The following is a 57,671-nucleotide window of genomic DNA, read 5'->3' on the forward strand; positions in this document are numbered from 1 at the left end:
TTTCTGCCCGGGACTTTTTCCTGTTCATTCAGGTACTCCTGTTCGGGCAGGCTAAGCAGGCGCTTGGCTGTGCGCCAATTCATCCCAAAGTGATCCGCTATTTTCTGCGTGGAAAATCCTTCACGTCCCATTTGGTGAACTAGATGATACGTCATAAGTTTGTTTAAATAATGGTTCATAATAACCCTGTCGTTTTGATAGATGACAAAGGTTGTTTTTCTTTTGGGGGCTCGCCCCCAAAAGAATGAACTATGTATTCATTCTTACCGATTTCTCTGCAGCATTCTTACCGAAAACCCTGCACTCTTAATTGCCAAAAGTTGTGTATTCATATTTACCGTTCACAAACGATTGCCTACTGCTTAATATTAATACATTGTAGCTGTCCGCTGGTGAAAATATAACATCAGGACTGCACTAAGAATACAGAATGGCTTAATCCAATGTCTAGAAGTTATTGTTAAAAACGAAAATCATTGATGGAGGTGTGTTGAAACGCAAAAAATAACATCATATTGCAATCCAGCTGACGTTGGATATATAATAGGATACCTTTGGAGACTCAAAATTGTCGGGTTTTTAAATCAAATGGTGCATACTCTTTACCGAATAGAACTAAAAGTAGAAAGTTTTAAAAAAAAAGGTAAAATTGTCATGCTTCAGGTAAGATAAGCCAAATCCTGAAGAGTGGAAGCACTAAGTTCCCTTAATGACTTACTCGTTAAACGTAATGCAATGATAAAAAACGATGCTTAATGCAATTAAAATATGGAAATTTTTCAAACAACTATAGCGCTAAGGGCAAGAAAGAGAGGGTTTCATCTGATTACTGATGAAGTATTTAGCGCTCTACCAGAAATTAAAACGCTTAAACTTGGGATTTGCCAGGTGTTTATTCAACACACTTCAGCTTCTCTTACTATAAATGAAAATGCAGACCCAACGGTTAGGACAGATTTTGAAATGTTCTTTAATAAGTCTGTGCCAGAAAATGATCCTGATTATGAACATGATTATGAAGGTGCTGATGATATGCCTGCGCATTTAAAATCTTCTCTATTGGGATGTTCAGTAAGCATGCCTATCAGTAATGGAAAGTTAACATTAGGTATATGGCAAGGGATTTACCTTTGTGAACATCGTGATTATGGTGGAGAAAGAAAATTAGTGATAACAGCCTGGGGTAATACTTGATTAAAGAAGTGATGTTAAACAATTGATTACTATTGCATTATTGGCGGTTAATCTTATTTTAAACACCAAACATTGTAGGTTTCATCTTTCATGACATAACCCTCCACAATTTTTTCAAAATTAGGAAATTTTGTTCTCCATTCCTGAAGGCTTCGCATATAGCTTAGCCAAGGGCCGTCCGCTGGACCGAAGTTTTCACCTTCACAAATCCACCAAAAAGAATAGAAGCAATTGTCGTTAGAAGGCATGGCATGGCAAGCAGGATTTACCTCCAGGACAACATTTTTTAGAGCCTTTATTAAAAACACCGGTAAAGCTCCTTCCTATTACTTAGGTGATACTCATCATAAACAGTAATAAGATAGTAAAAAATGTAACCTATTAATTCTAAGGACTGTCAACTTGTTCTTGGTTAGCTGAGCCACTGATTGCCCAAGTTGCAAAGAAGCCAATAGCAGAAGGGATAACCCAACCTAATTCATACTGAAAGAGAGGGATGTGGTTTAATACTTCCAAGTTACTTTCGCTAAGGAGTGAAAAGTTTTTAAGTAAATAAAACACAGCAATGGCGCCTGAAGCCAATAATGCATTGATATAAGGTTTTCGGTTTCTGACAATGGAGCCAAAGAAAACAAAATAAAGAACCAAGGTTATCGCAATTGGATAAACGAAACTAAGAACCGGATAGGCGAGGTTTATGATATTATCTACTCCAGTAATGGAAAGCACACAAGAAGTTACACAACAAATGGTAACCAATAATTTATAGCTCAATTTTCCCTTGCTGAGTGAGGAAAAGAAGGTTCCAAAAGCGGCAACCAAAGCAATCGAAGTTGTCAAACAGGCAACCGCAATCGATATGGCAATACCAATGTTTCCATATCGGCCTAAAATGGAATGTGAGATATTCATCAATAACTCAGAACGCTTGATTGAAGTGCCCGATATTCCTGAAGTAGCTCCCAGATAGATAAGTCCTCCATAGATAATGAATAGAAAAGTGGATGAAATTGCACCAGCGGTCATCACCACCTGCATTTTTGATCGCGTTTCTTGATAGCCTTTTGCTTTGGATGCAGCAATAATAATTCCGGCGAAGATAACGGAGGCCAAGACATCTAAGGTTTGATAGCCATCAATAAAACCTAATGTGAACGATTGGCTACTGCTTAATGATGAAACATTGTAGCTGTCTACTGGTGAAAATATACCGATCAGAATTAATAAAATTAGTAAGACTAAGAGTATCGGCGTGAGGATATTACCAATAATATCAACGATGCGTGTTGGTCGGATTGTTAAAAGCCAAGTCGCGATGAAAAAGATCACAGAAGTCCAGGCTGGACCAGATCCTGGGAAAGATGGCAGTATACCCACTTCATAAGTCGTAGCCGCTGTGCGCGGAATGGCAATCAACGGACCAATGCAGAGCATAATAACGGTCCCTAAAACGGGGGACATAAGCGGGTGAATTTTAGCTCCTAGATCTTCGAATTTGTCACCAGCGTTGACGATGGAAAGGATTCCCAGGAAGGGTAATAAAATACCGGTCAGTCCGAATGCCAATATGGTGATCCAGACATGGTCCCCTATCTGTATTCCAATATATGGAGGGAGTAATAAATTGCCTGCGCCGAAGAACATGGCAAATAGGGCAAAGCTTATGGTGATAATATCTCTTTTCTTTTTATTCAAATTCTTATTTTTTTTTGAAACTTCGATCTATAAAAGTCCGCAAATTAGCTAATTTTTCTTGTTTTCATCAAGGCGTCCCGTTCTAAAAAACCTTGCAGGTGATTGTTTTAGTCCTGCTTCTTCCATATAATTATAAGAAGGCAAGTCAATTATCCAATTTTTTGATGCTAGACTTTTAAGAATCCCCATTTTATTTTGAGCTAGAACCTTGGGGTGAGCTATTTAATAAGCTAGTTTATAAGGTCACTTTTTAGTTATTTGCGCTTTCATTTTATTATTCAAATATTTCCTTACAGGAATATCATAAAATACCATAACTAGATAAGCAAAGCCCATTAAAAGGATTAGGGAGCCTATAATAATAAAGGTCAATTGGCCGACTGAGGGTTGGTGATTGGTGTAATAGTTTCCAAACATCCATAATACAGCATAGTGCGTCATATACAATGGATAGGATATTTTCCCGGAAAACGTACAAAGATTTTTTAAACCTTTTGTTAGGGTAGCCCCAGCTCCTAAAGCTATTAAAAACGGGAAGTAAAACAATACCACTGCAGGTTCTGTAAGCCAGTTCCATTTCCCAAAAGGCATTAAAAAGGCTAATGACAGCAACGCACACATACCTATAAAACCAATTTTATTTTTTATGATCCAGTTGAAACGATAAATGGCTAGTCCCGCTAAAAATGAATAAAAGATGCGCGCACCGCCATGCCAAAAGCTGCTTTTATCCCAGCCACCGATTAAATTGCCTGCACTATAGCTAACAAAGCAAAGTGTTGCTGCAGCAAGCAGAATTAATAATAGTAAAGCTTTACGACTAATGCGAAAAAGGATAAACGCATAAAATATATTAGCAACATATTCCCAAAATAACGACCAAGCTGGTGCATTGAAGCTAAACAAATTAAAAGCCCGCTCCTGCATTACCGGAAATGGGATCAGAAAAATAGAGGTCACAAATATTAATAACGTTCTACCTAAACTATACAGTTCACTATAGTTGCCAAATGGATCTAATAAAAAGGTAAGTAAGCCTAATATGGAACCAAGTACAATCAGCGGATGCAGCCTGATGAACCTTGATTTAAGAAATCTCATTATACCCATTTTGCTAATGCGGTCATCATAAGCATATCCAATAACAAAACCAGAAAGACAAAAAAAGAAATCGACAGCAAGGAAACCATGCCCAATAAAATTTTTACTAAGATCTGAATAGGCCCACTCCATAAAGTGGAAGATAACCACCGCTACAGCTGCTAGGCCTCTTAAGCCATCGAGAATTTCAAAATGTTGTTTTGTTTTTAAAATATTGGAAGATACCCGGGTTTCGTTCATTTATATTGGTTAGAAGCTAAACAATGTGAAAATCCAAAAATAGTCAATTGAGCGCATTTTTCAGGAATTTTTAATTAAACCTTCTTGATTGGATATTCTGTCGATTAACCATTAAAAATTTTGGCAAAAATCTTAAAAATTTGTTGGCAGATCATAGCGTACCGGTACTGGCATTTTCACCTTTTCTTTTGTCTCTGTATATTTCATTTCCGCTGTCTTACGCAGGTATTCTTTTATATATTGCCTTTTTAAACGCTTCCGCAATAGAACTATTACGCCTTGTTAATTAAAGTCCCCATTCATGTTTTAAACATTTTTTAACTTGGTGGTAGTAATGGTAAACTTGTCAAAAAATATAGGCTGCATAGTTTATTAAGGCTAACTGTAACAATAATAAAATTTAAACCACCTATCTAAGGTTTGCTTTCCGCCTCCATTTATATTATATTCTAGTTTCACCAGGACCTACTAGATTTACACGGATATTGACTGGACCATAGTCATAAGCAAGATTTCTCATCATATGGTTGATAGCAGCTTTGGAAGAGGTATAAGCACTTATTGCAGGGCTTTTGTTAATAGAAGCCATATTGATAATACACCCTTACCCCTTCTTTTTTGGATGTAAGATTTAGTATTATTTTAGTGACATTTTTATATCTATATACACTTATCAAAAGAACATGCGTTAACTTTATAAAAGTAATAAACGAAAAGTTAATTTTTAAACCTAAACATCATAAAATGAAATGTCCTTCCTGTAATGAAACCTTATTAATGAGCGAAAAAAAAGGTGTTGAAATTGATTATTGCCCTAACTGCAGAGGCATTTGGCTTGACAGAGGAGAGTTGGAAAAGATAATGGACCAATCAACAAATCATTATGCGAATAAAGATAATTACGAAAGAGATTATAAAAATTATGGGGAAGGTCAACATGGAGACCAAAATAGGCAATACCCACCTAGAAAAAAGAAATCATTTTTGAACGATTTCTTTGATTTTTAAAGAATTGAAAATCAGCATTGATTTACTTAGCAACGAATAAAAAGATCATTTAGACATTGGTGAGGAACAATAAAAAATAGTAATAAGTATTAAAGGAATTCCTCCAAAAGCTAATAGACTGTAAGATTGATTGTTAAGGAAATAATTGCTTTTATAATTTTGTTTAGTTTAAATTATTTGTAAACTTTATGTAATTTTATGAAATATAAATAGCTGATAATGAGTTATTTATTTCTTTTTTTTTGAAACTTATAAAGTTGCCATTTGGGTTCAGTTTTCTATTAAGTATCTTTGTAAGCTAATAAATACTTAATCATTGTTATATACTATGAAAGCTGAAGCCCTGGAAAAAGCCCAAATCACTTATACTTCTGATGAAGCCTATAGAAAATCTCTTGACTACTTTAAAGGTGATGATCTTGCCGCGCGTGTATGGGTAAATAAGTACGCATTGAAAGATTCTGCTGGTACAATTTATGAAGGTACGCCTGATGATATGCACCGTAGGATTGCAGCAGAATTGTCTCGCATAGAGCAAAGATATCCAAACCCTTTATCAGAAACTGAGGTGTTTGAGTTGATCAGGAATTTCAAATATATTATTCCCCAAGGCAGTCCTATGACAGGCATTGGCAATCCATATCAAATCGCCTCTCTTTCTAATTGTTTCGTTATCGGTAATGATGGTGATTCCGATTCCTATGGAGGGATCATGAAAATTGATCAGGAACAGGTACAGTTGATGAAAAGGCGAGGTGGTGTGGGGCATGACCTATCACATATCCGTCCTAAAGGATCGCCTGTAAAGAATTCAGCATTAACTTCTACTGGTATTGTTCCTTTTATGGAACGCTATTCTAATTCCACGCGTGAAGTGGCGCAAGATGGTAGAAGAGGGGCACTGATGCTTTCAGTAGCAATTAAGCACCCAGACGCAGAAGATTTTATTGATGCTAAAATGGAGCAGGGTAAAGTAACTGGTGCAAATGTTTCCGTGCGTATTGACGATGCATTCATGAATGCCGTAGCTTCGGGTGAATCATATCAGCAACAGTATCCGATAAACAGCAGTAATCCTGTTTACCTTAAAAATATAGATCCAAAACAACTATGGAAAAAGATTGTCCACAATGCATGGCGTTCAGCAGAGCCTGGGATACTATTCTGGGATACCATTATTAGGGAATCGGTGCCGGACTGTTATGCCGATCTGGGTTATCAAACCGTCTCCACTAACCCTTGTGGTGAAATACCTCTCTGTCCTTATGATTCCTGCCGTTTGTTGGCGATCAATCTCTTCTCTTATGTAGAAAAGCCTTTTACTTCTGGAGCCTATTTTAACTGGGAGTTGTTTAAACAACATATTCATGTAGCTCAACGGATGATGGATGACATCATCGATCTGGAGTTGGAGAAGATAGATGCTATTCTGGTTAAGATAGCTGAAGACCCTGAAGGTGAAGAACTTAAACGTATTGAGATGAATCTATGGTTAAATATTAAAACCAAGGCTAAAGAGGGTAGAAGAACAGGTATTGGGATTACTGCTGAAGGCGATATGCTTGCTGCAATGGGTTTGCGTTACGGCAGCGATGAAGGGACTGCCTTTGCGGTTGAGGTCCATAAAACCATTGCTCTTGAAGCTTATCGTTCTTCTGTGATTACGGCAAAAGAAAGAGGCGCCTTTACTATATTTGATGCAAAACGCGAAGAGAATAATCCATTTATACAGCGCCTTAAAGCTGCAGATCCTAACTTGTACAATGATATGGTTAAATATGGCAGGCGCAATATTGCTTTGTTAACCATTGCTCCAACAGGAACGACCAGTCTCATGTCTCAAACCAGCTCTGGCATAGAACCTGTGTTTATGCCGGTGTACAAAAGGAGAAGGAAAGTAAATCCGAATGACAAGGATGCACGTATTGATTTTGTAGATGAGGTCGGTGATTCTTGGGAAGAATATGTGGTTTTTCATCCTCGCTTTAAGCAATGGATGGAGGTGAACGGTCACGACCTTACCAAAAACTATGCACAAAAAGAGCTGGATAAACTTGTCGAGCGCTCCCCCTATTATAAATCTACTTCAAATGACGTTGATTATTTGAAAAAAGTTAAAATGCAAGGTGAAATCCAAAAATGGATTGATCATTCCATCAGTGTAACGATTAATATGCCCTCAGATGTGACAGAAGAGCTAGTCGGTGAAGTTTACATGGAGGCTTGGAAATCGGGCTGTAAAGGGGTGACCGTTTATAGAGATGGTTCCCGTTCCGGAGTGCTTATTTCTAATGAAATACCTGAATCTGAAGAGGCACAAATAGAAAGTCAGCTCATCTTTTCAACCATTAGGCCTGTGGTATTGAAAGCTGATGTAGTCCGTTTTCAGAACAGCAAAGATAAATGGATTGCGTTTATTGGCTTAATAGATGGAAAACCATATGAAATTTTCACTGGTTTTGTGGATGATGAAGATGGTATTTTATTGCCAAGATGGGTAAATGACGGCGTAATTATCAAAAGTCGTGAAGCAGATGGTAGTTCACGATACGACTTTCAGTATAAGAACAAACGTGGTCATAAAACAACTATTGAGGGATTGTCTTATAAATTCAATCCGGAGTACTGGAATTATGCTAAGTTGATCTCCAGTACGTTAAGACATGGTATGCCTATCGAAAAAGTAGTGGAGTTAATCAACAGTTTGCAGCTTGATGAAGCTATAAATACCTGGAAAAATGGAGTGGCTCGTGCGCTAAAACGCTATGTCCCGGATGGAACAGTAGCTGCGAAACAACAGTGCCAGAACTGTAAATCAACCAACTTGCATTACCAGGAAGGATGTTTAACTTGTAAGGATTGTGGTTCGTCAAAATGCGGTTAAATCCGCCATTTTAAATTCCTAAAATATTTAGAAAAGAATCAACAAAAGAGTCTGTCATATTAAAATGAAGACTCTTTTGTAAAACGTATTTACCCTTAAATCTGCCAATGATTTCCATTATGTTTTTTAGCTTTGGATGGCTAATAAAGATAAATGTTAGCCCTTTTAAAATAAAGTTATTAAAAGAAAATTTGATTAAGCCATCATGGTCTTTTTCTATATAAAACCACCTCTAAATTTTGAAAAAATTGATATGATCTTTTTTTGTATTTTTGAATAAAGAAATCATGGTGTGAGGGGAATTATTAAAATGTTTAACTGATTCAGGTTAGTAATAACTACTTTTTAAATGAATGATTGCAAAAGTAGTTGCTATTTTCTTGCTTAATAATTTTAAAATATGGTTGATATCTGTTGTATAGGACATATTACATCTGACAAAGTGGTTACCACGAGTTCAATAATGCACATGGCTGGAGGCACTGCCTATTACTTTTCTTACCCCTTTTGCAATCTTGATGTGAGCTACCTGCTAGTGACCGCTCTTGCAGCGAAAGAAATGAATTTTGTAACGAACCTTCGTTCGCATGGGATTGAGGTATTAGTGCAGCAGAGTAAACATACAGTGAATTTCGAGAATATATACAGCGAAAATCAGGATCACCGAACACAGAATGTATTACAACAGGCAGATTCTTTTACAGAAGAATTTTTATTTCCAATACAAGCTCAAATTTTCCACCTTGGACCGTTACTGCCAGATGATATACCTGTTTCATTGATTAAAATGCTTTCGGCCAAAGCAAGAATAAGCTTGGATGTACAAGGATACTTGAGGGAAGTTATAGACAAAAAGGTATATCCTAGAGACTGGCCTGAGAAAATAGAAGCGTTGCAGTACATTGATATTTTAAAAGCCGACGAAGGCGAACTCATTGCATTGACAGGGTGTGAGGATGTAAGAAAAGCAGCTAGGATTGTTGCGGATTGGGGGGTGAAAGAAGTTGTAATCACCAACGGTAGTCAAGGTTCTTTTATTTTTTATGGGGATGTTTTTTATACCATCCCAGCATTTCCCCCTAAAATAATTGTTGATGCCACCGGATGTGGGGATACTTATATGGCAGGTTACTTATACCAAAGGATTAAAGGAGCCGGAGTGCAACAGGCTGGAATTTTTGCTGCTGATTTAGCCAGCAGGAAAATGGAGTTTGCCGGACCATTTAATGGAGCTATCATAGCCGATGAAACCGGCAGGTTATTACCCGCCGTCGGCTAAGTACTTAATTGATAATATGAATTCCATAACTTATCCATTTTTAAAGTGGAGCGTTCGCTCTAGGTTAATGCGACCAATCCAAATGTTAAATTAACGCTCAGCTAGTTATATAAATTTTCTTGATTGAAATTTGTAATATAATTTAATATATTAGAAGCTCGTTAAGCAATAGACTTAAACTTTAAAAAGTTAAGTTTATATGCTGATAACCAAATAAACGATTTAAACTTCAATAGAAAAATGGAGAGACGCTTCGCGATCAAACAAATTCTAATTATGGCAGGTGGTATAGCCCTGCTTCCCTCGTGTTTAAAAGAATCTGGAAAGTCATCAATTCTATTAAAAAACCTTACGGTAACTCTTGATCAGGAATTGCTGTTGGGTGAAATTGCCGAAACAATTATCCCCAAAACTGATACTCCAGGGGCTAAAGAATTAAACCTTCATCTTTTTGTGCTTAAAATGCTTGACGATTGTTATGAGCCAGAAAAGCAACGTGACTTTTTAAAGGGTTTAGAACAACTTCAGCAGGAAACACAAAACCAGTTTGCTAAATCTTTTTCAAAATTAACCCTCATGGAGCGAGAAGAAGTATTACGCAAAATTGAAAACAATAAGGAAGCCTCACCTGAACTTGCTGTATTTTATCAACTCATGAAAAATAAAACAATTCAGGGGTATGTGAGCTCAAAATATGTAATGACTAATCTAAAAAAATGGGAATTAGTTCCAGGCAGGTACAATGGTTATTTTCCTGTTAAATCTGCTTAATTTAAAAATAATGTCAAACTTAAATATAGACGCCGATAAGGCAAATACTTTTGATGCCATCGTCATCGGTTCAGGTATCAGTGGTGGTTGGGCCGCAAAAGAATTTACTGAAAAGGGCTTAAAAACACTTGTGCTCGAAAGAGGTCGTGATGTACAGCATAACAAAGATTATCCCACCACTAATAAATATCCCTATGAATTTGAACATAGGGGAGAGCCGGTCTTGTCGATTAAAAATGAAAATCCAATTGCGAGCAGGTGTTACATTTTCAAAGAAGATGCAATGCATTTTGTAGTTAAAGATAAAGAGCATCCCTATGTTCAGGAAAAACCTTTTGATTGGATCAGAGGCTACCAGGTAGGGGGTAAATCTTTACTTTGGGCTAGACAAACACAACGCTGGAGTGATTTTGATTTCGAAGGACCTGCTAGGGATGACTTTGCTGTAGACTGGCCAATCCGTTATAAAGATATTGCACCATGGTACAGTTATGTCGAGAAATTTGCAGGTATTTCTGGTAACAAGGATGGTTTAAAGGAATTACCTGATGGTGATTTTCTGCCAGGATTTCCCCTGAATGCTGTGGAGGATTATTTTAAAAACTTCGTTAAAACCAAATATGAAAATAGGCATGTCATCAGTGCAAGGTGTGCTCATTTGTCCAAACCGAATCAGATTCATTTAGACCAAGGTCGCGGACAATGCCAGAACAGAACCCTTTGTCAGCGTGGTTGTCCTTTTGGAGGCTATTTTAGTAGTAATGCTTCCACTTTGCCCTGGGCAGCTAAAACTGGCAATTTAACTTTAAGGCCATTTTCTGTGGTGCAGTCTGTTATTTATGATGACAAAAAAGGTAAGGTGACTGGTGTAAGGATTATGGATGCAAACACCAAAGAAGTGTCTGAGTATTATGCTAAAGTTATTTTTATAAATGCTGGTGCCTTAAATACAAACCTTATTCTTCTGAATTCAATATCCCAGCGTTTTCCCCAAGGTTTAGGTAATGACAATGGGCAGTTAGGTAAATTTGTAGCTTTCCATAATTATAGCGCCAGAATCAGTGCGGAATATGATGGTTTAAAACAATATACGACCGATGGCAGAAACCCTGCTGGGGGTGGGTACCTTCCCCGGTTTAGAAATGTATATAAACAAGAAACAAACTTTAAAAGAGGTTATGCGGCAGGTTTTAGTGCTTACCGGTCTTCGGATAGTGATACCAACACCTTAGGTGAACAATTGAAAAATAACTTACTGAAACCAACTTTAGGTCCATGGAAAGTGGGATCGCACATGATGGGGGAGACCATCCCTAAAGAAAGTAATTTTGTGAGTTTAAGTAAAGATCAAAAAGATGCCTGGGGTGTTCCTTTGTTGAATATTTCTGTTGTCTATGATGACAATGATGTACTGATGAAAAAAGATTACCTAGAGCAGCTAACGGAGATGTTTACCGAAGCAGGTTTTAAAAATATTAAAGCGAATGATGGCACCCAAGCTCCAGGACTAGATATTCACGAAATGGGTGGAGCAAGAATGGGGCATGATCCTAAGACCTCTATTCTTAATCAATGGAACCAGTTACATGCCTGTAATAATGTATTTGTGACAGATGGTGCTTGTATGACCTCTACTTCAACACAAAACCCTTCATTAACTTACATGGCATTGACAGCTAGAGCAGTTGATTATGCGGTAAAGTCGCTAAAAGGTTAGCAATAAAAAAAGAACTAATTAATACCAATCTCGCACAAACAAATACTTATTAAATGTTATTATAGGAGAATAAAAACAGCGGCAACCTTAAAACTATTTGCACCATGGATCAGAAAATTATCAACCTGTACGATTCGTACACACACAGCCAGCTTAGTAGAAAAGAATTTATTAAAAAACTATCTATTTTAGCAGGTGGAACTGCTATAGCAATGACCATGCTTCCCTTACTGGAAAATAATTATGTTGCTGCTGCTTCTTTAGTAAATGAAGATCAGCTGAGTACAGAAACCATCAGTTATAAAGGTGTAAATGGTGAAATGAAAGGCTTTCTGGCAAAACCTAAGAATGGTAAAAATTTAGGTTGTGTATTGGTTATTCATGAAAATAGAGGTCTGAATCCACATACCATCGACGTGACCAAGCAAGTTGCAGCGGCTGGTTTTTTGGCCTTAGGTGTAGATGCTTTGTCAATTACAGGCGGTACGCCAGCAGATGAAGATAAAGCTAGAGATGAAATTGGAAAACTTAATCCTGAAGATAATCTTCAGAATTATTTATTGGGCCTCGATTATTTGAGAAAACGTAAGGATGGAAATGGAAAAGTTGGTTGTGTAGGTTTTTGCTGGGGGGGTAAAATGGCTAATATGTTAAGTGCAAATGACCCTAAACTGAAGGCGGCAGTTGCTTATTATGGTGCTCAGGTAGAAGCTTCTGAAGTGCCAAAAATCAAAGCATCCCTCATGTTGCATTATGCTGGCCTCGATGAAAGGATAAATGCTGGGATACCAGCTTATGAAGCAGCATTAAAACAAAATGGAATTGACTACCAGCTTTATATTTACGAAGGCGTTAACCATGCTTTTAATAACAATACTTCACCAACCCGATATAATGAAGCTGCAGCCAAACTCGCTTGGGCAAGGACAATTGATTTGTTTAAGAAAAAACTAAGTTAAATCACTTTTTTGCATTAATTGTAAATCAAGCAACCCGACACATTCCAAAAACTAAAACTTGTTCCCTCAGGTTCTCCTTGGGGAATTTGAACTTTTATGGTGTGCTTCCCTGCTTTTAAATCACCTAAATTAATATAATTGGGATTAGTAACCGTTCCAGGGCACCAATTCGACCGGCTTAAATCTGATGAGGATAAACCATTCTTGAAATTTCCTGATACTGGATTATATAAACGGTAGGAGCCACAGTCTGTACGCCACGGGGTGAATTTAAATGCCATTTGTCCATCCAGAAAGATTTTATTTTCTTTAGGTACAAATTCATCTCCGTTGCCCCAACCTCCGTGCCCCGTTGTGATGTATCTCAGTTGAATGTTTTTAGTGTCTTCAGGTAAATTAAAAGTTACTTCTAAACCTTTCTCTTCGCTAAAGAAAGTAGCGTAATCTTGTCCCCCCATTTCCATCACATTTGTTGTGTTAAAAATAGGTAATACTTTTTTCGATGCCATTTTTGATTCACCGCCTGGATGAATGGTTAATTCCAAACTTACTTGATGTCCTCCTTTATCATAATTGCCTATATAAGTTCCGATATAAACTTCTTTCCCCGACATTACCGAAAGAAATTCTGAAACATCCTGACGGTAAATTACACTATCTTGCCAGGTTTTATTTTTCAATGTTACGCGTTTATTAAAATGATTTATCCCAAATGGTGTAAAAAACCGCATCAATTCATATACCGGAGAGTATCCATCTGTACGGATCATGCCAGGATATTGTTTGCCATTCCCATTTTCATATAAAGGCAATGTTTGCACTCCATTTTTCATCCCATCTAAGAACGTTTGCTTTTGGTCGACTGCAATCATAAAAACGGAACCTGTTCGGTCATATGCATCGCCATTAGATTTTTGAACTAATTCAACAAATGCCTGACTGCCATTTTTTATTTCAGGAACTTTCACCTTTCTAAGAATAACCGTTCCACTGGCAAATCTTAAAACACTATCAGATTTAGGTTGATCAATGAAGTTGATCAATTCATCTTTAAATATTGGAACCTGAATAAAACGACTTTTCCATACAGCGTCCTGATAAGTCAATCCATCTACGATATTCGAAAAATTAAGCTCACTCACGGTGGATGGTATACTTTTGATCTTTTCAATTTGGGTAGCAGTAATTTTTGAATTGCCATTTCGATTATACTCCAATACCAAACCTAAATTTTGACCTACTTCATTTGGTGCACCTTTTACAGATAAATCATTGGTGTACCATATTTCTATGGAGTTTGAGTTAATTGATGTAATTGCTTTTTTACAAGTATATCCTAATATTTTTCGCGTTCCATCTTTCAGCTCTAGAACATTTTTATTCAATATGTCAGCGTCAATGGTAGCTATCTCTTTACGAGCACTGAAATTGTAAATCCGATAATATAAGTCAGTTTGCTTACGATCAATATAAAAAGTTTCATAAGGATAGGAAGCCTTAGCTTCGCTAATTTTAGCTGATGTGATAACGGTTTGATCTTTATTAGTATAAACTAACAATGGATCTTGATTGGGTGTTACTTTATTATTATAACTGCTGGTATAGCTGATCTTATAAGAATGTTGAGCTGCTAATTGGAAAGATAAAATTGTAAAAAAAATAATAAAAATATATTTCATGAGTCGATTAGAATGTAACTTATATACTGCGTTTTTGTTGGCAACGAAAAAGAGTTTGAATTTACAAAATTTCTCCAATGGGAATGAAAAATTATCGAATAATAGCTATTATATTGCAACAGCAGACTTTTAACAGGTATTGCTATTTTTCATAACAAAACATACACGATTATCAATGAGGGATCAACTGATTACTTTAATAGCTGCTTTAAAAGCCAATTCAATTTCATTTAATGAAGTTATTACCTTTATAGAAACCTACCATCAATATCAACCAACAGCATTTAAAAATGGTGATATCTATAATGATGCGACACAAAATCAAGGAAGTGCAAAAGTATTTGCTTTTGCTAAAATAAATAACTTAAACGCAGAAGATACTCTTTATTTATTCGGAGAGCATTATCAGGCTGTGTTGACAAATCCGAATTCAATAGATCATCAAAATATCAGACAATTTATGGTTTATGGCTGGCGAGGGGTGGTACTGGAAGTTGAGGCTTTAATTTCGAAATAATAGGTTCTTTTGGAACCAAGCTGTGAGTGCTTTTATTAATCATTTTTAACTATAGATTTTGTTAGCTTAAATGGGAATAAGTATTAAATCTTTCTTAGCTTGCAATCCGTATATAATTATTATGTCTGCAAAATTCACATTAAAATTTAATGAAGAAAAGCGCTAATTGCAACCTGCAAACATGTTTTATGTGTCAGCTTGCCTTAAAAGAATGGAAGCCAGCCATTGATAGTCACCGTAAAAATTTTTCATTTAAAAAGGGTGAGCTTATTATAAAAGAGGGCGACCCGGTAAGCGGTGTGTATTTTATTTATTCTGGAAGTGTTAAGGTTCATAAAAAATGGGGAGAGAAGGATATTATTGTCCGCTTTGCTACTAAAGGGAAAATATTTGGGCATAGAGGCTTGGGGGTTAAAACTTCAATATACCCCATTTCCGCTACAGCATTAGAGTCTACTACGGTTTGTTTTATTAATAAAGAGTTCTTTCTAACTACCTTAAAAGTAAACCACGACTTTGCTTTCAATTTAATGATGTTTTATGCCGAAGACCTGCGTGAGTCTGAGGAGAAAATGAGAAATCTTGCATTAATGTCGGTTAAAAGTCGATTAGCGGTTACATTTTTTCACCTTAAGGATTTATATGGCCTGGATGAAAAAGGATGTATTAGTATAGACCTAAGCCGACAAGATCTTGCAGCCTTTACCGGTGCCACTTATGAGACTGTTTTTAGAATGTTAAACGAGCTTGTTAATGAAAAGTTTATCACTTTAATAGGAAAAAAGATCCATTTCAGTAACGAAGAAGGTTTAAAGAAACTGACAACCGAAGCCTAATGAAAGCAGTACACATCCCCCACTTCTGTTCGAATTCCAATAGTCTTTCATAGCCCTGTTCTTCGTTTACAGCTGTGTAGATAGGCTTAAGGTCGGCCATTACTGCTTTTCTATCTTTATCTGGCACACAGCGCATACTAGTTCTGATCTGATGAACAATGCACAGCTGAACCCTTGTTTTTGGAAATACAGCTTCGATAGCTTCTGGAAAACCTTTTAAGCCGTCAATACAGGAAATCAGGATGTCTTCCACGCCCCGCTGTTTTAAATCGGTAAGTACGGATAACCAGAACTTGGCACCCTCATTCTCTGAAGTGTAGAGGCCTAAGATATTGTATATCGCCCTGGTTTCTATTTGCCCGTTTACTTTTACTTTAAAGAACATGCAGTATAAAAAAAAGGGAAAAACTGCATCTAAAGGTCTGCTGCTCCACTCTTGAACTGCGGGGCACTGTCGTTTATGCGGGATATTTCTGTAGCAGAGATGTCCATCGCATACATTTCCTGTATATAATCCCGCATACCCCGGGTGCTCATGCCCCTGGCATACATGGAAAGGATATTGCCTTCTAGTTCTTCGGTAATGATTAGCTGTCGCTTTGGAACAATCTTTGGGTCAAAAAGTACCCAGACGGTCACGATTGCTCTCCAGCTCAAATTCACGCGCACTTAAGCTGCGAACAGTCTTTTTGTTTTGCCGTTCTTTCTGTTTGCAAACCCGGCAAGTTTACTCTCAGATAAATGATGATCCAGTTCCACAGCCATAATAGACTCCAAAAAGTGTTTCATCATCGTGGCTAGAACGCCATCGCTGCCCGTCATTTTTTGCCAGAATATAGTCCAGCAATTGCTTCTTTTTTGAAGCTTTCAAAATCGAATTCTTCTTCCGTTCTCATCGAAAATTGTGTTTAAAGGTTTAACGCTTTGACACAGTTCGTGGTACATACTATTAATAAAAGTAAAGCCCTGATAACTAAAAATTACCAAGGCTTTACTTTTTGTTTTTTTAACATCCTTTGTCGGAGTTGTAAAATAGGAAATTAATTATTTCACACGTTCAACATATTCTCCTGTGCGTGTATCTACCTTTACTTTATCACCTTGGTGCACAAATAATGGCACCTTTATTTCTACTCCAATTTCTGTTGTCGCATATTTCTGTGCGCCAGAAGAAGTATCGCCTTTAACAGCTGGTTCAGCATAAGTAATTTCTAGCTCCACGAAGTTTGGTGCCTGAGCCATAATAGGTTCTTCACTCTCAAAAGAAACTATTACATCCATTCCCTCTTTCAAGAATTTTGCAGACGGACCGAACAATGCCTTAGAAACGTTGAACTGATCAAAAGTAACATTATCCATTACCACAAAATAATCACCTTCTTCATATAGGTATTGAAAATCATTCGTTTCTACACGGCAAATTTCTACTTGCTCATCAGTTCCCAAACGAGCCTCTACAATTTTTCCAGTATTAATATTACGAAATTTACCTAAGTAGAATGCCCCACCTTTACCTGGTGTACGGTGTACGAATTCAGTAACTGTAACCAGTTCGCCGTTGTAACGTAAAATATTTCCCACTTTAGTTTCAGATGCCTTTGCCATAAAAATATAATTGTAAAAATTTGATCCCAAAGATAGACGCTTTTTTGTTTATTCATAATTGAATCTTATAAAATAACGCTTTCAGTAGTTCTTTATTTTTGCCATTAAGTGTTATAGCCAAAAATTGAACAGGTTGTCATTGATGTGGTCTTAGGCAAGAGTAAGGAGTATTTAATACCTTAAGAAATCCAATTTCTAAATTAAATTATCTTTAAAAAAGATCATTTAAAGCAGTATCAAGTTTTTTAATGTCATTTTTAAATTCAGCCTGAAAAACTTTGTTTTTAATTGACAAAGAATCACCGAATGTTTTTAATTCAGATTCAAACTCACTATATTTTTGGTTTAATATATTCTTCTCTTTTTTAAGCTTCATTTCCGCGTTATTTAGGTCATTATTTAACCTTTCCCTATCCTTGGCATTTGCCTTTGCAGCCTTTACTCTAAGGACCTGTACCCTTTTTTCCATTACTGCTATTGAGCTGTCTGCATCCTGCTTAAAATTTTTCCATTCGGCAGTTGTTTTTTCTTTAACTTCCTTATTAGATGCATTTACTGCTTCTTTAATGTTAGTTTTCGCATCTTTTGCATGTTGTTGAGACTCTTCCCCACAACTAACAATAAGTGAGGCTATCATCAAGCCTGATACTATTGTATACCCTATTGTTTTTTTCATTATATAAACATTTTTATTAAGCTATGAACTTACTGTTTAATCAATTAATGTGCCTGTAATTTGAAAATTGCTGTCAGTTGGGATATTTATTATAGCTTTAGCTATTCTACCTCATGATAGCTTCATGAATTTTTAAATACAAATTATATTTTAATGAAAACAAAACAAGGGGTTAATAGTAATTTATTGTTAATCATTATAGCTTACCTCGCTTTTATTAGTCTTGGGCTTCCAGATGGGTTACTAGGAATATCCTGGCCATTTATAAGTGGAAAACTCGGTGTACCATTAGACGCTTTAGGTGTTTTATTAATCAGTTTTGTAGCAGGTTATCTTTCTACCAGTACTACAAGTGGTAAAATACTCAGAATTATACCAATAGGATTGCTATTGGCAATAAGTTGCAGTATCACCGGGCTGAGTTTACTGGCATTTGCTTATTCATCGCATTGGTTCCTTGTAATAATTGCTTCTTTCTTTCTTGGTTCTGGTGGCGGAGCAATTGATACTTCTATAAATGTCTTTGCAGCTTCAAGATTTAGTGCCAGTGTAGTTAATTGGCTTCATGCATTCTATGGTATTGGCGCAACTTCAGGGCCTTTTATCATCACATTGATGCTGTTGAATGGTCAGGAATGGTACCATGGGTATATAGCAGTAGGGATCGTTCAAATTTTACTCGCTTTTATTTTTTTAATAACCTTAAAATATTGGAAGACAACTGCTGTGGATGAAGTACCACATCTTTCTGGATCCTATGGCGAAGCTTTTCGGTTGCCTTTAGTTTGGATCAATATTTTCATTTTCTTTTTATATACCGGGCTTGAAATAGGCGTAGGCCAATGGATCTTTACGGTATTAACAGAATCCAGGAGTTTAAGTGCTACTCAAGCCGGACTATGGACAAGTGCTTATTGGGGAAGTTTAACGGCTGGTCGCATTGTTTTTGGATTTGTTCTTACCAGGATTCCAGTTCATAAGGTTATCGTATTTGCATTAATAGGTGTAGTAACCGGAACGTTTTTACTCGCTATAAATCAAAGTCATTTTCTTAACCTTACTGGAATAATATTGATTGGGGTAGCAAATGCTCCAATTTTCCCCTGTCTGATTTCCATTACACCTCTTCAGGTAGGTGTAAAACATTCAGCTAATGTCATAGGATTTTTAATCTCAGCAGCTATGATTGGGGGAGCTATACTTCCCTGGTTTTCTGGGTACTTGACTGTTTATTTCGGTTGGGAAATCATTCCATTAATGTATCTTATTGAAGCTGTTCTTTTATTGACTCTTTATTCGGTTTCAAGGTTACCATTTATAAAAAACAATAAATAACGTGATTGTATGAAAATACTCCATACCGCCGATTGGCACCTCGGAAAAAAACTGGAGCAACAGGAGCGCACAGAAGAACATCAGCAATTTCTAAATTGGCTTATTGATCAACTTAATATTGAAAAAATTGATGTTTTAATAATTGCCGGAGATATTTTTGATACGGGTACACCTTCAAATACTGCTTTACAACAGTATTACCGGTTTTTAAGTAATGTAAAAAACACTTGTTGCAGGGAAGTTATCGTAATTGGCGGTAACCATGACTCAGTAAGCACACTGGATGCACCAAAAGAACTGCTTAAATATTTTAATGTTCATGTAATTGGTGGTGTGCCAGACGTATTTACCGATCAGATTATTGAAATCGCTGATGCTCACGGCAAGCTCGAATTGGTTGTTTGCGCAGTTCCGTTTTTAAGAGATAAGGACATCCGTCTTTCTATTTCTGGAGAGACGAGCGACGAAAGACAGGAGCGCATCAGAGCGGGAATAGGGAATCACTACCATCGTTTCGTTGAGCATGTTACATCACATAAGCTAAATGGTATTCCAGTTATTGCTACAGGTCACCTTTTCGCAGCTGGCGCCAGTACTTCCGATAGTGAAAAAGAAATTCATGTCGGTAACCTTGGACATGTGGGTGGTGATCAGTTCCCTATAGAATTTGATTACATCGCCCTTGGTCACATTCATCGTCCTCAGGTAGTGAATAAAATGGAACATATCCGTTATTCAGGTTCACCAATTCCATTAAGTTTTTCAGAGAACGATGACTTGAAGCAAGTCGTAATCCTTGAATTTATTCATGGGAAATTGACCCAGATGGTAGCTCACGAAATACCTTGCTACAGAAAGTTAATCCGTATAAAGGGCGATCTTGAAAATGTTAAAAGTAAAATCCTGCTGCTGAAAGATTTACAATTGAAATATCCTTCGTGGGTTGAGGTTCAAGTTGTAACTGATGCTACAATAACCGATTTAGAGGAGCAGTTGAGCTTAATTATTCAGAAAAAACCTTTTATTGAAAGGTTTTTTCTAAGACAGGTGAAATTGAAGCCGGTGCAAAATCTTGATCAGCTGGCTGAAGAAGCACTCGCCTTACAAGACCTTGATCCGAAATCTGTATTTATAAAACGCTGTGAGGCTGAATATCCTGATCAGGATTATACCGATCTACTGGAGAGTTTTAATGAGGTGATGGAACAAATGGCACAAAAGGAGCAATAAGGATGAAAATATTAAGTGTTAAGTTTTTAAATATTAACTCTCTTAAAGGGGAGCATGAAATACGTTTTGATCAGCCACCCTTTTCAGATGCTGGATTGTTTGCAATTACTGGTCCTACAGGTTCTGGTAAAACAACTATTTTGGATGCCATCACTGTTGCTTTATATGGAGAAGTTCATCGCCATGAAAAAGATGTAAAAGAAATAATGTCAAGGCATACCGGCGAATGCTATTCGGAGGTGGAGTTTGAAGTTAAGGAGAAAATATACCGTGCCAAATGGTCTGTTGCCAAAGCTAGAAGAAAGCCTGATGGAAAATTCCAATCTGAAAATATGGAACTGGCTGAGGTGGCCACCAATCATATTATTTGTGGTCATCCTCTTACAAAAACAAAGCAAGCTATTGTAGCGCTTTGTGGCTTGGATTATAATCAGTTCTTGAGGTCTGTCATCTTATCCCAAGGTGATTTTACCAAATTTTTAAAAGCTAACGATAACGAACGCAGCGAATTACTCGAAAAAATAACCGATACGGCAGTCTATACTGAGATCTCTAAATTTGTTTTTGAAAAGGAAAAAGTAGAAAAGGATCTTTGGAATAAATATAAAGCAGAGCTATCAGGAGTGGAATTACTTTCTACAGAAACACTAAATATACATACGCAGCGCTTACTTGAGCTGAATAGGGAGCTAGTAACAATTAAAACTCAGCAAGAGTTGGTTACACGTAAAATTCAATGGATTAAAGATTTAGAAAAACTGAAGCATAAAAAGCTGGAAATAACTACAGATCTTGATAAAAAGAAAGAATTATACGATGCTAATAATGTTGGTTTTGGCCGCTTAAAGCAACACCTTAAAGCAATAGTTTTTAAGCCTGAGTTAGTGGCTATAAATCACTTGCAAAAACAGGCTTCAAACTTAGAAATCACTATTGATGCCTTAAATAAACAGCTTCCTTTACTGTCTGCAAATGCTGCATCTGCAAAAGATCATTATGATGCAGCTAAAGTGATTGAGGAGCAGGCACGTTTAAAACTGGATAATACAGAACCTATTCTTGAAAAGGTAATCCTACTGGATGCAGAAATCAATAACCTAAAATTACGGGAGGCTGCAGCAAAAATTAAATTTGAAAAAACAACAAATGCGGTAGTGCTGCTACAAGAATCAAAAATCTCAAAAGCTGGTGTAATGCTAAGGCTAAAACAGGAAATTGAAAATCTTGAAACTTGGTTAAAAGAAAATGACCTGGATAAAGAATTGGAAAAACAACTACTGGTTTTTAAACAACAGCATAAAGCGTTCGAACACGCTAATACCTTAATTAATTCAACTGAAAATGAACAACTAGACTATAAAGAAAAGTTAACAGCAGAAATTAATCTTATAGCAGAAAGCGTTAAGGTTCTTGTACAGCTTGAGGAAGAACTCGCCAACAATCAAGAAACCTATAAAGCATTACATGATAAGTTAGAAGGTTATGAATCTAAAGACATGGATGCGATAACAACTGAATTGGATCAGCTTCCTGCATTAATCAATAATTACGAGAAACAATTTAAATGCGCAAATGAGCTGATCAAATTCAACTCAGCTGAAAAATTACACCATACGCTAATTATTGAACTGCAAGAATCTTTTGAACAGCTAACTAAGGAAATGGAGACTCTAAAGGTTAATAAAGAAGCCGCTGACCTACATTATGTCGATTTAAAAGATGCTGTAGCACTGGAGCAACGTATTCAGAATTATGAAGAAGCAAGGTTTAGTCTGGAACCTCAAAAACCTTGTCCTTTATGCGGTGCATTAGATCATCCTTTTGCTGAATCAGAATATAAAGGGCATTTAACCATCGCCGAGAAAAGAAGAAAAGATCAGGAATTGCATATAAAGGAATTACACGAGTTACTGGTCGATAAAAACGCTGCAGTTAATAAATTTTCCTACGAATTGAATAGTAAAAATCAGGAACTGATTACGCTTCAAACGAATCAGCAGACTTTGGTAAAACAGTTTGAAGAAACAAATCTATTATTTCAGGTGCCTTTAGACATCGAAAAACCGGAAGATATTTTGTCGTTCATCTCTGTGAAAAATGAGCAACAGCGAAAGCTTAAAGCGCTGATCCTGGAATTGAGAACCCTTAAAAATCAAATTGACACTGCCAAAGGTGTGATATCGGCTAAAAGAGAAGCTATTTTAAAGTTAACTACACAAGCGGAGTTGGCCAATCAAAGAGAGATAAATATTAAATCTCATTTGGAACGAGTTGCTGCTGTAATGGAGGAGGCAAAGCAAAACAAAGCTGCTAGCAACAAGCTAATCGACCTGCTGTTGGCCCCTTATCAAATTGATTTTGATTTTCATGCAAGTGAAGAAATAGGAATAAGGCTAACTGAGCGTTGGGAAAAGTATAGTCAATCCTTAAAGGACCATCATAAATTAGTTAATCATTTTACTCAAATTGAAGCAGAATATGGTGGGGTGGTAGAAGCCATAAATGTTAAATCAAAAGATTTAACTGAAGCCAAGGAAGCGTATGATACAGAATTTAATTTACTTCAGCAGAATAAAGCACTTCGTTTTACCGCTTTTGAAGACAGAGATCCTCTACAAATCCGTCTACAGCTAAAAGCCGCCATTGTAACAGCTATCACCTTAAAAGATTCCCTGTTTATTCAGTTACAGGAAAAGGAATCACTCGAGAAAGCTGCAACATTGAGGTTGAATACGGCTATTCCTGAATTGCAGGAACTGCTCGAACAGTTGGCTCAACTTAAACTTTCCCTCACCGAAAAGCTTATAAAAGAAGAGATATTTACCATTGATGGTTTAATTTTGCATTTCTTACCAGAGGCAGAATTCCAGGAGTTATTGAAATTGGAACAAACGATTAATGCTGATATCATAGGACTAAAAAAACTATTGCAAAGAACTTTGTTAGAGGAGGGAATAGAAATAGCAAAAAACTTGTCGATTGAAGTTGAGCAGGAATTAACTGACTTAATGGAAAATTTAGAAACTGGCATGTCTTTATTAAATCAGGAAATCGGCGGACTAAACATCACATTGGCACAAGATGAAAAGTTTAAAATAAAGTATGCTGATTTAACCAGTCAAATAGACCTGCAGAAAAAAGAATTTGAGAAATGGGAGAAGCTTTCTTATCTTATTGGTTCTGCAGATGGCAAAAAATTCAGGCGATTTGCACAGGGATTAACTTTAGCTCGGTTAACAGATTTAGCTAATTGTCATCTATTGAAGTTAAGTGACCGCTATCAGATCTTAACTAGCAAAGAAAACACTTTAGAACTGTTTATTATTGACGGTTATCAGGCAGACGCGGTAAGATCAATGGCATCTTTGTCTGGTGGGGAAAGCTTTTTAGTAAGCCTTGCCCTAGCCCTAGGACTTTCTGATCTGGCTAGCCGTAAAATTCAAATCAATTCTTTGTTTATTGACGAAGGCTTCGGTACTTTGGATGCTGATACTTTAGATTTGGCAATCTCTGCCTTAGAGAGCTTACAGGCTAAAGGCAAGACTATTGGCATTATTTCTCATGTGGAGGCATTGAAAGAACGTATAGGTACACAAATACAAATTACTAAACAACCAGGTGGTTCAAGCAAAATTAACGTGATGAGTTATATGAAGCCTATTCCTTATATTTCTTAATAAGTTCGATTAAGTACCTTTTTTCTGAGTGTAGGGTATTCAAATAAAGAGTTGATTAGCTCCGCAAAAGCCAGAGTAATAGCTAATGCAAAAAATTAAAGAGTTTTATTTCCGATTCCTCAAAATGAAATAGATGCCAACAAATGATGTGATAATGCTACTAAAAAACAAGCAGTTTATGAGGACAACAAAATTACACCAACTACAGGGAAAAGCTTAGCCTCTTCTTTTAAAGGAAAGATTTCTGGTGGAAATGATGAACTTTTTAACGAACATTTTGGTGCAAGGTATGCCAGAAAAGTCGATTGGAAATTAGTTTCTTTAAGTACTGATAGTACCTGGTGCCTATATAACTTAGCCTTCGATCAGAACGAAACAAAGGATGTGGCAAAATCTAATCCTAAAAAGGTGGCTCAATTGGAAAGTTTATGGCAAGTGTGGGCAAAAACGCATCAGGTTTTCCCGAAGCCTAACCAATAATATATCCTTTAATAAAAATAAATTGATTAAAAAAAAAAGGCTCAAATATCCTTCAAGGGTGTTTGAGCCTTTTTTGTTTTAATTAACGATAAGATTCATTTCACAAGCTTGCCATTTAAAAATATAATAACTTAAAATTACATTCCAGTTTCGATTACAGAGCTCTTCAAAACACCCAACTGGAAGGATATTAAAGGTGATAAAAATAAGAATGCCCCAATATTTCCAAACCGATTTCAGGAACTTTAAACAGCAATGTAAACCCTATTGAGTGGTAGGTCGTTGGTAGGTCCTTGCTAGGTCATTGGTAGGTCCTTGCTAGGTCAAAAGACGAACGAAAGACCTAGCAAGGACCTGCCAAGGATAAACTGAAATCCACAGACCTTTATATGAACTGCAGATAAACACTAAATCATGAGAAATCGCTTATTAAATAGGAATGGCTTTTTCAAAAACAGCATGAGTAACTAAGGCATACAACTGGAAACAGAACAGCTAAATCACTTGTTTAAAACAACTGTAAAGTAACTACTTGCTGCGGTCCTGAGGGCGAATGTGCCTTAGTATGGATCTGTGCTCTATGTTTGCTGATCCAGGAGGGATAGTCTTCAGTTTTAATTGATTCTTTTAATAAATCCGAAGCAAATTGCATTAGAGAAATCCTGTTTTCGATAATTTGCCGGTATTTTTGCATTAAATGTTGTGTTTGCTGCTGAAGTTTGTTTTTCGGTTTGATCCTGATGTTTTTTATAACTGGGTTTAAAAGCAGCACCGTTAATTCTTTAGTAAAATAAACCACTGCTGATTCTATTCTGATTTGTAACAACTGCTGCTCTTTAAAACTATTCTTTTGGTGCAATTGATTTACTTGTGTTTTGAAGCGTTCTGCTAAAGTAAGCAGGGCAGCAACTGATTTGTTGAGTTGTGAAAGTAGCATTTTGAATTCTGGGAGATTTGCCTTGACAACCTCAGGATTAGAAATAATAGGCGCTAACCCATCAAGTAAATTATGGAAAGAAAAATAACCTAAAACCAGCTGAAGAATAAACTTCTCCTGTGCAATGACAAGTATTTCTTCCAGTTCATCTTCTTTTGCAGGGTTCATATAATTGATAACCTCTGCGTTTGACCTTAAGCTCTCGGTGCTGATTTTAGACTTTAGAATGAGTCCGTTAAGGGTTCTTACACGACTTAAAGCCACATATACTTGGCCTGCTACAAATGATTTGCCGGCATCTATAATGGCGCTGTCGAAGGTTAAACCCTGACTTTTGTGAATGGTTACCGCCCAGGCTAGTTTAATTGGGTATTGAGAGAGTTCACCAACCTGCTGTTGTATAATAACCTGTTCAGGATCTGTTCTGTATTCAAATGATTGCCAGGAAGTTTTTTCAAGCAGTAAATCATCCTCCTGTGGAAAGGAGATGTAGATTTCGTTCGCATTGATTGATTTGACCTTTCCAATCTTTCCGTTATAGTACTTTCTATTTTCGCCAGTATCATTTTTAATGAACATGACTTGTGCACCTTCCTTAAGTTTTAAGGTCTGCTCTGCCTGAAGGCCAAGTTCCCTGAATTCACCATTTACTTCACCCTCAAAAACGTATTCAACACCCGCAAGTTCATCTAGTTTTTCTTTATTAATGGCGTTGGCTTCTGCATTGTGAGAAGTGATAATGATGGGATTTAATTCCGCTGTGGCACTAAAAAGCGGATCAAATCTTTTATTTAATAACGTTAATCCCTTTTCATTGATTTGATTATTTCTAATGTCGTTCAAAATAGTAATGAATTCTGGTTCGGTTTGCCGGAATACTTTACTCAGCTCAATTTGTAAAAGTGGGTTTCGGCGAATGACAAGGGCTTCAAAAAAATAAGAGGAGGCATAGGCAGTACTTAAAAAAGCCCAGTCTTCTCTTTTTGTCACAGGGGGTAATTGAAAAAGATCTCCAATCAGTAGTATTTGCACGCCACCAAAAGGAGTATTGTTGTTCCTCGTTGAACGAAGAATGGCGTCAATGGCATCTAGTAAATCGCACCGTACCATCGATACCTCATCAATCACCAGTAATTCTAACTCATAAAAAAGGTTTAACTTTTCTCTGCTATAGCTTAGATCAGCAACCAATGATGAAATGGAGGAAATCCCCGATTGCAGGTTTTCCAAACTGATGTCTCCGGGGAAAAAGGAGCGGGGGGGCAGCTGAAAAAAAGAATTAATAGTTGTGCCTTTAGCATTCATTGCGGCCACACCAGTAGGTGCAAGGATCACCATTTTCTTGGAACTGGTTTCCTTGATTCTTTTAAGCAGCGTGGTTTTTCCTGTGCCTGCCTTTCCGGTAAGAAATATATGCTGATTGGTAGAGTCTATGAAAGATATAACCCTGTCAAAAATAGTATAAGAAGAATTGCCATTTCTCATGCCGCAAATTTAATCAATATATTCATTCCACGTTTTACCATTGTTTTTTAATCGCCTCTGAATTCATTAAAATACATTTATTTTTCCTAATGAAATTAATAAGATCATTCTCTTACAGATGTAAGCTTAATAATCATTTTCCATGAATGATTTAAATTTTCAGAGAATAATAAAACAATAGGGTTTTTTTTTATTTTTACATGATAATGTATACTAAACGAATCTTTCATTTTTTCTTATTCCTATTTTTTATTTCTTTTACTAATGGTTTTGCTCAACAAAAATCAGCTGTACCTAAAGCATTAAAAGGGATTATAGATTTGCGTGAAAATTCATTCAAAGATCAAATACCGCTGAATGGTGAATGGGTTTTTTATTGGAAGCAATTTGTTAATCCAAATGAAATTGATCGTAAAGGTAGTGAATTGGTAAATTTTCCATTTAGGTGGACTGATAAGCAGTTGGACGGAAAAGAATTTCCCTCATTTGGTTATGCTACTTATAAGCTTACGGTATTGCTGCCTCCAAATACAGGCCCTTTATGGATGTTAATGCCTGATACTTATTCCGCTTACCGTTTATTGATTAATGATAAACTTGTTGCTTCCAATGGTAAAATCAGCACATCAGAAAAGGGATTTATACCTTATTGGCAAAATAAAGCATTTGATTTGCCTGAAAGAATTGATACACTTAAAATAACCTTGCAAATAGCAAATTTTGTACACAGTAAAGGGGGAATTTCAAATCCTATTTTAATTGGACAGAAGGAGCAACTTGTGGTAAAGAAGCAAGTGACGGATGCCATAGATTTGCTGTTAACAGGTTGTTTGCTAATGGGTGGATTCTTTTTTCTTGGATTGTACCTTGTAGGTAACCGGGATAAAGCCATTTTGTTTTTTGCACTATTCTCAATTCTTTACAGCTATAGGATTATAGGATCCGATAATTATGTTTTACATTCCATTTTCCCTAATATCAACTTTTATATTACGATACGTTTAGAATATATCAGCTTATACCTGGGGATTGGTTTATTTGGCCTTTATACTCGGTATTTATATCCAGAAGATACTCATAAAGTTATACTGTATGTCATATTTTCTGTTTGTTTTTCTTTTGCAATTTTGTCTTTGTTTTTATCCCCATACTATTTTACGCAATTGTTGAAACCCTTTTTATTGGTTACAATTTTTTACATGGTTTATGTGCCTTTTGTCTATATCCTTGCTTATGTTAGAAAGCGGCCAGGTTCTATTTACACATTATTAAGTTCCCTCTCCTTAATGTCGGCCTTTATCATTTCATTATTGCATTACTGGAATTTAACGCCACCCAATCAAGCACTAAGTTTTGCTTGTTACATCAGTTTTTTCTTTCTGCAGTCCTTGATATTGTCGCATAGAGTGTATTCTTCTTTAAAACAGGCAAGAATTCAGGCCGAGCAAGGTTTATTAGCAAAGAGCGAATTTTTAAGTACAATGAGTCATGAGATCCGAACGCCATTAAATGGTGTTATCGGTATGAGCCACTTGTTATTAAAAAATAATCCTCGTCATGACCAGATAGAACAATTGGATGTAATGTTATTTTCAGCAAATAACTTATTGGCAATAGTAAATGATGTTTTAGATTACAGTAAAATTGAAGCAGGAAAAATTTCTTTTGAGCATATTGAAATGGATATTTCAGTTATTGCCAGAAATATTGTAGCCGGTTTACAAAATGCAGCCTCAGACAAAAATATTGGTCTGAAACTGCATGTGGACGAAACGTTAAAGAACAAGGTTATGGGAGACCCCACAAGAATTTCTCAAGTGATTACTAATTTAGTACACAACGCAATAAAATTCACAAAAGTTGGCCTTGTTCAAGTAAATATTAGTGTACGGGAGCAAAGTGAAACAATAGTAAAACTGAATATCGAGGTTAAGGACACAGGTATTGGCATATCTAAAGAAAAACAGAAGCTGATTTTTGAAAGGTTTACACAGGCAGATTCTTCAACTTCAAGAGCTTTTGGTGGTACCGGCCTTGGTTTGGCCATTTCTAAACGAATTTTAGAACTGCAAGAGTCAACTTTATCATTGCGGAGTGAAGAGGGTATAGGCTCTAATTTTTATTTTACGAAAAATTTTGAAAAAAGCATAAAATCACTTCATAAGCAAAACGTTGTAATGGTAGCACAAGTGGATAGTCAAATGCTCGCCAATGTTCCTATTTTATTGGTAGAAGATAACTTGATCAATGTACTTGTTGCGAAAAAATACTTGGAACAATGGGGTGCTACAATTGATACTGCGCACAATGGATTAGAAGCTTTAAATATGCTGAATATTACCAAACATAAACTAATATTAATGGATTTACACATGCCGGTAATGGATGGTTATGAAGCTTCAAGAAGAATGCGTGCAGCTGGAGTTACTTTACCTATTATTGCACTTACTGCAAATTTACCAGAAGAAATAGAAGAATTGATAAAAAATGCAGGTATTAATGATTGTGTAATAAAGCCATTTCTGCCTGATGAATTGTATAGGAAAGTATTGCATTATTTGTAATAGCTATATTGTTCTGATAGTTTGATTTCTTTCGAAAAAAAATATACTCCAATAAAAATAGATTTACTAAAGTGAAAGCTTTAGGTTTTTATTTCGTAATAAAATTGAGCGGTATTACGCAAACGTTTGCGTAAAAATATGCTTTTTTAAAATTCAATTCTAATTTCATATCTATACCTTGGTTCAAAGTTCTAACCATGCCTAATGCTTATGAAGCATAGTTGAATAGCCAAATATTTTTATAAACTAATCAGCAAGATTTAAATTGGATGAAGGCCCCTTCAAACAATGCTACTTTTAACATGAAAATGTTTTTATGTTAAACCACAAGCCTAAATTATGCCCTTTCTATTCGGATCAGGGTTAAAAAATCAAATTAAACGTATGAAAAAAAGAATTACATTATTAATTGCATTCCTTGCTATGAATTTATTTGTTGTCTTTGGACAAGATTTACAGGTAAAGGGAGTTGTAAAGGATGCCCAGGGAGAACCATTACCGGGTGTGTCGGTAAAGTTAAAGGGTACAAAAGTAGGGACGAGTACCGCTATAAATGGATCTTTTGTGCTTTCAGCTCCAGCTACTGGTATTTTGGTTTTTCAAAGTGTTGGTTTCATCGCCAAAGAACAACCGATTAATAATAGTAAAGAGATTACCGTGACCTTAGCGTCAGACAATACTAACCTTAGTGAAATTGTAGTAATTGGGTATGGTTCTGTAAAGAAAAGTGACATTACCGGTTCCGTCTCTTCCATCAGTTCTAAAGACATCAAGGCCACGCCCGCTGCATCTCTTTCACAAGCAATTCAAGGCAGGGCTGCCGGTGTAAGGGTTTCACAATCTTCTAATGCCCCTGGTGGTGGCATGAATATTCGTATCCGAGGAGGTAATTCTATCCAGGGTGGCAATGAGCCCCTGTATGTTGTTGATGGGTATCCTCTTTATAATGAGAATGGGCCAAGTATTAATCCTAATGATATAGAAACAATGGAGATTCTGAAAGATGCTTCTGCTGCTGCTATCTATGGTTCCAGAGGTGCAAATGGGGTAATCATTATCACAACAAAAAGGGGTAAAGCTGGAGCTAGCAAAATACAGTTAGAAACCTATTATGGTACACAATCACTGTTGAAAAAACTTGACCTGTTAGATGCATCTCAATTAGCTACCATGATTAATGAAGGTCTTGCAAATGTAAATCAGGACAATATTGGAAGGACGGGTTTTCCTAAACCTTTAACTTATACCGATGCACAAATTGCTGCTTTTGGTAAGGGTACCGACTGGCAGGACGAGATCTATTCTTCTGCTCCTATTCAAAATTACCAATTGACTTTTACTGGAGGAACAGATAAATCACAATATGCTGTGGCAGGTAATTATTTTGATCAAAAAGGTATTGTTTCTAATTCCGGGTTTAACAGGGGCTCTGTCCGTTTAAATTTAGATCAACAGATTTCAAGTAAGTTCAAATTAAGCAATAGTCTTACGGTAACTAATAGTGAAGCAAATTCTGTTGCCACTGACGGAGATGGCGGCGGCGGGGCAGGTGTTATTTATAGTGCCTTATTTTTCTCCCCAACTATTCCTGTTTATGATGCACAAGGCCAATATACCTTAAATAACAGACCTGGATCAATCCTGATAAGTAATCCTTTAGCTCTTGCTAACGAACGTACAAATATTGATTTAAAGACCCGTTTATTGGGTAATATTTCTGGTGAATATCAAATTATTGATGGCTTAAGCTTTAAAACCATGTTTGGTGCAAATATGGCTTTTAATAAAACAAATTTCTATTTGCCAAGAACTGTTTATGCTGGTTTGGCTAATAATGGTAGGGCAGAAGTGTCTACTTCAAGGTATTTTGAATGGTTAAATGAGAATACTTTGAACTATAAAAAAGTGATTTCTAAGGTACATAGTTTTAACCTGCTAGTAGGATATACCTTTCAAAATGCAGATTATGAAGATGTGCGCGCCAGTGGACAAAATTTTGCCAGCGACATTCTAACTTTTAATAATTTGGGTGCTGCTCAGCAAACTAATACCAGTGGCTCTGGTTCTTACGATTGGAGTCTGCGTTCTTACTTAGGCCGACTAAATTATGATTTGAGCAACAAATACTTGTTCACTTTTTCAGGCAGGTTTGATGGTTCTTCGAGGTTTGGTGATGATAAAAAATATTCCTTCTTCCCATCTGGATCGGTTGCGTGGCGCATATCTAATGAAGCATTTATGAGCAATGTAAAAACTTTAAGTGATTTGAAAATTAGAGCAAGTTATGGGGTTACTGGAAACCAGGAAATTGGCCAATACCAATCATTAGGTGCACTGCAAACGGACAGTTATAACTTCGGAAATGTGATCAATATTGGTTATGCCCCAAGTCGTATTGCTAATCCAAATCTAAAATGGGAGACAACTGCCCAAGTAAATATTGGACTTGATGTTGGACTATTTAAAAACCGTGTAACTTTAACTATTGATTGGTATCAAAAGAAAACCAAAGACCTTTTGTATAATGTGTCTTTGCCAATTACATCAGGTTATTCTACATCCCTGCAAAATATTGGAAAAGTTAAAAATGAAGGTATAGAATTCTCTATTAATACAGTGAATTTAAATGGCGCTTTTCAATGGAATACTAACTTCAATATTTCTTATAACAGGAACGAAATACTTGATTTGGGAGCTGTAACTGGTGATATACCATCTGGGGGAGCAAGTGGACACTTACAGTTAGGAAACTCTGGAATCCTGCGTGTTGGTCAGCCGATTGGTGTTTTTTATGGTTTAGTAACCGATGGCATCTTCCAAAATGCAGCAGAAGTTGCTTCATCTGCACAAAAGACAGCTAAACCAGGAGAAAGAAGGTATAAAGATTTAAATGGTGATGGGGTAATTAATTCTTCAGACCGCGAAATATTGGGGCATGCACAGCCAGATTATACTTTCGGTTTTACAAATAACTTTTCTTACAAAGGTTTTGATTTAGCTGTATTTATTCAGGGTGTGGAAGGTAATAGTATATTTAATTTAAACAGATTTGAACTGGAGTCACTAACTGGTAACAGCAACAATTCTAAAAGCGTGCTTGATAGATGGACACCTACAAATCCAAGCAATACCATTCCACGTGCCAGCTCTGCAGGTTCTCCATACCAGGTTACCAGCAGACAAATTGAAGATGGCTCCTATATCCGTTTAAAAAACATACAATTGGGCTATAATTTCAGTCCGCAATTGCTTAAAAGAATCAAACTTTCCAATGCCAAGATCTACATCAGTGGACAGAATCTTTTAACGAAAACAGAATATTCAGGATATGATCCTGAAGTAAGTCGCTTTGCACAGGACAACTTAAGCCAGGGTACAGATTATGGCAGTTATCCTTCTTCAAAAATGTTTCTGATAGGTGTTAATATTGGTCTATAAAAAAAGTTAATTATGAAATTATTAAAATATATATTGCTCTTGAATTTGTTATGGATGACCTCATGCACCAAGCTGGATGAAAATCCAGATGCATTTATTTCACCGGTAAATTTTTATAAAACTAAAAACGATGCACTTGCAGCTATCACAGCTGTTTATTCACCGGTTCGTTTAAATGGTTTTATAGCACGTAATTATGTGATTCTAGGAGAAATTACCACCGATAATATGTTTCCGCTAAGCATCAGTGCACCGCGAATTGAGCTTGATAACTATGTTCATACCTCACAGAATGGAATCTTGCGTGAAACATGGGATAATTTTTATATTGGAATAACCCGTGCCAATGCTTCAATTAATAAAATTCCTGCTATTAGTATGGAAGAACAGCTTAAAACAAGGCTGGTGGCAGAAGCTAAATTTTTAAGGGCATTTTACTATTTTCACCTAGTGAGGCTTTTTGGCGATCTTCCCATCGTCACTTCAGAAGTGAGTTCATTGGATCAGCTTACTTTTCCAAAACGTGATCCTAAAGCTGAGGTATACAAACAAATTATTGCAGACCTGAAGGATGCAGAGACTATTTTGCCCGTGGCTTATAGCGCTGGAGATCGAGGAAGAGCGACAAGTGGTGCTGCAAAGGCTTTTCTAGCCAGTGTGTACCTTACCTTAAAAAACTATCAGTTGGCTGTTGATAAAGCAAATGAAGTGATAAACTTAGCCGGAGCAGGTTATGGCCTTTGGGATACTTATGGAGAAGTTTATGATATTAAAAATGAATTTGGAAAAGAAGCGATATTTGATGCTCAGTTTATGAGTGGTTCTGGTGGACAAGGAGGGAACTTAATTGCCTTTTTTGCTCAGGAAAATAACAGTGTGGCAGGAAGAGGATTTGGATCTTTCCAACCCACTCCAGAAGTATATGATAGTTATACTGCAAATGATAAACGTAAAGCTGTATTTTTTACCAAAGGTACCGACAACAAATACTATGTAAATAAATGGATCGACTCGGATGCTGTAACAGAAAATCAAAGTGATAATAACTTTCCTCTGATGCGTTTTGCTGAGGTTGTATTGACTTATGCAGAGGCTTATAACGAAGTGAACAGCCCGGTAAATGATAATCCGGCTTATAAAGCGGTGAACAGCATCCGACAAAGAGCAGGACTGACTCCACTACAAAATTTATCTCAAAATGATCTTCGTGATGCAATTTTACAAGAACGCAGGTTAGAATTAGCTTTCGAAGGAAGAAGGTGGTTTGATTTAGTGCGTACAGGGAAACTAGTTTCCACTTTGAGCGCAAAGGGAACAGTAAATATTAAGGAGTACCATAATCTATTTCCTATTCCTCAATTTCATATAGGCGTTAATCCTAATTTAGCTCCTCAAAATCCAGGCTATACACAATAGTACTTTTTTATAAACCTTTAAATTAATAATAAATTGATTATGAATATGAAGCAAATATGGTTACTCGTTTTAATACTTAATATCTCCATTGCAGGTATTGTCAACGCACAACAAAAAGTAATAAAGGATGCTGATTTGTTGAAAATGGCAAAAAAAGAATTGGTAAGTGCTGCCAAACAATACAACTTCCTGAAAACTCAAATCAACCCTGATCAGTTCCCCAAAGCTTATTTTCCTGAAAATGATTCTCTCTCCACAAGCAATTCATCGTGGTGGTGTAGCGGATTTTATCCAGGCTCCTTATTGTATCTGTACGAACAAACAAAAGACGCTTCGCTAAAAAAAGAAGCTGTCCGAATTTTAAAAGTACTGGAAAAAGAGCAGTTCAACAAGAATACTCATGATTTGGGTTTTATGATGTTCTGCAGTTTTGGTAACCTGAACCGTTTAGAACCTAAAGAAGAATATAAACAGGTTTTATTAAATAGTGCAAAATCATTATGTACTCGTTTTGATCCGAAACTGGGCGTTATTAAATCATGGGACTCTAAAAAGCCGGCAGACTTTCTAGTCATAATTGACAACATGATGAACCTGGAGCTTTTGTTTTGGGCTACAAAAGTTACAGGTGATTCAAGCTATTATCATATTGCCGTTAAGCATGCTGATAATACCATTAAAAATCATTACAGACCTGATTATAGTTCTTATCACGTGGTCAACTATAGTAAGGATATGCCCGGAGAAGTGCAACGTAGACATACTGCGCAGGGCTATGCTGATGAATCTGCTTGGGCAAGGGGACAAGCATGGGGTTTATATGGTTTTACATTGATGTATCGGGCTACAAAAGATGAAAAATACCTGAACCAAGCGAATAAGATTTCTGATTTTATTTTAAATCACCCAAATTTTCCGCAGGATAAAATAGCTTATTGGGATTTCAATGCACCGAATATACCTGACGCAAAAAGGGATGTATCTGCTGCTGCTATTATGGCTTCTGCTTGGCTTGAACTGGCTGATTATACAAACCCTGAAGATGCTAAGAAATACCTGAATAATGCAAAAGAAATTCTCGTGACTTTAAGTACAGATAAATACAAAGCAAAACCGGGCACTTATGGTGGATTTATATTGAAGCATAGTGTTGGTCATTTACCTGCTCATTCTGAAGTCGATGTGGCTATATCTTATGCAGATTATTATTACATTGAAGCATTGTCAAGGTTAGTGAGTAAGATTTAAATCATCTTTTTTTAAATCAATTTAATTATCCTTCCCCAATCTTAATTAAATAACCTGAACTATAAAACCCTAATGATCTTTAAAGATTTATTAGGGTTTTATAGTTTTGGTATTAGCCTAATCTTTTAAGATGGATCACATCAGCAATTAAAATTGCGTTTCATTATGTTAAAATTGTTAGGATAAGAATTTGAGTAGTGCCTTTCGATTACGAGCAGAACTGAAGTGCCAGAATATTTTCTTAACAAAGAACACCAATCAATTATTATATTTGAAAGAAATAAACTTTTATTTTCAATTCCATTAGTTTACTACCATATATAATGTTTGAACATAAGTGAGTAAAAAGCTGATTTGGTTTTTTATTTTGAATAGTACTAAGGTGTATTAAATATTTATATAATAATGAAAAAAAATAATTTAACAGGGATTAGAGAGATAGCTAGATTAGCAAATGTATCTATTGGTACTGTTGATCGAGTCATAAATAACAGGATTGGTGTTTCTCCGGAAACTAAAAAGAATGTTTTGGCTATAATGAAAGACCTTGATTACCAGCCTAATATTTTAGCAAGAAGACTTGCTTCTAAAAAGTTATTAAAATTTGCAATTTTGATTCCTTCCTTCTCTCAGGAAACTGATTTCTGGAAAGCCCCACTAAAGGGGATTGACCTTGCCGAATCTGAAATTAAACAATATGGTATTACTATTGAAAAATATTTTTTTGATCAAAATGATAAAAATTCCTTTATAAAACAAAGTGAAAAAATACTTAAAAGTAATTTTGATGGCATTTTAATTGCCCCAATTTTTGTGGATGAGTCATTAAAGTTTTCTAAATCTTGTAATCTGCTACAAATACCATGTGTTTTTATCAATTCTGATATACCCAATGAGTCCAGGCTAAGTTATATTGGACCTGATTTATTCCATAGTGGTTATTTAGGTGCACAATTGATGAATTATGTAGCAGAAGAAGCTGGTAAAATTTTAATAATTAATATTTCTAAAGAGATTAATAATTACCATCACCTTTTGAGAAAGGAAGATGGCTTTAGGGCCTATTTTGAAAATAATAACAAAAGAAATCAGGTCATAAAAACTGATATTACGCAGACTGATTTTAATGCTGTTTCAGCTGATCTTACTAAAGTCCTTGCAACACATGGCGACATTAAGGGTATTTTTGTAACAAATTCAAGGGTTTTTTCTGTTGCGGAGTTCCTGGAGAAATCTGGCAATGAAAATATAGCATTAGTGGGTTATGACTTTTTAAATGCGAGTATTGAATACCTTAAAAAGGGAACCATAGATTTTTTAGTTTGCCAGCAGCCTCAGGAGCAAGGTTACAAAGGTATAATGACATTATATCAAAATCTTGTATTAAATATACCTGTTGAAAGCACTTATTTTATGCCAATAGATATTATTACGAAAGAAAATTATCTATTCTATCGAAATTAATTCAGTATGCATTCATTTTTGATAGGAGTTGAACTTATAAATATATAAATAGGAGTCAACCTATTATTATGCTGCATTAGCATAACATAAGGGCTTTTTTAATCTTTTATAATTTGATATTCGCCTTAAAAAAGAGGTAATTCCTTTTTTATCACCCGATTCAAATTTAAATTCAAAACAACCATTAGCAAGTTTTTTACTTAATTGCAAAATAAATTGTTTTTTGTACAAATAATAGTATATTCGTGTACGTTCACGACGATAGTGTTATTAACTGCAACTTTAGGTGAAAATAATTTTAGTAGTTCTTTATTAATACTTTTACGTGTACGTAAACGCTTTACTTTTATATGCTTATAAATATATAAATAATACCTATGTCTGGTAAAATAATTAAAACTAAAAACGTAGTGCATTCGGGTTCTTTAAATAAAAGACAGACACTTATATCTATGATGATTTTAAGCGGATTGTTTTTTGTCTTCGGATTTATAACATGGGTTAACGCGATTTTGATTCCATATTTTAAAATAGCTTGTGAACTCACCAATTTTCAATCCTATTTAGTTGCCTTCGCTTTCTATATTTCCTATTTTGTAATGTCTATTCCTTCCTCCTTTTTACTTAAATCAGTTGGCTTCAAAAAGGGGATAATGTTAGGGCTTTGGATCATGGCAATAGGAGTATTTATTTTTATTCCTGCAGCATTAACAAGAACGTACGAGATTTTTTTAATTGGGTTATTTACTATTGGTTCTGGATTGGCCATATTACAGACCGCTGCTAATCCCTATGTAACTATATTGGGTCCCCAGGAAAAGGCAGCAAGTCGCATTAGCATAATGGGAATATGTAATAAATCAGCTGGAATTATAGCTCCTTTAATTTTTGCCTCTGTAATATTTAGGGTTACAGACAGTGATTTACTAAATCAATTGCCTTCCATGGGCTTAGTCGAAAAAAGTGAAGTATTGAATGAACTTATTAGAAGAGTAATTTATCCTTATGCTATCCTTGGTCTGGTGTTAACTGGACTTGGCGTTTTTATTCGTTTCTCTCCATTACCTGAAATTGATACAGAGGTAGAAAGTGATGAACTTTCTACCATTAATGCAGATAAAAAGAATTTATTCGATTTTCCATACCTCATATTAGGCGTCTTAGCCATTTTTTTTCATGTAGGTACCCAGGTTATTGCCATTGATACTATAATAGGTTATGCAAATTCTATGGGGATACAGATTATGGAAGCAAAAGTTTTTCCTTCTTATACCTTATTTACTACTATAATCGGGTATGCATTAGGTATTATGGTTATTCCTAAATACATTTCTCAAGTAAATGTTTTCCGAATCTGCACAGTTTTAGGTGCTGTATTAACATTATTAATCATCTATTCTCATGGTACCTATTTTATTCTTGGCCATAAAGCAGACATATCCATTTGGTTTATTGTATTACTTGGAACGGCTAATTCATTAGTGTGGGCCGGTATATGGCCATTGGCTTTAAATAATTTGGGTCGATTTACCAAAGTCGGTGCTTCTATGCTCATCATGGCCCTTAGTGGAAGTGCTATTTTCCCTCTAATATATGGTCATTTCGCTGATCTATATAATGTAAGAAGTGCTTACTGGATTTTGTTTCCTTGCTATCTATACCTGATATTTTATGCCTTTTATGGCCATAAAATTAAATCATGGTTACCATTGGTTAAAAAAGTTTCCCTAAAAACTGAGCTCGTTTAGCATTACTGCAAATGTTTTCTATATATCTGATTATAAATACATAAAATAAAATCAATCAAAAATAAACCAAACTCAAACTTAACTAAATTAAAATGACATGAACTGAAATTTTACCCAGCATTTATTGGGGTAATAAATGCACAAGTGCATCTTTCTGAAACCCTATTTTTTTAATCAGGTAGCCAAATCCCTGGATCAATAATAATAATTCAATTTTTAAACGCAAAAAAATGAAAAAAATGCAATTAACAAGTAATTCTTCTTTTTTTGGCTTTTACAAGATTCTTAAGCCAAAGCATACTTTTTTTATTGCTTGTGCTTTATTTATCTCTTCTAATGCGATTGCAAATAACGGGTCAATTGAAAAAAATGATTTGAACACAGCAGACGATGAAGTAAATCAGCCATCAAGACTACAAAACCAAACATATTTTAGTAAATCATTAAATTCTTCCAATTTAGGAACCACCAAAAAGGATATAAATGTTAAAGGATCTGTAAAAGATGAAGGAGGTATTTTTATATCAGGGGTTACTGTTACCGTTATCGGAACTAATCTTCGTACAGTTACTGATGCTAATGGAGCATTCCAGATCGTAGCACCTGAAGGAGCTACCTTGCGCTTTACCTATGTAGGTTATCTCACACACAACCTAACTGTAGCTAACAATGCTAAGTTTGATGTTGTAATGAAAACAGATGAAGCTAAATACCAGCTTAATGAAGTGGTTTTAGTGGGCTATGGAACACAAAAGCGTTCAGATATTACAGGTTCAGTTACTTCAGTACCTAAAGAAAGATTATCTCAATTGCCAGTTACCAACGTACTTCAGGCAATTGAAGGAACGACTGCAGGATTAAGTGTTTCACAAAGATCTTCAGTTCCTGGAAGCTCTGCAGCAGTATTAATTAGGGGGGTAAATTCAATTAATGCTAATACTTCTCCACTGACAGTAATTGATGGAGTACCATTCAGTAACATGGGTGGGTCGATGAATGACATTAACCCAAATGATATTGCTTCAATTGAGATTTTGAAAGATGCATCCGCAGTTGCCATTTATGGTACCCGCGGTTCTAGTGGGGTGATTCTCATTACGACTAAAAGAGGTAAAACTGGCGAACCCACAATTCGCTATAGTGGTTATGGAGGTCCTGAATTTCAAAATAAAACATTAACTCCTTTAAGTCCAAAGGATTATATTCAAAAATATTTGGATTTTTCTAAACAAAGAAATGTAACGCCTAATAACCCTCCAGTGCCTAATCAATATGAAGCTGAAAATTATAATGCAGGGAAAACAACAGATTGGCTGAAAGAAATTTCTCAGCAAGGTGTAATTCAAGACCATAATTTAAGTATATCAGGCGGAAGTGAAAAGATAAAGTATTTCGTATCTGGAGCTTACCAAAAGCAAAAAGGTGTTTTGAAAGGTTATCAATTTAATCGTGGTTCTTTTAGATCGAATTTGGATGCTAAAGTTACTAGTTGGTTAACTGCAGGAACATCCATATTTTTTTCTAACAATAATACCGATGGTGGAACAGTAAATTATAGCAATGCGCTGCAAATGAGTCCTTATGGCAGATTGTACGAGCCAAATGGTACCTACACTATTTTCCCAATGTATTCAGAGACGAATTTTAGAAGTCCGTTGCTTGGCTTAAATTTAGATGTAATTAACCGTGATAAAAATCTTAACGGAATATTCTATGCCGAAGTTAAACCGCTATTTTTAAAAGGTTTAAAGTATCGGGTAAATGCTAATTATGCTTTTATGCCTACGCGTTATGACTCTTATAGTGGAGTAAATGCAGGAAATACGCTTGGTGGAACGGCTACAATAAATAAAACAGAAACGAACAGCTGGATTGTGGAGAATCTTCTTTCTTATGAGAAAGATTGGAAAGACCACCATATAGACTTCACTGCCTTATATAGTGCACAGGAAAAAAAGTATAATGCGACGGGTATGGTAGGCAGCACATTTGTTAACGATGATTTATCTTTCAATAATATTGGAGCAGCAGGAGTAGTACAAGCCAGTTCTTTTTTCAGTAGAGAGTCATTGATTTCTCAAATGGGACGTGTAAACTATTCTTATAAAAGTAAATACCTGATTACTGGAACCACCAGGCGAGATGGTTATTCTGCTTTTGGTTCAGGTACTAATAAATATGGTATATTTCCATCAATAGCAGTTGGGTGGAATATTTCTAGTGAGAATTTCTTGAAAAATGTTAAACAAATTGATAACATTAAACTTCGGGCTTCTTATGGTACATCAGGTAACCAAGCTGTAGGTGTTTACCAAACATTAACTACTCAAGGTATTACCAAATACATCTATAATAGTGTTACAGCGGTAGGTTTGGTGTCCAGTTCACTCAATTCAAATGGTGTTTTAGGTAATATTAATTTAAATTGGGAGAGTACAACCGGTACAAATTTGGCCGTAGATTATTCCTTATTTGATAGTAGAGTGAGCGGTACGCTGGAGGTTTACAAATCTAAAACGAAAGATGTATTGTTGAGACGTAAAATCCCTGCAATCACTGGCTATCCAAGTATATTTGATAACCTTGGAAGCGTAGAAAACAAGGGTATTGAACTTACACTGCATACTATTAACATTAGAAAAGACAATTTTACCTGGTCAAGTAATTTTAATTACTCGGCTACCCGTAATAAAATCACTTCACTTTACGGTAATAACCAAGATGATATTGGTAATAAATGGTTTATTGGAAAACCTTTATTTGCTATTTTCGACTATCAATTAGCAGGAGTTTGGCAAGAAGGGGAAGATGCTTCACAAGTTGATCCAGGTGCGCTGCCAGGAAGTTTGAAATTTGTTGACATCAACAATGATAAGAAAATTACGGAAGCAGATAAAGTTTATCAGGGTACAAGTTTGCCAAAGTGGGTAGGGGGAATGATCAATAATTTCAAATACAAAAATTATAGTCTAAGCATATTCCTGCAAACCTCACAAGGATCTATGATTAACAACCCCTTGTTGAACTTGCAGAGTTATGGTGGCCGTGTAAATATTCCTAAGGAGGTGAGTTACTGGACAGCTGAAAATAAAAACAACCTACAGCCATCTTTAACTTATACCAATCCAAGATTATATGCCTACCCAGTAAAACAAAATTATACCAGGGTAAAAGACATCACCTTCAGTTATAATTTACCGGCTGCTTCAGCAGAAAAATTAAAAATTGGGAGTTTAACTGCATTTGTGAGTGGTCGTAATATTTACACTTTTACTAACTGGGTTGGTCTTGATCCTGAATTAAGTGTAAACGGTAATCAGGCTGGTTCTGCTAATGCTCCGCTTAGCTATGGAATTTATCCTTTGGTATCAAGTTTTGTAATTGGTTTAAATGTTACTCTACGTTAAAAATTAAAAATCATGAAAAAGATTATTCTTTTATTGCTTATTACTTCAGTTTCATTCGGTTTCTATTCTTGTAAGAAAAGTTTCCTTGATGAAAAGTCTGACTCTGCTTACTCACCCGAAAGTACATTTAAAAACGTAGCAGGGCTGGAAGCTGGAATTGCAGGTTTGCAGGCTTCCGTTAGAGAACAATATACCATGCAGGTTACGCAGTCTTTACTAGCTGTTTTTCAAGTTGGAACTGATGTGGCTTTAAATGGCCTTGATGCTGGAGAAGCAGCTCCATTTCATAATTACTCCCTGCTAAACTCTCAAAATCCTGCGGCTGTATCTTATTGGACTTGGGCTTATAAAGTAATTACCAATTCAAACCAGATTATAAAAGGTGCTTCAGACAGTTCGGCTGTTCTTACAGGCGTACAACGCAATCTTTATTTAGGTGAGGCAAAATTTTATAGAGCTTATGCCTATAACTTCCTTGTTACCTTATGGGGGCCGGTTCCGTTAGTTGATCAACCCTTAGATAAGCCAAAAACAGATTTCACCCGTGCCACACTAGAAAGTTTAAATACTTTTATTAACAACGACCTTCTATTTGCTGCTGCAAATCTTCCAGCGGTAGATGCAGTTTCAAAACCAGGAAGAATAAGTAAAGAAGCAGCAAATCAATTGCTTGCTGAGGTCTACCTGCGACAAGGGAAAAATGATCTTGCAGAAGCACAATGTATGAATGTGATCAACAGTAAGAAGTTCTCTATGATAACTGCCAGGTATGGTGTTAAGAAAGCACTTTCAGGAGATGCTTTCTCTGATATGTTTATTTATGGTAATCAACGTCGCAGACAGGGAAATACGGAAGCCATTTGGGTTCAGGAACTGGAATTTAACATTCCAGGTGGTTCTTCAAGTTTAGATCAGCACAGAAGAGTTTGGGTACCCTATTATTCCAATGTTAAAGGTTTGTTGGTTGCTGATTCTTTAGGTGGCCGTGGTATTGGTCGCCTTCGCTTAAGTCCTTGGGTAATCAATAACTTATATAAAGCTAATGATATGCGTAATTCAAAGTACAATATTTACCGTACATTCTATTACAATGACCCTTCAAATGCTAAATTTGGGCAAAAAGTTATTCCAGTTCCAGCCGATACATTGTATAGTATAGTTCCCTTTACTACCAAATGGAATCATTTTATTGCTACAGATCCAACGGGTAACGGTGCTTATAAAGATTTGATTACCATGCGTTTAGGCGAAACCTATCTTTTACTCGCTGAGGCACAGTTTAAGCAGAATAAATTACCTGAGGCAGCCATAAGTATCAATGTTTTGAGAACCCGTGCAAATGCTGCACAGGTAAGCGGATCAGATATAACGCTTGATTTTATTTTGGATGAGCGGGTAAGAGAGTTAATTGGGGAAGAAAACCGCAGAATGACATTGGTACGAACGGGTACACTGGTAGATAGGTTGAAGAAATTAAATTTCCCTCAAAATTCTACTGTTCAAGCTTTCAATCAACTTTTACCTATACCTCAAACAGAAATTGATTTGAATAAGGATGCAAAACTGGAACAAAATCCAGGGTATTAATACTTATTATAACATGAAGAATGCCTCGCATTTTTGCGAGGCATTCTTCATGTTTCTTTAACCATAAAAACAAATTTCACTCTTTTTACTTCATCAAAAATGTATATACCATTATTAGATTCCATTTCCCGAAGTTCTGCTATCAAAGAGGTATCAGCGCTAATGGATAAGCAACCTAAGAATGAGCTCAATCATCAACCCTGGCCTGAGTTTAAAAGCAATAGTAAAACCAGCTTCGCAATTTCACATTCTGGAGATGCCATTTTCTTAAAGTATTTTGTGAAAGAAGATGTCATAAAAATAGTAATGCATAAAACTAATGACCAGGTTTATAAAGACAATTGCGTGGAGTTCTTTATTGCTTTTGGATTAGAAAAGGAATATTACAATATAGAACTCAACTGTTTAGGCGTATGCGCCATGGCTTATGGTGAAAGTAGAATAAATAGAAATATTTTGTCTGAAGAATTAATTAATAAAATTCAGACAAGTATCATCATTGAAACTGCAACGCCCAATAGTGCTACGAAATTTGAATGGGAGATCACACTTTTAATCCCGATAGAAGTATTTGGGTTCAGTAATATAAGAACTTTTAGTGGCCAAAATGGTAAAGGTAATTTTTTTAAATGTGGTGATGATTTACCGGAACCACATTTTTTAAGCTGGAAAAATATTAATGCAAAGACACCAAATTTTCACCTGCCCGAATTTTTTGGCGCATTAGAATTTGGTTAATCAAGCTTCATCATAAAAATAAAACTTTATACTAATATAAAAATAAGCCAAGCTAACCTTTTGAAATTATTATCGAAAGATCATTAAGAATAGATACTGGTGAATTAAATCAAAGAAATTTTAAAACAAAAAACATGATACATCAAAAAAAAATAATATTAATTATGCTGATTTTTTTACAATCTGTAGCCGTATTTGCTAAAGATTATAAAGCATCTCTATTTAATATTAAATCAGACGGATCTACTATGAATACAAGATCAATTCAATTTGGTATTGATTATATCAGTAAAAATGGTGGTGGAAGATTGGTTTTTTATGTAGGAAGATATTTAACAGGATCTATTCACCTCAAATCTAATGTAACCCTACAGCTAGAGGAAGGAGCTGTACTTTTAGGTTCTACCAACCCTTTTGACTATGATAGGATAGGTAATACAGCCCTCATACATGCAAGAAATGTTGATAATGTAGGGATCACAGGTAAAGGTATGATTGATGGCCAGGGCAGAATGCTTGCTAATAATAGCATTCAGAATGTGCACATGGGGGTTTTGGAAGATGGTTTAAAATATGACCGTACCAGAGAATCAATACGACCAATGATCATTTATTTCCATACTAGTACCAACGTTAATATTAAGGAAATTACTTTAAAAAACTCTGCCTGTTGGTTACAAACTTATGAACGGTGCAAAAACCTGGTAATAGATGGGATAACCGTAGACAATGTCGCTTTTTGGAATAGTGATGGGATTGATATTGTTGATTGTGATAATGTTGTGATCACTAACAATAACATTGATGCGGCTGATGATGGCATCTGCCTTAAATCTCATGATGAGAAATTTTATTGCAACAATATTCTGATAGAAAATAACATTGTTCGTACAAGTGCTAACGGTATAAAGTTAGGTACAGCAGGGAAAGGTGGTTTTAAGAATATTAAGGTTATTAATAATACCGTTTATAATACTTACCGTTCTGCTATTGCATTGCAAAGTGTTGATGGTGGATTTTTAGAAGATATTTTAATTGATGGATTAAAAAGTACCAACACTGGTAATGTAATTTTCTTGAGAATAGGAGAAAGAGTGCCCGGAAAAAAATCAACCATGCAACGAATCAATATCAAAAATATAGTGGCGGATGTTCCATTTGAAAAAGCCGATGCTGGTTATGATTACGAAGGTCCGATAGAAGATATGCCAAGAAATATCTCACCAATAATAATTGCTGGCCTACCGGGTCAATATATTAATGATGTGTCTTTTTCAAATTTTGAAATTAGCTACCCTGGTCGTGGTAACAAGTTTATAGCTTTTGTTTCTTTAGATAATTTAGACAGTATCCCAGAACTACCTGAAAATTACCCTGAATTCTCTATGTTTAAAGAAGTTCCAGCCTGGGGTATCTATGTAAGGCATGCAAAAAACATCAACTTTTCAAATATCAAATTAAAGGCAGAAAAAAAGGATTACAGATTGCCTATTGTGATGGATGATGTTCATGGTGCTGAACTTAAGAAAGTTACTTTTGAGCAAATAGGGCAAAAGAAATTAATACATACTAACAAATCTACCAACGTAACAGTCCATTAGTATATAAACTTTTCCTTTCCTTTAGGAAGGGGTAGTTTAACTATTTTTAATAAACTCATTTTTTATGGATCACCATAAATAGCGTTATATTCGAAATTATTATGGTTTTAAATGAGATGAATAGTATTTTTATTAAAAAATTAAGTTTATTAAGCATTGTATTCTTCACTTTTTTTAATGCTTTTAGTCAAGATGAATTTAAGCTTATTGAGGCTAAAATTAATCAGCATTTAAAAGCTGAGATGGAGGCAAATAAGCTGAGTCAATTTATAACTCTAAATAGTTCTTCACAGCAGCTCGATGGGAGTTGGAAAGACATCAGTTATGAATCTAAAGTAGAAACCGGATGGCAGCCACTGTTACATTTAAACCGGATTAAATATTTCGCCTTAGGTTTTGTAACCGAAGGGAATAAATATTATGGTAACCAATTGCTTTTAGAGAACCTTATTAAAGGACTAGAGTTTTGGTATGGCAAAAACCCAATAAGTAACAATTGGTTTCAAAATGAAATTGCATCACCTACGGCTTTGGGTGAAATACTAATTTTGTTAAATAAGGATAAAATGCTTCTTCCTAAAGCTTTACAAGATTCTTTATTAGAAAGAATGAAGCAAGGAAATATTTTAAAGGCTGTTGGAGCTAATAAATTAGATATTGCTACTCATTTTATATACCGGGCCTGTATTACAAAAGATCAAAATTTAATGTCTTTAGCTGTAGGCGAGGCTTTTAAACCCATTTCCTATACAAGCAAGGAGGGGTTGCAATACGATAATTCTTATTTACAACATTCAGCTCAACTACAAATAGCTAGTTATGGTCAGGTATTTTTAATTGGCGAATATAAACTCGCCTCCTGGTTACAGGGTACAGGCTACGGATTGTCAGCAGATAAATTGCAAATCCTGGATAACTATTTGATAAACACTTATTTACAAACGATCCGTGGCCGTTACATAGATTTTAACACGGAAGGGAGAGGGATATCTAGAAATGATATTTTAGATAAAATGGAGATTACTGAAAGCGGGACTAAAAAAACTTTATTAGCTATGGCTAAATCAGTGAGTCCAGAAAATTCGGCATTGTTTAACGCAGCACAGGAACGTATTTCTCAAAAGCAAGCGCCATCTTTTAATATTTCACCTTTACATACTCAATTTTGGAAGGGAGATTATACCCTTCACATCAGACCTGGCTATTCTTTTAATGTTCGAACTGTATCAAAACGAACCATTAGAACAGAAGTAGGTAATAAAGAAAATTTACTTGGTAAGTTTTTACCAGATGGTTCAACAAACATTCAACGAAGCGGAGCAGAATATTATAATATCATGCCAATTTGGGAATGGGATAAAATACCTGGCATTACGAGCAGGGATTATAAAAAAGAGCAGCCCTTTACCATTGAATGGGGTGAAAGAGGAATAAGTCGTTTTGTTGGTGGGGTGTCTGATGGCGTTTATGGTACTTCTGTTTATGATTTAAATTATAATGAAGTTGCAGCTAAAAAAGCCTGGTTTTATTTTGATAAACAAGTGGTTTGTCTGGGTGCGGAGATCAATAGTTATGCCCTCGAAAATATAGTGACTACCATTAATCAAAGTTGGAAAAACGGCAATGTTAAAGGTTATGCAGCAGGTAAAATCATTAATTTTAAGGCTAAACATGATAGCAGCAGTCCAACGTGGATATGGCACGACAGCATAGGCTATTATTTTCCTAATCCAAGTAAACTGGAAATTAGTAAACGCACGCAAAAAGGGAGCTGGTCATTGATAAACGGCAAAGGGTCTAAGAAGAAAATTAAAGGACAGGTTTTTAAAATGTGGTTTGATCATGGTTTCGATCCTATAAATGAAACTTATGCTTACGTTGTAAAGCCTGGCGTAAGTGAAGCAGATATGAAAAGTCAGCCTCAAACTGAAATAAAAATACTTGCCAATAACAGTAGTATGCAAGCAGTTAAAAATGAGGATTTAAAAATGATACAGGTAGTGTTTTATGAGGCTGGCACATTGACTGATCCAAACCTTTCCATTACCGTCGACCAACCATGTGTTGTGCTGTTGAGGGCCATTGAAAGTGAAAAGCCAATCATTTATTTGGCAGATCCTACTCAAAAGTTAAAATCTATTCAGATTGCAATCCAACCAGCGTTAAGTAAGGTGGAGCATATAAAGGTCATAGATCTTCCAATCGGAGATTTTGCCGGTTCTACTGTGAGTTATGAAATAAAGTAATAAAATAGCTCAGGTAATCAAATGAATTTTTGAGGAGTTTAATGATAAATGCAATAATTATGATTTTCTGTTGGTACATTTAGGCATCCTTTAATAGGTATAACTTGTACCATAAGGCTATCTAAGCATAAAGTTTGCTTAGGAAAGCCAACCAAACGTAACCTAACCACTTGTATTTGAACCATGCTTTATTCTTGCCGACAGCATTTAAAAAAATCCTTTTACCTAATCCTCCTTCATTGTTTGTTTAATTTAGGTGCTAGCGCACAAAAAGAGAATGCAGCATACAAATACCATATTCGCCGTACAAACTCGGCAATTACCGTTGATGGGTTAATGAATGAACAGGCCTGGCTGCAGACCGATTCAGCAAATAATTTCCATATGGTTTTACCGATGGATACCAGTTTAGCCAAAGTACGTACGACAGTACGTATGACTTATGATGACAATAATTTCTACATATTGGCTATCTGTTACACAACTGTTCCGGGCCCATATATGGTAGAATCACTCAAACGGGATTTTAATTTTGGAAAGAATGATAACTTCATATTTTTTATTGACCCTTTTGATGCGCGTACTGATGGCTTTACATTTGGTAGCAACGCAGCGGGTGCACAATGGGACGGTAGCATGTATGAAGGCGCGAAGGTAGATTTGAACTGGGACAACAAATGGGAGTCTTCTGTTAAGAATTATCCCGATAAATGGGTTTTTGAAGCGGCCATTCCCTTTAAAAGTATCCGTTATAAAAAAGGAATCAAAGAATGGGGCATCAACTTTAGTAGAAATGACCTTAAAGCCCGGGAGAAATCGAGTTGGGCACCAGTTCCGCGTCAATTTCCAACGGCTTCGCTTGCTTATACGGGAACAATGATTTGGGAAGAGGAGCCACCTGCCTCAACAAGCAATATTTCTGTTATTCCATATTTGCTTACAGGCATTTCAAAAGATTACCAAAACAAAAAGCCAACAGCCTACCATCACGCAATAGGGGGGGATGTTAAGGTTTCACTAACGCCATCGATAAACCTTGATGTTACGGTTAATCCAGATTTTTCACAAGTAGAAGTGGACCAGCAAGTGATTAACCTGAACCGTTATGAATTATTTTTCCCTGAGAAACGCCAGTTTTTTCTAGAGAACGGCGATATATTCTCCAACTTTGGATATGCTGAAATAAGGCCTTTTTTTTCCCGCCGTATCGGACTCAATCAACCTATTAATTTTGGTGCAAGACTTACTGGTAAACTGAATAAAGATTGGCGCATTGGAATTATGGATGTTCAAACAGGAGATTCTGATGAAAATGACATTGCTGCTGGCAATTATGGCATGCTTACGCTGCAACGAAGGTTATTGGGTAGGTCAAACATTGGTTTCTTATTTGTTAATAAACAGGTTACTGGTGCTGTTTCTACAGCAGCAGGAAAAGCTGAAAGTTATAACAGGAATGTGGGTATGGAGTTTAACTTGGCATCATCAAGCAATGCTTGGACAGGGAAATTGTTAGGATTGAAGTCATTTACACCAGGCCTTACAGGTCGTGATTTTGTGCTTGCTAGCCATTTACAGTACGTGAGTAAATCCTTCACTTTATACCTGCAAGAGGAGTATGTCGGCAAAAATTATCATGCTGCAGCAGGCTACCTACCACGCGCTGGGCATATTAAGATAAGTCCTAAATTGTTGTATACCTTTTTTCCAAAAAAAGGTGTTCTACTGAGTAAAGGTATACAGTTTACTTCTAATTATTATTTAAATGAAAGCTTTAACCGCACCGATAATGAAAGCGTTTTATCTTACTCAATGACTTTCCGTAACCAGAGTACAATCATTATCTCGGGAATTAACGAGGATGTGAAGCTGCTGCTACCTTTTGACCCCACCAATTCAGGGAAAGAAAGTCTCGCTATTGGCAGTCGCCACCGGTATAATACGCTTAATTTACAGATCGTATCAAAACAACAAAACTTATTTACTTACCTGCTGGAGGGTACCTATGGCGGGTACTACGACAAAGGGAAACGTATAAGTCTTTCGGGTCAAATCGGTTATCGCTTTCAACCCTATGTAAACATTGCTATCAATGGCTCTTATCAGGATTTGCGTTTGCCAGCACCTTATGGCAATACCAGGTTCACCCTGTTTGGTCCAAAGATGGATGTAACCTTATCTAACAAATTGTATTTTACGGGCTATATGCAGTATAATGAACAGCTCAAGAATAGGAATATTTACACGCGTTTTCAATGGCGCTATAAACCTGCTTCAGACTTCTTTATCGTTTATGGAGATAATTCACAGCCATCCCCTTATACTGTTAAAAACCGCCAGCTGACCATAAAGTGGACTTACTGGTGGAACATCTAATTAAAACAGAGACGGATAATAATCATTTCTAACACAGTATTTACGCAATGTTCTATTGTATGAACATTGCGTTTGCATTGGGTTACCATTGCGTTAACATTGCGTTAACCCTAATTAATCATGCATTTCTTCTAGTCAATTATTGAATCGGGAGCCACCAAATATTGACTCCAAATAGGAGCTTATTTTATTTTAAAAGAAAATTAGCATTCTCCTTTATTCCTTCATTCGAAGAGTTTAATAAACGTTCATCTTTGACGATTTGAATAGGAGTGGTTGAAGATTGATTTTCTCCCTTAAAAGGCTTATTGCAAATTAAGTTATAGGCTGAAATTAATGACCATCGTGGAGAGTCGCTGTTATTCGTGTCAGAACGGTGGATGGTATTGCTATGAAAAAATAAAGTATCTCCAGGTTCCATCTCTACATAAACCAATTCCAATCTTTTGAGCGCTTCATCTACTCTTTCCTGATTTGCGCCAACCTGTTCGCCACTAAATCCATGGTCTATCCTGCCTAACAGATGAGAGCCTTTGATAACCTGCAAACAGCCATTTTCTTTTGTTGCAGCGGTTAAGGCAGTAAGTACACTCAGCATTTGTGGGTATAAAAATCCATCTCTATACCAGTAGCCATAATCCTGATGCCATTCCCATGCGCCACCTACTTTTGGTTCTTTTTGCATTAATTTAGAGTGAAAATGAGCGGGCTCTCCTTCCAGTAACAAGCTTACCGCATTTACAATCCGCTCGCTTCTTGCCAATAAACTATATAAATCATCAGCTAAAGAATACCATAAGGCTAATTTGGTTCTTAAACCGTTGGCATCGCCCCGGTCATAAGATTTATTGCTGATTACTTTATCATTGATGGCTGTTTCATGCAGTTTGCTTACTTCATCTTTACTCAACATTCCTCTAATGAGCAGATAGCCATCCTTATCAAATTTAATTTTATCTTCTGGTATTATTTTTTTGTAATTCATCATTATTATGTTTGGGTTGATTTAATTTCTGGAATAAAGCGGGTGAGAATAAAATAGCCGATAATGTAAGTACAGCTAACCATGATAAAGATGTAACTGTAACCTCCGGTATAAGCTAAAATTCGTCCTGTAAGTAGCGACAATACGATACCACCACTTACCGCAGATAGCGTAGCCACCCCCATTACGGTACCTACTTCTTCGGCGGGATAAATATCTGTGATCAGGGCAAAAATATTAGCTGTCCAACCGCAGTGCGCGGCTGCTCCTAAACCGATAAGGATTACGGCAGTCCAAAGTTGGTCTGTAAGGCCAACGGCAGAAAGCAGCAAAGCCATTAAAGCACAGATCAATAAGGTTAATTTTCTGGATGGATAAATTCCTTTTCCTTTTTTGACCAGGTAAGAAGAATAGCTTCCCCCGGCAATACTTCCTGCATCAGCCATAAGATAAACCACAATTAAAGGCCATCCCAATGAAGCTGTGCTAACTGATTTTGTTTCATTAAGGAATTTTGGTAACCAGTAGAGTAGAAACCACCAGGTTGGATCAGATATAAATCTCACCAAGCAAATGGTAAGTGTTTCTTTTCTGAAAACCACCTGTTTCCAGCTCTTGTTTTTTACAGAGATAGTAGAGATATTTACTTCTACTTTAGGTTTTTTATAAATCAGCAGCCAGCATATGATCCATATAAATCCTAAAGCACCAGTTAGGATAAATGCCCATTGCCAACCATACCGTAAAGCTATAAAAGGAATAAGCAGTGGAGCTATTATTGCACCAATATTAGAACCAGCATTAAAAAAACCAGTTGCAAAAGCTCTTTTAGAGGCAGGAAACAATTCTGCTACTGTTTTTACACTGGCAGGAAAGTTAACCGATTCTCCAATTCCCAGGCCAAATCTTGCCACACTAAAACTGAAGACCGATCTTGCAAGAGCATGAGTCATACCAGCAATGCTCCATAAGAAAACCGCAATGGCAAATATCCATTTTGTCCCATATTTATCCAACAATTTTCCTGTTAATACCACTCCCAAACCATAAGAAACTTGAAAGGAGGTAACGATGTAACTGTATTCTACTTCTGTCCAATGGTAGAGACTTTGTAACTCTGGAGCAAGAATACTTAAAACATGTCGGTCGAGATAATTAATGGTTGTACTGAAAAAAAGCAGGATACAAATTTTCCATCCATAAGATATTTTCATAAAGCTCGCAAGGTTATTTGGTTTAACTAAGCTAAAGCAATAAAATAGGTTGGTTTAAATGGTAATTTGCTATTTATAGAACAAATTTTGCTTTAATAGGAGTATTTTGAAAATATTTAATGATTATTGTACTATGAAACCGCTTCATCTTAAAGTACCAGGCTACAGTAAATTTCATATTGATGTTAGAAAAGAGGTGGTAAGTTGTTTTTCTAATCCGTGGCATTTTCATGAAGAGCTGGAACTGACCTATATCATTCAAAGTGAAGGGACAAAGTTTATTGGTGATCATATTTCTGAATTTAAATCGGGAGAGATTGTTCTTTTGGGTTCCCGGTTGCCTCATTATTGGAGAAATAACAGTTCTCACTATCAAAATAGCTTAGAAAATAGTGCGGAGGCAATTATCATTCGATTTAGTGAGGGCTTTGCTGGGGAAGAGTTTTTAAAAATCCCACCAATGAAACCAGTGCTCGATTTAATTCAGGATGCCAGAAGAGGAATCTTTATTACGGGGCAAACCAGCGCCATACTACAAAAGAAAATGTTGGCCTTTCTTACCATGAACGAAAGTCAGAAAATAATTGGCTTAACAGATATTTTATTAACTATTGCCGAACAAAAAGAGTTTAGTTTTTTATGCAGTATTGGTTATGCGCACCATTATAAAAGCAACGACATCGAAAAGATAGATGCGGTATATGATTATGTGTTGGATAATTTTATGAATGACCTAAGTGTAAAAGCGATTGCAGCCAGGTGTAATATGAATACAGCAGCATTCTGCAGGTATTTTAAAAAGAAAACGGGGAAGACATTTAAAGATTTCATGAACGAAATCAGGCTTGGGAATGCTTCAAAATTATTACTGAAAGGTGATTTCACCATTTTTGAAGTTGCTTTTGCTTCGGGATTTAATAACCCATCTTATTTTAATCGCTTGTTTAAAAGAATGACTGGCTTAACTCCAAAACAATATCAAAAGGAATATATAAATCCAAATTAAATGATGGAAATAAAATTTTATGTGCCAAGGTGGGGAAACAGGCATTCAACCTGGCTTGCTTTTTTAGAAAAAGTAAAGCAGGCGGGATATGATGGGATCGAAGCTAATCTACCTGCAGATCAGGAAGAGAGGGAGGAAATGCTCACCCTTCTAAAAGCTAATCAATTGGAGTGGATTGGGCAACATTTTGAGACCACTACCGCTGATTTTGTCGCACATGCACAACAATATGAGTTCAGGTTATATGATTTAGCAGTGGCGAAGCCGCTCTTTATTAATTCACAGACTGGGAAGGATTTCTTTTCCCAAACGCAAAATGTTCAGCTTATTGAAATTGCTGAACGGATAAGTAAAGAAACAGGAGTTACTATTTTACATGAAACGCATCGGGGCAAATTTAGCTTTTGCACTTCATCTACAGCTTTTTATTTAGATAAATTCCCGGATTTGAAGCTGACAGCAGATTTTTCGCACTGGTGTTGTGTGGCAGAATCATACCTGCAGGATCAGCGAGAACTCGTTTGGAAAGCAATTAGCAGGACTCAACATTTTCATTGCAGGGTTGGATATCCGGGGGGACCACAAGTTAACCATCCGGCGGCTCCAGAATGGAAGGAAGCTTTAGGTTTTCATTTGGAATGGTGGGATGCCATTATTCAACATCAATTGGAAAATAAGGCAAAGTCAGTTACAATTACCTGTGAGTTCGGTCCTTTTCCATACATGCAGCAGCTTCCATTTACGCAGGAACCACTAAGCTCTTTATGGGATATTAACCTTTTTATGAAGGCTCTTTTAAAAGAAAGATATTTATAATAATCAACTCCTTTTTTTCTATAAAAAAGGAGTTGATTATTAAAGTAAATTATTAATGCTTTTGCTGAGCAGTAGTTTTTAAGAGCCAGTAGCCTAAAGCAGAAATCCCTCTTGGATACCAATAGCCAATCCAAACATCTCCTTTTTTAAGCAATCCATCATTATAAGCATAAGGACTATTCTTATTCCATTCATAGATATATGCTGCTGTAGAATGATCAATTCCATACCATTGTGAGGCAACTACATCAGCAACTATTGTTTTGCTAAACCAGGTGGTTCCTTCATCTGTAGTTAAGTTAATGCCATAATCAGTTATACTTTCTGCGTAAGTAGTAGGATAATCCTTTTTTAATACACTCGCGAGTTCTTTTAGTAAGGGAGATTTCGAACCACCTAAACCGGGTAAAAATAAACCTTCACCAATCATAACTGAACGCTGTTTCCATTTGGGGAATTTTTCGTTTAAACTAACGGGTATATAACCATATTTTAGTTGCGCTTTTTTTAAGGTTGCCAGAATGGTACGGGCTTCAGTTTCATATTTTGCGGCTTGTTTATTTCTTAATTTCTCGTTATTAACTTCAATCGCTAATCTTTGAAATCCTGCGCCTTCACCATCAACAACACCAGCTTTGGTCACTTCAATTGATACCGCTTTTTCTTTAATCGCTAATGCCCTAAACATTTCTGAAGCAACTACGTAAGCAGAAAACTGCTTTGAACCCAGAAAAGTGTTATCCGGAGATAATTTTAGCGATTCATTGGCATCATAGGTTGTCCATCCATAGGCCATATCAGCTATTCCGTTTCCATTCACATCTCTGTTGATTACGGATTGCAGCAATACATCAACCGTTCCTAGTATTGATTTAACGAATGCATCGTCATTACTTATTTTCCAGTACCAATAAAGAAGGAGAACAAAAGAAGTATTCTCCTCTACAGCCATGTGCGGTCCATAATTGTAATTTGCTGTTTCACTAACAAAGGGTAAATCACCTACATCATGATGAAGATAAGGGCCGTATGCTGCAGCAGTCATCCCTTGTTGATAGGACGGCTTATTTTGAACAGCATTTGCTGGTACGGTAACTTCTGCTCTAGCAATATAATCTGTCCATTGCGCCAGTTGAAGTTTTAATCTCCATGGACTGAAAATCGCATTTACTTCAGTTTCGTGGGCTACGTCGACTGTACTTAAATGTTTAAATCTTCCTTCAGAAACGTAAAACCTTGGGTTATTATTTTCATCAAGGAGAAAGAAGGTATTAGCCAAATCTGTATGGAAGGCTAATGCAAGAGTCCATTTTTCTTTTGTAGTAATACTGCTTTTCATTAAAGCATCTTCAAATTCTTGAGTTAGTTGAAGATTTTTATCAAAATTTTCCTGTGCATATTTTAATACTTCCTCAACGTTATTCCAATATTTGGTGTAATAAAACTTAAGGGATTGATTTACCCGTCTATCTTTAATAACTATATTATCATTATAAGCAGCATAAATCTGAGAAAACTCTTTTTTACTTTTAGGATTGATGGAGAAATTATAAACTAACCCCCCAAAGCCATCATTGTTAAATACACCATTGGCTTTGTTTTTAACAGCAGCTAAAACGATTTTTCCATTTACGTCTGCATTGTCGCGAAAATAGATTTGCTGTTCCAAATTATCAGGCTTAATAGGCTCCAGACTCATAAAATTAAAGCTTTTTACCGGTGTTTTGGCCAATGCGATACTCAATTTACATGTTTGTATTGTGCTATTGTTGTTTTCGATATTAACAAGAAAATAATATCCTGGAAAAATCTGAACTTTGATCGCAGTACTGTCTTGGAGGGTTTCCGATTTAGTAAAAGAGGATATTAAGGTAAAACTGACAGCCATACCCTCATCTGTTTGTCCGGTTAAGACCATGGAAGTGGGGCCAAACTTTAATTGTTGATTTTTAAAATAGTGTGTATTTCTGGGCAGTGAGGTCGTTCTGAAGCAATAGCGTTTATTATTATGCTCTAAACTGATTAGTAAACCTGTTTGTTCGTCCATATCAAAACCCAAACTTCCAGTCTGAATGTTTTGCTTCTCATTTAATAAGGAGAAGGTGAACCTACTGCCTAAACGAGAATTTAATAAGGAAAAATGAGTTGTATCTGTTAAAGCAGTTAGGGGCAGGTCAGGCTCCAACACAAAGCTTTGCGCCTTGATGGTAAGTGCTATAGCAGCAATTAGTACCGTTAAAATCGCTTTTTTTAATTTCATCATGATTGTTTATTTTGTTTAAAAGAATCTCAAGATTGCTGTTCATAAACTTGGATCGGGTAAATAACTTTTGGATTCAAGGATAAAAAAATTCAATACTTATTTTGAAGTCAATAAAAATAAGTAAAAATACACTATATTCGTGTACGTTAACGTTGATTCCTATTGTAATTTAAAGGCGTCAAATTTTTTAGTGATACCTGGGCTCTTGATTGTCTGTCGCTGTTCGTATTTGGCTTTGCAATCAGGTTC

Annotated in this window: 37 protein-coding genes and 1 pseudogene; 26 read left to right on the top strand and 12 right to left on the bottom strand. The window is 36.0% G+C overall.

Annotated elements, in window-relative coordinates:
• Nucleotides 1-768 precede the first annotated feature (768 nt).
• A complete protein-coding gene (locus tag AAKU52_RS11125) occupies nt 769-1,194 on the top strand; it encodes a secondary thiamine-phosphate synthase enzyme YjbQ (protein WP_354333388.1) in 426 nt (141 codons plus the stop codon).
• Nucleotides 1,195-1,247: 53 nt separating this feature from the next.
• On the opposite strand, the gene AAKU52_RS11130 is transcribed toward AAKU52_RS11125, so the two are convergent.
• The 4 genes from AAKU52_RS11130 to AAKU52_RS11145 all read right to left on the bottom strand — a co-directional run bounded on the left by AAKU52_RS11130 (nt 1,248) and on the right by AAKU52_RS11145 (nt 4,828).
• Complete coding sequence (locus AAKU52_RS11130) at nt 1,248-1,502, bottom strand: Orn/Lys/Arg family decarboxylase (protein ID WP_354333390.1); 255 nt, start codon at nt 1,500-1,502, stop codon at nt 1,248-1,250.
• Between the two features lie 79 nt (nt 1,503-1,581).
• The gene (gene brnQ, locus AAKU52_RS11135; RefSeq protein WP_354333392.1) at nt 1,582-2,889 is read right to left on the bottom strand and encodes a branched-chain amino acid transport system II carrier protein; all 1,308 of its coding nucleotides are present in this window, start codon (nt 2,887-2,889) and stop codon (nt 1,582-1,584) included.
• Between the two features lie 243 nt (nt 2,890-3,132).
• Nucleotides 3,133-4,230 carry an acyltransferase family protein gene (locus AAKU52_RS11140; protein WP_354333394.1) on the bottom strand — a complete coding sequence of 366 codons (1,098 nt, stop codon included), beginning with the start codon at nt 4,228-4,230 and terminating at the stop codon, nt 3,133-3,135.
• 442 nt (nt 4,231-4,672) lie between these two features.
• Complete coding sequence (locus AAKU52_RS11145) at nt 4,673-4,828, bottom strand: SDR family NAD(P)-dependent oxidoreductase (RefSeq protein ID WP_354333489.1); 156 nt, start codon at nt 4,826-4,828, stop codon at nt 4,673-4,675.
• Between the two features lie 179 nt (nt 4,829-5,007).
• Between AAKU52_RS11145 and AAKU52_RS11150 the strand changes: the two genes are divergently transcribed.
• From AAKU52_RS11150 to AAKU52_RS11175, 6 genes are all read left to right on the top strand, one after another.
• Complete coding sequence (locus AAKU52_RS11150; RefSeq protein ID WP_502931028.1) at nt 5,008-5,238, top strand: TFIIB-type zinc ribbon-containing protein; 231 nt, start codon at nt 5,008-5,010, stop codon at nt 5,236-5,238.
• A 328-nt stretch (nt 5,239-5,566) separates the two neighbouring features.
• Entirely contained in the window at nt 5,567-8,122 is a 2,556-nt protein-coding gene (locus AAKU52_RS11155; protein ID WP_354333398.1) for an adenosylcobalamin-dependent ribonucleoside-diphosphate reductase, read from the top strand.
• Between the two features lie 400 nt (nt 8,123-8,522).
• Nucleotides 8,523-9,401, top strand: coding sequence for a PfkB family carbohydrate kinase (locus tag AAKU52_RS11160; protein WP_354333400.1), 879 nt, complete (start codon nt 8,523-8,525; stop codon nt 9,399-9,401).
• Between the two features lie 240 nt (nt 9,402-9,641).
• Nucleotides 9,642-10,172 carry a gluconate 2-dehydrogenase subunit 3 family protein gene (locus AAKU52_RS11165; RefSeq protein ID WP_354333402.1) on the top strand — a complete coding sequence of 177 codons (531 nt, stop codon included), beginning with the start codon at nt 9,642-9,644 and terminating at the stop codon, nt 10,170-10,172.
• 10 nt (nt 10,173-10,182) lie between these two features.
• The gene (locus tag AAKU52_RS11170; RefSeq protein ID WP_354333404.1) at nt 10,183-11,889 is read left to right on the top strand and encodes a GMC oxidoreductase; all 1,707 of its coding nucleotides are present in this window, start codon (nt 10,183-10,185) and stop codon (nt 11,887-11,889) included.
• A gap of 104 nt (nt 11,890-11,993) precedes the next feature.
• A complete protein-coding gene (locus tag AAKU52_RS11175; protein ID WP_354333406.1) occupies nt 11,994-12,848 on the top strand; it encodes a dienelactone hydrolase family protein in 855 nt (284 codons plus the stop codon).
• A gap of 14 nt (nt 12,849-12,862) precedes the next feature.
• Here the strand turns inward: AAKU52_RS11175 and AAKU52_RS11180 are convergent, their stop codons facing one another.
• On the bottom strand, nt 12,863-14,527 hold the full coding sequence (locus AAKU52_RS11180; RefSeq protein WP_354333408.1) for a PNGase F N-terminal domain-containing protein: 1,665 nt from the start codon (nt 14,525-14,527) through the stop codon (nt 12,863-12,865).
• A gap of 175 nt (nt 14,528-14,702) precedes the next feature.
• Here AAKU52_RS11180 and AAKU52_RS11185 point away from each other — a divergent pair, with 175 nt between their 5' ends.
• Both AAKU52_RS11185 and AAKU52_RS11190 read left to right on the top strand, forming a co-directional pair.
• A complete protein-coding gene (locus tag AAKU52_RS11185; RefSeq protein WP_354333410.1) occupies nt 14,703-15,044 on the top strand; it encodes a HopJ type III effector protein in 342 nt (113 codons plus the stop codon).
• 149 nt (nt 15,045-15,193) lie between these two features.
• Nucleotides 15,194-15,880: a Crp/Fnr family transcriptional regulator gene (locus AAKU52_RS11190; protein WP_354333412.1), complete on the top strand. Its 687-nt coding sequence runs from the start codon at nt 15,194-15,196 to the stop codon at nt 15,878-15,880.
• A gap of 16 nt (nt 15,881-15,896) precedes the next feature.
• On the opposite strand, the pseudogene AAKU52_RS11195 reads toward AAKU52_RS11190, so the two are convergent.
• The 3 genes and pseudogenes from AAKU52_RS11195 to AAKU52_RS11205 all read right to left on the bottom strand — a co-directional run.
• Nucleotides 15,897-16,776, bottom strand: a pseudogene (locus AAKU52_RS11195) (IS256 family transposase); the annotation flags it as partial.
• Nucleotides 16,777-16,924: 148 nt separating this feature from the next.
• A complete protein-coding gene (gene efp / locus AAKU52_RS11200; RefSeq protein ID WP_354333414.1) occupies nt 16,925-17,485 on the bottom strand; it encodes an elongation factor P in 561 nt (186 codons plus the stop codon).
• Between the two features lie 211 nt (nt 17,486-17,696).
• Entirely contained in the window at nt 17,697-18,161 is a 465-nt protein-coding gene (locus AAKU52_RS11205; RefSeq protein ID WP_354333416.1) for a hypothetical protein, read from the bottom strand.
• 153 nt (nt 18,162-18,314) lie between these two features.
• Between AAKU52_RS11205 and AAKU52_RS11210 the strand changes: the two genes are divergently transcribed.
• Genes AAKU52_RS11210 through AAKU52_RS11220 form a run of 3 tightly spaced genes read left to right on the top strand, consistent with a single transcriptional unit; the run spans nt 18,315 to nt 24,403 of the window.
• Nucleotides 18,315-19,496 (top strand): MFS transporter, encoded by a 1,182-nt coding sequence (locus AAKU52_RS11210; RefSeq protein WP_354333417.1) that lies wholly within the window; start codon nt 18,315-18,317, stop codon nt 19,494-19,496.
• Nucleotides 19,497-19,505: 9 nt separating this feature from the next.
• Nucleotides 19,506-20,726 carry an exonuclease SbcCD subunit D C-terminal domain-containing protein gene (locus AAKU52_RS11215; RefSeq protein ID WP_354333419.1) on the top strand — a complete coding sequence of 407 codons (1,221 nt, stop codon included), beginning with the start codon at nt 19,506-19,508 and terminating at the stop codon, nt 20,724-20,726.
• Between the two features lie 2 nt (nt 20,727-20,728).
• Complete coding sequence (locus AAKU52_RS11220) at nt 20,729-24,403, top strand: AAA family ATPase (protein WP_354333421.1); 3,675 nt, start codon at nt 20,729-20,731, stop codon at nt 24,401-24,403.
• Between the two features lie 988 nt (nt 24,404-25,391).
• On the opposite strand, the gene AAKU52_RS11225 is transcribed toward AAKU52_RS11220, so the two are convergent.
• Nucleotides 25,392-27,305: an ATP-dependent DNA helicase gene (locus AAKU52_RS11225; protein ID WP_354333423.1), complete on the bottom strand. Its 1,914-nt coding sequence runs from the start codon at nt 27,303-27,305 to the stop codon at nt 25,392-25,394.
• A 206-nt stretch (nt 27,306-27,511) separates the two neighbouring features.
• Here AAKU52_RS11225 and AAKU52_RS11230 point away from each other — a divergent pair, with 206 nt between their 5' ends.
• From AAKU52_RS11230 to AAKU52_RS11285, 12 genes are all read left to right on the top strand, one after another.
• Complete coding sequence (locus AAKU52_RS11230) at nt 27,512-29,869, top strand: ATP-binding protein (RefSeq protein WP_354333425.1); 2,358 nt, start codon at nt 27,512-27,514, stop codon at nt 29,867-29,869.
• 384 nt (nt 29,870-30,253) lie between these two features.
• Nucleotides 30,254-33,307 (top strand): SusC/RagA family TonB-linked outer membrane protein, encoded by a 3,054-nt coding sequence (locus AAKU52_RS11235; protein WP_354333427.1) that lies wholly within the window; start codon nt 30,254-30,256, stop codon nt 33,305-33,307.
• 12 nt (nt 33,308-33,319) lie between these two features.
• The gene (locus AAKU52_RS11240) at nt 33,320-34,723 is read left to right on the top strand and encodes a RagB/SusD family nutrient uptake outer membrane protein (protein WP_354333429.1); all 1,404 of its coding nucleotides are present in this window, start codon (nt 33,320-33,322) and stop codon (nt 34,721-34,723) included.
• Between the two features lie 45 nt (nt 34,724-34,768).
• Nucleotides 34,769-35,971 (top strand): glycoside hydrolase family 88 protein, encoded by a 1,203-nt coding sequence (locus AAKU52_RS11245; protein WP_354333431.1) that lies wholly within the window; start codon nt 34,769-34,771, stop codon nt 35,969-35,971.
• 405 nt (nt 35,972-36,376) lie between these two features.
• Nucleotides 36,377-37,435, top strand: coding sequence for a LacI family DNA-binding transcriptional regulator (locus AAKU52_RS11250; RefSeq protein ID WP_354333433.1), 1,059 nt, complete (start codon nt 36,377-36,379; stop codon nt 37,433-37,435).
• A gap of 377 nt (nt 37,436-37,812) precedes the next feature.
• Nucleotides 37,813-39,183, top strand: a complete 1,371-nt coding sequence (locus AAKU52_RS11255) for a sugar MFS transporter (RefSeq protein ID WP_354333435.1) — start codon at nt 37,813-37,815, stop codon at nt 39,181-39,183.
• A gap of 230 nt (nt 39,184-39,413) precedes the next feature.
• On the top strand, nt 39,414-42,590 hold the full coding sequence (locus AAKU52_RS11260) for a SusC/RagA family TonB-linked outer membrane protein (protein ID WP_354333437.1): 3,177 nt from the start codon (nt 39,414-39,416) through the stop codon (nt 42,588-42,590).
• Nucleotides 42,591-42,602: 12 nt separating this feature from the next.
• On the top strand, nt 42,603-44,177 hold the full coding sequence (locus AAKU52_RS11265) for a RagB/SusD family nutrient uptake outer membrane protein (protein WP_354333439.1): 1,575 nt from the start codon (nt 42,603-42,605) through the stop codon (nt 44,175-44,177).
• Between the two features lie 99 nt (nt 44,178-44,276).
• Nucleotides 44,277-44,915: a carbohydrate-binding family 9-like protein gene (locus tag AAKU52_RS11270; protein ID WP_354333441.1), complete on the top strand. Its 639-nt coding sequence runs from the start codon at nt 44,277-44,279 to the stop codon at nt 44,913-44,915.
• 164 nt (nt 44,916-45,079) lie between these two features.
• Nucleotides 45,080-46,516: a glycoside hydrolase family 28 protein gene (locus AAKU52_RS11275; RefSeq protein ID WP_354333443.1), complete on the top strand. Its 1,437-nt coding sequence runs from the start codon at nt 45,080-45,082 to the stop codon at nt 46,514-46,516.
• Nucleotides 46,517-46,632: 116 nt separating this feature from the next.
• A complete protein-coding gene (locus AAKU52_RS11280) occupies nt 46,633-48,762 on the top strand; it encodes a polysaccharide lyase family 8 super-sandwich domain-containing protein (protein WP_354333445.1) in 2,130 nt (709 codons plus the stop codon).
• A gap of 243 nt (nt 48,763-49,005) precedes the next feature.
• Nucleotides 49,006-51,138: a DUF5916 domain-containing protein gene (locus tag AAKU52_RS11285; RefSeq protein WP_354333447.1), complete on the top strand. Its 2,133-nt coding sequence runs from the start codon at nt 49,006-49,008 to the stop codon at nt 51,136-51,138.
• Nucleotides 51,139-51,325: 187 nt separating this feature from the next.
• Here the strand turns inward: AAKU52_RS11285 and AAKU52_RS11290 are convergent, their stop codons facing one another.
• Both AAKU52_RS11290 and AAKU52_RS11295 read right to left on the bottom strand, forming a co-directional pair.
• Nucleotides 51,326-52,126 (bottom strand): phytanoyl-CoA dioxygenase family protein, encoded by an 801-nt coding sequence (locus tag AAKU52_RS11290; RefSeq protein ID WP_354333448.1) that lies wholly within the window; start codon nt 52,124-52,126, stop codon nt 51,326-51,328.
• A gap of 2 nt (nt 52,127-52,128) precedes the next feature.
• Nucleotides 52,129-53,337, bottom strand: coding sequence for an MFS transporter (locus AAKU52_RS11295; RefSeq protein WP_354333450.1), 1,209 nt, complete (start codon nt 53,335-53,337; stop codon nt 52,129-52,131).
• 133 nt (nt 53,338-53,470) lie between these two features.
• Here AAKU52_RS11295 and AAKU52_RS11300 point away from each other — a divergent pair, with 133 nt between their 5' ends.
• Both AAKU52_RS11300 and AAKU52_RS11305 read left to right on the top strand, forming a co-directional pair.
• The gene (locus tag AAKU52_RS11300; RefSeq protein ID WP_354333452.1) at nt 53,471-54,343 is read left to right on the top strand and encodes an AraC family transcriptional regulator; all 873 of its coding nucleotides are present in this window, start codon (nt 53,471-53,473) and stop codon (nt 54,341-54,343) included.
• Nucleotides 54,344-55,159 (top strand): sugar phosphate isomerase/epimerase family protein, encoded by an 816-nt coding sequence (locus AAKU52_RS11305; RefSeq protein ID WP_354333454.1) that lies wholly within the window; start codon nt 54,344-54,346, stop codon nt 55,157-55,159.
• A 52-nt stretch (nt 55,160-55,211) separates the two neighbouring features.
• Here the strand turns inward: AAKU52_RS11305 and AAKU52_RS11310 are convergent, their stop codons facing one another.
• Entirely contained in the window at nt 55,212-57,422 is a 2,211-nt protein-coding gene (locus AAKU52_RS11310; protein ID WP_354333456.1) for a glycoside hydrolase family 52 protein, read from the bottom strand.
• Between the last annotated feature and the right edge of the window lie 249 nt (nt 57,423-57,671).

The sequence above is a fragment of the Pedobacter sp. CG_S7 genome (genome assembly GCF_040544395.1).
Lineage (GTDB): Bacteria > Bacteroidota > Bacteroidia > Sphingobacteriales > Sphingobacteriaceae > Pedobacter.

Excerpts from the sequence above, each read along its gene's own strand:
- AAKU52_RS11125 (WP_354333388.1), top strand. The coding sequence starts at position 769 with ATGGAAATTTTTCAAACAACTATAGCGCTAAGGGCAAGAAAGAGAGGG.
- AAKU52_RS11140 (WP_354333394.1), bottom strand. The coding sequence starts at position 4,230 with ATGAACGAAACCCGGGTATCTTCCAATATTTTAAAAACAAAACAACAT.
- AAKU52_RS11150 (WP_502931028.1), top strand. The coding sequence starts at position 5,008 with ATGAGCGAAAAAAAAGGTGTTGAAATTGATTATTGCCCTAACTGCAGA.
- AAKU52_RS11155 (WP_354333398.1), top strand. The coding sequence starts at position 5,567 with ATGAAAGCTGAAGCCCTGGAAAAAGCCCAAATCACTTATACTTCTGAT.
- AAKU52_RS11160 (WP_354333400.1), top strand. The coding sequence starts at position 8,523 with ATGGTTGATATCTGTTGTATAGGACATATTACATCTGACAAAGTGGTT.
- AAKU52_RS11165 (WP_354333402.1), top strand. The coding sequence starts at position 9,642 with ATGGAGAGACGCTTCGCGATCAAACAAATTCTAATTATGGCAGGTGGT.
- AAKU52_RS11170 (WP_354333404.1), top strand. The coding sequence starts at position 10,183 with ATGTCAAACTTAAATATAGACGCCGATAAGGCAAATACTTTTGATGCC.
- AAKU52_RS11175 (WP_354333406.1), top strand. The coding sequence starts at position 11,994 with ATGGATCAGAAAATTATCAACCTGTACGATTCGTACACACACAGCCAG.
- AAKU52_RS11180 (WP_354333408.1), bottom strand. The coding sequence starts at position 14,527 with ATGAAATATATTTTTATTATTTTTTTTACAATTTTATCTTTCCAATTA.
- AAKU52_RS11185 (WP_354333410.1), top strand. The coding sequence starts at position 14,703 with ATGAGGGATCAACTGATTACTTTAATAGCTGCTTTAAAAGCCAATTCA.
- AAKU52_RS11190 (WP_354333412.1), top strand. The coding sequence starts at position 15,194 with ATGAAGAAAAGCGCTAATTGCAACCTGCAAACATGTTTTATGTGTCAG.
- efp (WP_354333414.1), bottom strand. The coding sequence starts at position 17,485 with ATGGCAAAGGCATCTGAAACTAAAGTGGGAAATATTTTACGTTACAAC.
- AAKU52_RS11205 (WP_354333416.1), bottom strand. The coding sequence starts at position 18,161 with ATGAAAAAAACAATAGGGTATACAATAGTATCAGGCTTGATGATAGCC.
- AAKU52_RS11210 (WP_354333417.1), top strand. The coding sequence starts at position 18,315 with ATGAAAACAAAACAAGGGGTTAATAGTAATTTATTGTTAATCATTATA.
- AAKU52_RS11215 (WP_354333419.1), top strand. The coding sequence starts at position 19,506 with ATGAAAATACTCCATACCGCCGATTGGCACCTCGGAAAAAAACTGGAG.
- AAKU52_RS11220 (WP_354333421.1), top strand. The coding sequence starts at position 20,729 with ATGAAAATATTAAGTGTTAAGTTTTTAAATATTAACTCTCTTAAAGGG.
- AAKU52_RS11225 (WP_354333423.1), bottom strand. The coding sequence starts at position 27,305 with ATGAGAAATGGCAATTCTTCTTATACTATTTTTGACAGGGTTATATCT.
- AAKU52_RS11230 (WP_354333425.1), top strand. The coding sequence starts at position 27,512 with ATGTATACTAAACGAATCTTTCATTTTTTCTTATTCCTATTTTTTATT.
- AAKU52_RS11235 (WP_354333427.1), top strand. The coding sequence starts at position 30,254 with ATGAAAAAAAGAATTACATTATTAATTGCATTCCTTGCTATGAATTTA.
- AAKU52_RS11240 (WP_354333429.1), top strand. The coding sequence starts at position 33,320 with ATGAAATTATTAAAATATATATTGCTCTTGAATTTGTTATGGATGACC.
- AAKU52_RS11245 (WP_354333431.1), top strand. The coding sequence starts at position 34,769 with ATGAAGCAAATATGGTTACTCGTTTTAATACTTAATATCTCCATTGCA.
- AAKU52_RS11250 (WP_354333433.1), top strand. The coding sequence starts at position 36,377 with ATGAAAAAAAATAATTTAACAGGGATTAGAGAGATAGCTAGATTAGCA.
- AAKU52_RS11255 (WP_354333435.1), top strand. The coding sequence starts at position 37,813 with ATGTCTGGTAAAATAATTAAAACTAAAAACGTAGTGCATTCGGGTTCT.
- AAKU52_RS11260 (WP_354333437.1), top strand. The coding sequence starts at position 39,414 with ATGAAAAAAATGCAATTAACAAGTAATTCTTCTTTTTTTGGCTTTTAC.
- AAKU52_RS11265 (WP_354333439.1), top strand. The coding sequence starts at position 42,603 with ATGAAAAAGATTATTCTTTTATTGCTTATTACTTCAGTTTCATTCGGT.
- AAKU52_RS11270 (WP_354333441.1), top strand. The coding sequence starts at position 44,277 with ATGTATATACCATTATTAGATTCCATTTCCCGAAGTTCTGCTATCAAA.
- AAKU52_RS11275 (WP_354333443.1), top strand. The coding sequence starts at position 45,080 with ATGCTGATTTTTTTACAATCTGTAGCCGTATTTGCTAAAGATTATAAA.
- AAKU52_RS11280 (WP_354333445.1), top strand. The coding sequence starts at position 46,633 with ATGAATAGTATTTTTATTAAAAAATTAAGTTTATTAAGCATTGTATTC.
- AAKU52_RS11290 (WP_354333448.1), bottom strand. The coding sequence starts at position 52,126 with ATGATGAATTACAAAAAAATAATACCAGAAGATAAAATTAAATTTGAT.
- AAKU52_RS11295 (WP_354333450.1), bottom strand. The coding sequence starts at position 53,337 with ATGAAAATATCTTATGGATGGAAAATTTGTATCCTGCTTTTTTTCAGT.
- AAKU52_RS11300 (WP_354333452.1), top strand. The coding sequence starts at position 53,471 with ATGAAACCGCTTCATCTTAAAGTACCAGGCTACAGTAAATTTCATATT.
- AAKU52_RS11305 (WP_354333454.1), top strand. The coding sequence starts at position 54,344 with ATGATGGAAATAAAATTTTATGTGCCAAGGTGGGGAAACAGGCATTCA.
- AAKU52_RS11310 (WP_354333456.1), bottom strand. The coding sequence starts at position 57,422 with ATGATGAAATTAAAAAAAGCGATTTTAACGGTACTAATTGCTGCTATA.